Genomic DNA, 55,991 nt, shown 5'->3' on the forward strand with positions numbered 1-55,991 from the left:
TCGCCCAGGGTGTGCACGAAATCGCCCACGCCGAGCCCGGTCGCCTGCGCCACCATGTGGGTCAGGAGCGCGTAGCTTGCGATGTTGAATGGCACGCCCAGGAAGATGTCGCCACTGCGCTGGTAGAGCTGGCAGCTGAGCTTGCCGTCGACCACGTAGAACTGGAACAGCGCGTGGCAGGGCTGCAACTTCATCGCCGGCAGGTCGGCCACGTTCCAGGCGCTGACCACCAGGCGGCGGGAGTCGGGGTTGCGGCGGATTTCGTCGATCACCCAGCGGATCTGGTCGATCTCGCCGCCGCGACCATCGGCCCAGCGCCGCCACTGCTTGCCGTAGACCGGACCAAGCTCGCCATCGGAATCCGCCCATTCGTCCCAGATCGTGACCTTGTTGGCGCGCAGGTAGGCGACGCTGGTCTCGCCCCTCAGGAACCACAGCAGCTCGTGGATGATGGAGCGCAGGTGGAGCTTCTTGGTGGTGACCAGCGGGAAGCCTTCGGCCAGGTCGAAGCGCATCTGCCAGCCGAACACGCTGCGGGTGCCGGTACCGGTGCGGTCGGACTTTTCGGTGCCGTGTTCGAGGACGTGGCCGAGGAGGTCGAGGTACTGGCGCATGGCTGTTGCTCCGTGCTGTGTCGGGTGGCGCTGGTCGCAGCTGCAGCTGCTCCTACAGGGGAGCGCTGGTCGGGGCTGCGGGCGCGGGTGCGGGCTGAAGGGTCGGGCTGCGGCGGGACAGCCACAGCCAGTACAGGCCGATCAGCACCAGCGGCGTGCTCAGCACCTGGCCCATCGTCAGCCAGCCGAATGCAAGGTAGCCGATGTGGGCGTCGGGCTCGCGCACGAACTCGACCAGGAAGCGGAAGCTGCCGTAGAGCAGCGCGAACATGCCCGAAACCGCATAGCGTGGCCGCGGCCGGCGCGAGAACCACCACAGCGCCGCGAACAACACCACGCCCTCGAGGAAGGCCTGGTAGAGCTGCGAGGGGTGGCGCGCATACGGCTCCAGCTGGCCGGCCTGGTGCAGCGCGCGCAGCGCGGCATCGTCCAGGAAGGCGAGGTCCGGCGGCAGCGCGTTGCGGAACACCGTGCCCCAGGCGAGGTCAGTGGGCTTGCCCCAGAGCTCGCCGCCGATCCAGTTGCCGATGCGGCCGAAGCCCAGGCCCAGCGGCACCAGCGGCGCCACGAAATCCATGCTGTCGAAGAAGTGCAGGCGGCGCGCGCGCGACCACAGCCAGCTTGCCAGCAGCACGCCGAGCAGGCCGCCGTGGAAGCTCATGCCGCCTTCCCACACCCGCAGCAGCATCAGCGGGTTGGCGAGGAAGTCGCCGAAGGAATAGAACAGCACGTAGCCGATGCGCCCGCCCAGCACGACGCCCAGCATGCCGTAGAACATCAGGTCGCCGAAGCCAGCCTCGTCGACGCCCGGCAGGCGCCCGGCGCGGATCCGCGAGCGCCCCAGCAGCCACGCGCTGAGGAAGGCCAGCGCGTACATCAGCCCGTACCAGTGGATCCCCGGCTCGAAACTCCTGCCGAACAGCTCGAACGCCGGCGATTGCAGCGCGACCGGGTCGACCAGGTGCAGGAGGCTCATGCCGGGCTACTCGCGCGCAACGCCGACCAGCGCGCGTCGCTTGGCCCACAGGTTGAGCCCCTCGACGAAGGCCGAGAACGCCATCGAACCGTAGATGTAGCCGCGCGGGATGTGCAGGCCGAAGCCCTCGCCCACCAGGTACACGCCAATCAGCACGATGAAGGCCAGCGCCAGCATCTTCACCGTCGGGTTGTTGTCGATGAACTTGCCCATCGGCTGCGCCGCCAGCAGCATCACGCCGACCGCGACCAGGATCGCCGCCACCATCACCGGGACGTAGTCGCCGGCCATGCCGACCGCCGCGATCACCGAGTCGAGCGAGAACACGATGTCGATCACCGCGATCTGCCCGATCACCATGCCGAACGAAGTCGCGGCCTTGCCCGCCGAATCCAGCTCCTCGTGCTCGCCCACGACCAGCGAGCGGATTTCCAACGCGCCCTTGACCACCAGGAACAGGCCACCCAGCACCAGCACCAGGTCGCGCACCGAGATGCCCTTGCCGAATATGGTGAACAGATCGCTGGTCAGTCCCGCGAGCCACGCCAGCGTCAGCAGGAGGCCGAGGCGGGTGATGCAGGCCACCGCGATGCCGAACTTGCGCGCGAACTCGCGGCGCTCGGCGGGCAGCCGGCTGACCGCGATCGAGATGAACACCAGGTTGTCGATGCCGAGCACGATCTCGATCGTGGACAGCGTGAGCAACAGGATCCAGACCTGCGGGTCGGAGAGGAATTCGATTATTGCTTGCATTGCGTGCTGATCCTTTGGGAATCTCTTGTCGTGCTTCGCACGGGCGTCATGGCAGCCGGGGCCAGAGCAACGCGCCCCAGACCAGCAGCACGTTGAGCATCATCAGGAATACCGCGGCCGAGCCCATGTCCTTGGCACGGCCGGCAAGCTCATGGTGTTCGTCGCCGTAGCGGCCGATGACGGCCTCGATCGCGGAATTCAACAACTCCACCGCCAGTACCAGCACCAAGCAACCCACCAGCAGCGCTCGTTCCACGCCGTCGTTGCCCAGCCACCAGCCCAGCGGCGCAAGCACCACGAACAGATAGACCTCGAGCCTGAACGATGACTCGTACAGCCAGCCCGCGCGCAGGCCCTGCAGCGACCATACGGCCGCCTTGAACATGCGCGCCGGGCCGCGCGGCAGGTGTCCGGTCTCGTCAGCCATCGCGTTGCATGTGCTCAGCGGGCGCCACTGCAGCGCGACCGCGCCACCGACCGGGCGCTCGCACCGGCGGCGGCTTGGGAGCGGCCGCCGCGAAGGCGCCGCCGGAATGGGAACTGCATGCGAATTCGCTGCCGGGTCCGACCAGAAGCGGGCAATTTTGCCACAAGCTGCCGTCCGGGGCCCGGATTCACTCCAAACGCTGGTCCCGGCTGGCAGGATGCAGCCATCACGCATCCGAAGCCGGGGTCCACGCATGCACCGAGCCGCTGTTATCCTCGGACCGATCGCCGCATTGGCCATGGGAGCCGTCATGAATCCTTCGTTCGCGCAGGCCGCGCCCGTGGCCATGCAGCCGGGCGAACCCGGTTACGACATCGTCCTGGACGCAGCCAGCGGCCCACTGCGCGAAGCGCTGGATGGGCGCGTGGAGCTTGATGTCGAACGCATGGACCGGATCGGCGGCTGGGCCTTCGTCCTCGGCAACATGCGCGCCCCCGGTGGCGGCCGCCCGGACTTCGCAGGCACGCGTTTCGCCGAGGCGGCGGAACAGGGTTCCATGTCCGATGTCTACGTCGCACTCCTGAAGCACGAGGGAGCGCCTGTTGGCCGCGCCGATGCCGGCGATTCGACGAATGCCGATGATGGCGATCCGACCGTTGCCGGTGACGTCCCCGCATTCCCCCCGGGGGGCCGCTGGATCCTGCTCGACCATGCGATCGGGCCCGGTGACGTGGCTTGGCTTGACTGGCCCCGGCAACATGCCGCGCCGCGGGCGCTGTTCGGCTTCTGAAGCGCAGCGGCCCGGCTCGGGCCCGCCATGCCCACGGACAAAGGCCGGGCAATGCCCGGCCTTTGTCATGAAACGCGCGCGATGGTTCAGCGCGGCGGAGTGATGATCTCGTAGTTGCCCGAAGCACCGCCCCAGCTGATCCGCTGGGAGCCGTCGCTGTTGACGTTGTTGGAGCCGATGAACTTCGGCTGCCCGTTCTCCATCCCGGCAAACAGCACCACGTGCGACTGGCCGTTGCGCTGCATCAGCACCACGTCGCCAGGCTGGGCATTGGCCAGCGAGGTGGTCTGCCAGCCATCCGCCTTCAGGTTGCTGCCCAGGTTGTCGACCGAAGCGCTGGCCTGGCTCGCATCGATCAACCCTGCCTTCTGCAGGCAGGCGGAAACGAAGTTGGCGCAGTTGACGTTGTTCGGTACCCAGGACTCCATCGGAAGTTCATCGCTGAACTTGAGCTCGCCGGCGTTGCGGCCGATGAATTGCTCTGCGATCGCGGCGGCGTTGTTGCCGCTGACCTTCGTGCCGCCCGATACGCCTTCGGGGCCGGAGACGCCACCCGATCCGTCCGCGCCACCGCCGCGCGAGCTGCCGCCGATGTTCAGGCTGTCACCGGCATAGATCAGATCGGCGTCCCTGACCTGCGAATTGGCGTCCATCAACGCGTTGATGCTGGTGCCGAAGCGCTGCGCGATCTGTGAAAGCGTGTCGCCAAAGGCGATGTTGTGGATGGTCATTTCGCAACTCCGTTCCGCAGTGTCGCGGTGCGTGGCAATGGACGCAGTCTCCATCGCGGCCCAACCGGCGCCAACCCGGGGCCTGCCCCTACAGGGTCAACCCGAGGGCGGCCTGCCTACTGGCGCAAGGCCTCGATCGGATCGAGCTGGGACGCCTTGCGCGCCGGGTAATAGCCGAAGAACAGCCCCGTCGCCACCGAGAAGCCGGCCGCCAGCGCCACCACCTGGCCATTCAGGACCACCGGCAGGTCGCCGAAGCGTCCCACCAGCAGCGCGCCGGCGATTCCGATCATGATGCCGAGGGCGCCGCCGACCAGCGACAGCAGCATGGCCTCGGCCAGGAACTGCCGGCGCACGTCCGACGGCCCGGCACCGACCGCCATCCGCAGCCCGATCTCGCGGATGCGCTCGGTGACCGAGACCAGCATGATGTTCATGATCCCGATGCCGCCGACGATCAGCGAGATCGTCGCCACTGCGCCCAGCAGCAGCGACATCAGGCGCGTGGTCGCGGTGCGGGTGGCCACGATCTCGGAGATGTTGCGCACGGTGAAGTCGTCATCCTGGCCGGGGCCGACGCGGTGGCGCTGGCGCAGCAGCGATTCCACCTCGCCCTGGACGTAGCCGAGGTCATCGGCATCGGTGACCGTCAGCGCGACCTGCATCACCGCGCCCGGCGGCAGGCCCATCGACCCGAGCAGCCGGCGCCGCGCGGTCTGCATCGGCACCATCATCACGTCGTCCTGGTCCTGGCCCCAGCCGCCCTGCCCCTTGGGCGCGAGCACGCCCACGACCACGAACGGCACCCGCCCCAGGCGCACCGTCTGCCCGATCGCCGGCTCGTCGCCGAACAGTTCGCGGCGCACGGTTTCGCCCACGATCACTTCCTTGGCCGCGCCGCCGTAGTCCTGGGCGTCGAAGGCCTCGCCCTCGACCAGGGTCCAGGCATTGATGTCGAAGTAGTCCGGCTGCACGCCCTGCCAGCGGCTGGACCAATTGTTCTCGGCATACACCACCTGGATGCTGCCGCTGAGCGAGCCGGACACGTACTGCACCTCGGGGATGTCGTTGCGGATCGCCTCGACGTCGCCCTCGGTGAGCGTGTAATAGCTCGACGCGCTCTGGCGCACGCCGCCGGGTCCGCGCCGCGAGCCGGGCGAGATGTCCAGGCGCTGCGACCCCAGGCCGGAGACCATCTTGTCGATCTCCGACTGCGTGCCCTGACCCACCGAGACCATCACGATCACCGCGGCGATGCCGATGATCACGCCCAGCGAGGTGAGTACGCTGCGCATCCAGTTGCCGCGCAGGGCATGGATCGCGGTGCGGATGACGTCGCTGAACTTCATGCCGCGGTCTCCGGGTGCTCGGGATGCAGTTCGCCGTCGCGCATCACGTAGGTGCGATCGGCGTGCGCGGCGACCTCGGCGTCGTGGGTGATCAGGACCACGGTGTGGCCTTCGTCGCGCAGGCGCTTGAACAGCGCCAGGATCTCTTCGCCGGTCTTCGAGTCCAGCGCGCCGGTCGGTTCGTCGGCCAGCAGCAGCGGCGGCTTGTTGACCAGCGCGCGCGCGATCGCCACGCGCTGTTGCTGGCCACCGGACAGCTCGTTGGGACGATGCCCCGTGCGCCCGCCCAGTCCCACCGCGTCCAGCACCTCCTCGGCCATGCGCAGCCGCTCGGCCGGCGGCACGCGGGCATAGCTCAGCGGCATCGCCACGTTCTCGAGCGCGGTCATCCGCGGCAGCAGGTGGAAGCCCTGGAAGACGAAGCCGATCTTCTCGCGCCGCAGCACCGCCAGCTCCTCGGCGTCGAGCGTGGAGACATCCACGCCGTCGCAGAAATAACTGCCGGACCCCGGGGTATCCAGGCCGCCTATCAGGTTCATCAGCGTCGACTTTCCGGAACCGGACGGCCCCATGATCGCCACGAACGCACCGTGCTCGATGCGCAGGTCGACGCCCTTGAGCGCCACGACTTCGGCCTCGGTGCCGGCGGAATAGACCTTGCCCAGCGCGCGGGTTTCGATGATCGGCACGGCTGTGCTCATCGCGCGGCGCGCTCGCCGGTGATGAGCTGGTCGCCGGGCTGCAGCGCCCCGGAAATTTCGGTCGCGGTGCCATCGGTCGCGCCGATGCGGACCATCACCGGCTCCGGGCCGCCATTGGCCAGCTTGTAGACCGTGGCCCGCGTGGCGCCGACCAGGTTCGCCACGGCTGCGTCCCAACGCTGCGCCTGCGCGGCGTCGAGGCTGTCGCGGAATCCGGCGAAGTCCTCCCGGAAGCGCTGCAGCATGCGCTGGCGGATCTGCGACGCCATCGCGCCCGAAGGCGCGCCGCCGCGCGATTGGCCGAAGCCTCCGCCGCCGCCATTGCGTGCGGCCGGCGCGGCCTGCCGTGCTGTCTGTCGCGCCTGGATCGCCGTGACGGCCTCGTCGAATGCCACCTGCTGCTCCGTTGACAGCTCGAGCGCCACTGCCTCGCGACGAAGGTCGTCGGTGACGCCGCCGCGGGTGCCTGCCTGCGCCATCGCCGGCGCGGCGCCTTCGGCACCCGTGGGCTTGTAGCGCAGCGCGGCATTGGACACCTTCAGTACGCCGTCGCGGCGGCTGACCTCGATCTCGGCGTTCACCGTCAGCCCCGGCAGCAGGGTGCCGTCGCTGTTGTCCACGGTCACCACCACCGGATAGGTCACCACGTTGCTGGTGTTGGTCGCGCTCAGGCGCACCTGTTCGACCACGCCGCGGAACTGGCGGTCGGCAAAGGCGTCGGCGGTGAAGCTCACGCCCTGCCCGGCCTGCACCTGGCCGATGTCGGCTTCGTCCACGGCCAGCTCGATCTTCATCTGCGACAGATCCTCGGCGATGGTGAACAGCTCCGGTGCCTGCAGGCTGGCCGCCACGGTCTGGCCGGCCTCGATGGTCCGGGTCAGCACCACGCCATCCACCGGCGAGCGGATCACCGTGCGCTGGAGGTTGATGCGCGTGGTCTGGGTGGACGCCGTCTGCTGCGTGATCTGCGCCTGCGCCGACGCCACCTGGGCCCGGGCCTGGTCGAGCGCCGCGCGGGACAGGTCGATGTCGCTGCGCGCCACCAGCTGGCGCTCGCCCAGCTCCGCCTTGCGACGGTGGTCGAGTTCGGCGTTGCGCAGGGTCGCCTGCGCCTGGGCGAGGCTGGCACGGGCGCTGGCAATCTGCGCCGAGCCCTGTTCGATCTGCGCCTGGTAGCTGCTGGGGTCGATGCGGGCCAGCACCTGGCCCTGCTCGACCTTGTCGTTGAAATCCACCAGCACCTCGGTGACCTGCCCCGAGATCTGGCTGCCCACGACGACCGTCGAGATCGCGCTCAGGGTACCGGTGGCCGAGATCGCGACGCGGATATCACCCTCTTCGACCTCCACGGTGCGCCACGCCCCGGCGTCGGCGGAAGCGCTGCGCTGGCTGAAATACCAGGCGCCCGCACCAAGCGCGAGGACGGCGATGACGATGAAGGCAAGGGTCTTGCGGGGGCGCCTGGCAGGCTTGGGTCGTTGGCTCATTTCGCTGCGTGATCCGGCTGGGGTCGTGAAGGCTAACGCACCAGTATCGCCGGCGTTGACCTGCTCAGTCGTCCGCTGCCACCGGAAAGCGGAGAATGACGTTGGTGCCCTGGCCGAGCGTGCTTTCGATATGCACCGACCAGCCGTAGCGTGCCGCCAGGCGACGCACGATGGCCAGGCCCAGGCCCCGTCCGCCGACGTACTGGTCGGCGCGGTAGAAGGGCTCGAAGACGCGCTCAAGCACGTCGCGCGCCATGCCGACACCCGTATCGCGGACCTCGATGCGGTCGTGCTCCACGCAGACCTCGATGCTGCCCGTCGGGGTGAAGGTGCAGGCATTGCGCACCAGCTGCTCGAGAATCACCGCCATCGCGCGCCGCGAACCGCTCAGCCGGGGCGCACTGTGCTCGACCAGCGAAACGCCGACGACCGGCTCGTCGATCAGCGCCTGGCCCGCCACGACCGCTTCGGCGGCCACTTCCAGCGCATCGAATTGCTCGGCGTTCAAGGCCACGTCCTCACGGGCCAGGATCAACAGGGCGTCCACCACCGCCTCCATGTCGCGCGCAGCCACCTGCACGCGGTCCAGCGAACGATGCATCCGCGGCGGCAGATCGGGGTCGCGGCGCAGTATGTCCACGGCCACCCGCACCACGGTCAGCGGGGTACGCAGCTCGTGGCTGGCTTCGCGGGTGAAGTCGCGCTCGCGACGGGTGAAGGCCTGGGTGCGTTCGGCCAGGCCGCGCAGCGCGCCCTCCAGCATGCGCACTTCACGCCCCACCTCTCCGGGCAGTCGGGCGGGATCAATGGCTTCGAGTTCGACACGCAGCGGATCCCAGCTCGCCACCTCCGCCGCCATCGCGGTCACCGGCAGCACCATCCTGCGTGCGATCCGGTAGCTGAGCCAGCTCACCGTCGCAATCGCGAGCGTGGTCAGGATCGACGCGATCAGCAGGGACCAGCGGCCGACGTCGTCGACCAGCCGGAATGCGATCTGCAGGTACAGGCGGCCACCGGGTCCGTCCTCGACCAGCAGCCGCTGCGACGTGCCCCGGGCCTTCAGCCGGTGCAGGCCGGGACCCGCCGCGATGTACTCGGCGGGCACGCCGGCGTCCACCGGGTCGGTGCCGGTGTGGACGAAGTAGCCGTTCACCGACGACGTCCACGGCGGCGGGTAGGCGGGATCCTCCGCCACCTCGCCCCAGAACCGGGACGCTTCAGTCTTGACCCACTGCGTCGCCAACACACCGCGCGCGAACACAGTCGACACGTACAGCGAAGCCACTACCGCAATGATCGCCAGCAGCGCCTGCAGCACGAACACGCGGCGCAGCTTGCGCGGCAGCCCCTGTGGCATCGACCTTCTCCGCTGTCGTCAGGCGGGCGGCTGCTCGATGTCGGCGATGCGATAGCCGGCACTCTGCACGGTGTGCAGCAACGGCTTGTCGAAGGGCTTGTCGATGGTCTTGCGCAGGTTGTACAGATGGCTGCGCAGAGTGTCCGAATCCGGCAGGCTGTTGCCCCAGATCTCGCGCTCGATCTCCTGCCGGTTGACCACCCGCGGCGACTCGCGCATCAGGATGGTCAGGAGCTTGAGGCCGATCGGCGAAAGCTGCAGCTCGGTGCCGGAGCGGGTGGCGCGCAGGCTGGCCGGATCAAGCACCAGGTCGGCGACCTTCAGCACTTCGGAGCCCACCTGGCGGCGCTCGCGGCGGATCAGTGCGCGCAAGCGCGCTTCAAGCTCCTCCACGGCGAAGGGCTTGACCAGATAGTCGTCGGCCCCCGCGCCCAGGCCGGCCAGCTTTTCGTCCAGCGTGTCGCGTGCGGTCAGCATCAGCACCGGCGTCGACTTGCGGGCTTCTTCGCGCAGGCGCTTGCAGACCTCGATGCCATCCAGCCGCGGCAGCATCAGGTCGAGCACCACCACGTCGTAATTGTTCTCGCTGGCCAGGCGGTAGCCGTCGAGGCCATCGGCGGCGTAATCCACCTCGAACCCCCGGCTCTCCAGGTATTCACCCACCATCTCCGAAATATTGCGGTTGTCCTCGACGATCAACACCAGGCCACCCGGTTCCTGCGATCCGCGCATGTGCGTGTCCTCCAAACGGACGTCTTCAGCTTTGTGAAAGGCTGCCGGGAAACCAGTCGAGACGGTGTGAAGACCCGGCCGCGGGTCGCGCTAGAACGGGATCCGGCCGGTCAGGATGTCCCTGAACATCACCCAGTCGCCGACGAAGGAATAGAGCGGGTGGCGGAACGTGGCCGGGCGGTTGTGCTCGAAGAAGAAGTGGCCGACCCAGGCGAAGGCGTAGCCGCAGGCCAGGGCTGCCAGCAGCCACCGGGGATCGGCGCCGATGATTGCCGCAGCAACGAAGCCCAGCGCGCCGCAGCTGCCGAGGAAGTGCAGGCGTCGCGACGTGCGGTTGCGGTGCTCGTCGAGGTAGAACGGATAGAACTCGCGGAAACTCGCGAAGCGGGCCATGCCGTGGCTCCTGTCCTGCCGGTTGCCGGCCATCATGCCTCAGCTGCCGGAGAACCGCTCGACTGCCTTGGCGCGGTTCCAGTACGCGTCCTGCGCGTCCAGCGGCAGGTCCGCCATGCGCGTGCCGTCGGCGGCGGCGAAGGCTTCCATGGCGCGGAAGCGGCGCTCGAACTTGTGGTTGGCGCGGCGCAGCGCGGTGCCGACATCCACCTTCGCGTGGCGCGCGAGGTTGGCGGCCACGAACAGGAGATCGCCAAGTTCGGCTTCCAGGCGCTCGCGCGCAACGGCATCGTGCGGCGCGGCGGCGACCGCGTCGAATTCCGCGCGAACTTCTTCCAGCTCTTCCTCCAGCTTCGCCATCACCGGCGCCGGGCCGGGCCAGTCGAATCCGGTGCGCGCGGCGCGGTCCTGCAGCTTCACCGCACGTTGCCATTCCGGCAGGCCGCGGGTGATGCCCGCGAGCGCCGAGGCGTCGGCCTCGCCCGCCGCGGCGCGCTCGGCGCGCTTGATCCCTTCCCAGCTTGCAAGGGCGGCATCGGCATCGGCATCCGCCGCATCGGCATCGCCGAACACATGCGGGTGGCGGCGCTCCATCTTGTCGGAGATCGCCCGCGCGACGTCGTCGAAGGCGAAGTGACCGGCCTCGTTGGCCATCTGCGCATGGAACGCCACCTGCAGCAGCAGGTCGCCCAGCTCCTCGCGCAGGCCGTCCATGTCGCCACGGTCGATCGCATCGGCGACCTCGTAGGCCTCCTCGACCGTATACGGCGCAATCGTCGAAAAATCCTGCGCCAGGTCCCAGGGGCAGCCGCCGTCGGGATCACGCAGCTTCGCCATGATTGCCAACAATCGCTGCAGCTGGTCTGACACTTCGATACTCCTGAGAAGCGTTTTTGCCACGGATTTACGCGGATACGGGCGGATTCACACGGATAGAGCAAAAAAGCATTGTAGGAGCAGCTATAGCTGCGATAGGACACAGCAGAAGAAAAGCTTTTCAGCCACGGATTTGCGCGGATGACGCGGATCTGGCTGAGGCCAGTGCCGACGGCACGCTTTGCACCTGCTTTTTCCTGGAAAGTGCTTCTGCCGGCATCCTTGCCTCGGCCAAATCCGCGTCATCCGCGTAAATCCGTGGCAAAAATGCGCTTGGCCTTTCGCTTGTGCGCGGTCGCAGCTATAGCTGCTCCTACAGCCAGTTTTTCGCTCTATCCGTGTAAATCCGCCCTTATCCGCGTAAATCCGTGGCAGAAGGCTCTTGAACCCACTCCCGCCACGGCAGCGCGGGATCGCCCAGCGCCACGAAGTCGCCGTTGAGCACGGTGTCGCGCTGGTTGTAGCGGAAGGGACGGCCGCGCAGGTCCAGCACGCAGCCGCCCGCGGCCTCGAGGATGGCCTGGCCGGCGGCGGTGTCCCACTCGCTGGTCGGGCCCAGGCGCGGGTAGGCGTCCATGCCGCCCTCGGCGAGCAGGCAGAACTTGAGTGACGAGCCCAGGCCGATCGATTCGTGCTCGCCGATGCGCCCGAGCATCGCCGCGGTGCGCGCGTCAAGGTGCGAACGGCTGGCGGCCACGCGCAGCGGCGCGGTCGCCGGGCGGCGGGTGGCGATGGCGCGCTCCGCGTCGCCGTCGCGACGGCAGGCGCCCTGCCCCGGCGCGCCGTGCCAGACGGCGCCCGTCACCGGCGCCTGTATCACCCCGAAGACCGGCACGCCGTCATCGACCAGGGCGATGTTGACCGTGAACTCGCCATTGCCCTTGAGGAACTCGCGGGTGCCATCGAGTGGATCGACCAGCCAGAAGCGCGACCAGCTGCGACGCGACTCCAGCGGCACCATATGCGCCGACTCCTCGGACAGCACCGGGATGTCCGGCGTCAGTCGCGCCAGTCCATCCACGATGCAGCGGTGCGCGGCGAGGTCGGCGGCCGTCACCGGGCTGTCGTCGGCCTTGGCGCGCACCGCGACCTCGCCGCCGTACACGGCCATGATCGCCGCCGCCGCCTCGCGGGCGATCGCGATCACGCCTTCGCGCACGGCCGCGGCCACGCCCTCAGCCGCCGCCATGGTGCTGCAGCCAGTCACGGGCGATGAACAGGGCCGCGATCGAGCGGCCTTCGGAAAAGTCCTCGCGCAGGATCAGTTCGTGCAGGCGGTCCAGTTTCCACGGCACCACCTCCAATTCCTCCGGCTCGTCGCCGGGCAGGCGCTCGGGGTAAAGATCGCGCGCAACCACCAGGTGCGTGGCATGGCTCATATACGTCGGCGCCAGGGTCAGGCTGCGCAGGACGTCGATGCGCCGAGCGCCATAGCCGGCCTCTTCCTTGAGCTCGCGGTCGGCGGCCTCGGCCGGGGTTTCACCAGCGTCGATGCGGCCCTTCACCAGGCCCAGTTCGTAGCGGTGCACGCCGGCGGCGTACTCGCGCACCAGCAGCACGGTGTCGTCGTCGAGCAGCGGCACCACCACCACTGCGCCGTGGCCGCGGCCATGCAAACGCTCGTAGCGCCGGCGCTCGCCGTTGGAGAACTCCAGGTCCATCCGCTCCAGCCGGTAGGGACCGGCATCGGACTCGGTGATGTCGTGGATGATCGGCAGCCGGCGGGTCATCGGCACCCCCGTGCGGGCCGAGGGGCGATAATGCAGCGATGTCCGACAAGTCTTTGCACGATTCCGCCATTCTAGCCGAGGGCGGCGACTGGCGATCCCGCGACCTCGCCGTCGTCTGGCATCCCTGCACGCAGATGCGGGAACACCCCGATACGATGCCCCTGCTGAGCGTTGCCCGCGGCGACGGCGCCTGGCTGGTCGGCCACGACGGCCGCCGCACGCTGGACGCGGTCAGCAGCTGGTGGACCAACATCCACGGCCACGCCGAACCCCGCATCGCCGAGGCGATCGCGCGCCAGGCGCGCAGGCTCGAGCACGTGATCCTGGCCGGCGCCACCCACGAGGGCGCGGTCGAACTGGCCGAGCGCCTGCTCGCGATCGCCCCCCGCCAGCCCGGCCGCGACCCGCTGGCCAAGGTGTTCTACGCCGACAACGGTTCGGCCGGCGTCGAGGTGGCGCTGAAGATGGCCTTCCAGTGGTATCGCAACCGCGGCGACGAACCGCGGCGCACCAGGTTCGTGGCGCTGTCCAACGGCTACCACGGCGAGACCATCGGCGCGCTCTCGGTCGGCGACATCCCGCTGTACCGCCGGGTCTATGCGCCGCTGCTGGTCGAAGCGATGTTCACGCCCTCGCCCGACGCCTGGAACGCACGCCCCGGACAGTCGGACGAGGACTGCGCCGAAGAGGCCGCCGACGCCCTGGCCCGGCTGCTGGACGAGCATCCCGGCGAAGTCTGCGCGCTGATCCTGGAGCCGCGGCTGCAGTGCGCCGGCGGCATGCGCATGCACCACCCGGTGTACCTCAAGCGTGCGCGCGAGCTCTGCGACGTGCACGGCGTGTTCCTCATCGCCGACGAGATCGCCACCGGCTTCGGCCGCACCGGCACCATGTTCGCCTTCGAGCAGGCCGGCGTGATGCCCGACCTGATGTGCGTGTCCAAGGGGCTCACCGGCGGCTTCCTGCCGCTGGCCGCGGTGCTGGCCACGCAGTCGATCTACGACGGCTTCCTCGACGACTCCCGCGAGCGCGCCTTCCTGCATTCGCACAGCTACACCGGCAACCCGCTGGCCTGCGCCGCGGCCCTGGCGACGCTGGACATCTTCGAGTCCGACGACGTCATCGCCCGCAACCGCGTGACCGCGGCGAAGATGGCCGACGCCGCCGCATCGCTGGCCGGCCTGCCGCACGTGGCCCAGGTCCGCCAGGCGGGGATGGTGGTCGCCTTCGAGCTGACCCGCGACGGCGACCGCACGACGCCGTTCGATCCCGCCGAGCGGATCGGCCTGCGCGCCTACCGCGCCGCGCTCGAGCGTGGCGTCATGCTGCGCCCGCTGGGCGACATCCTCTACTGGATGCCGCCGTACTGCATCGACGACGACCAGCTCGCGCTGCTGGCCGGGACGACCGAAGCTGTGATCATTGAGGCGACGCAGAAGGCTTAGCCACGGATGTACTCGGATCAGTGCGGATAAAGCAGACGCCTTTGCTTTTGTAGGAGCAGCTATAGCTGCGATAGGACAAAGCCAGGAGCCAAGCGTTCCAGCCACGGGTTCACGCTGCCCCGGCAAGATCCGCGTCATCCGTGGCAAAAATGCTCCTGGCCTTTTGCTTGTCCGCAGTCGCAGCGATAGCTTCTCCTACAGATGCAAGTGCTTTTGCTTTATCCGTGCAGATCCGCACTGATCCGCGTAAATCCGTGGCAAAAAAGGACCTCCATGCGCCAGAACCGCGAGTACGTGGACGAAACACTGACGGTCGGCACGAGGGTGGCGCTGCCCGAGGCCGCGGCCGCACATCTGTTGCGGGTGCTGAGGCTCGGCGTCGGCGACGACTGCGTGCTGTTCAACGGCGACGGCTTCGACTACGACTGCCGCATCACCGCCACCGGCAAGCGCGGCGGCGAAGTGGAAGTGCTGTCGGCGCAGGCGGTGGACAACGAGTCGCCACTGCGGATCACGCTGCTGCAGGGCGTGGCCCGCGGCGAGAAGATGGACTGGATCCTGCAGAAGGCGACCGAGCTCGGCGTCGCCGCATTCGTGCCGGTCAACAGCGATCGCACCGAGGTGCGGCTGGACGATGCGCGCGCGGCGAAGCGCCTGGCCCACTGGCAGGGCGTGGTCGCCGCGGCCTGCGGCCAGAGCGGCCGCGCGTCCGTTCCGCCGGTGGGACCGCCGCTGGCACTGGCGCGGGCGGTCGACACGCTGCCGGGCGAGGCGCTCAGGCTCACGCTTGATCCTACGGCGGCCGACACTGTGCGCGACCTAGCCGATCCCGGCGAAGGCTCCGTGGTAGTTGCCATCGGGCCTGAAGGCGGCTGGTCGCCGCGCGACCGCGCCGTACTTGCCGAGGCCGGATTCCAGGGGCTGCGCCTGGGACCCAGGGTCCTGCGCACGGAAACCGCGGGCATTGCCGCAATCAGCGCCCTGCAGGCGGCATTCGGGGACCTTGGCTGAGGTCGGGGGCGGCGCTCAGGCCGCCAGCGCCTCGCGGATGGCACCTTCGATGGCATCGACGTCGGGCAGCAGCGTCGGCTCGTCGTTGAGCAGCACGCGCATCAGAACGCCCAGTGGCAATCGCGGCGCGTCACCGTCGACATCGCCCTCGCCAGCGTCCGCCACCAGCGCATCGCGCGACACCGTCACCAGGCGCGGGAAGCCCTTGGTCAGCAGGGCCACGTAAGGCAGGTGGCTGTCGCCGCCCAGCGCCTTCAGCACCACGACCTTGCTGCCCAGGCCGCCGACATCATCGGCGATCCCGGCCAGGCGCGAGAACGAGGCCAGCGGCAGCTGCCAGCCGCGCCAGCGGATGCGGCCCAGCAGCCAATCCGGCGCGTCTGCCACCGGCTCCGGTGGGGCGTAGGACAGCACCTCGGCGATCATGGCGTTGGGCATCAGCAGGCGCGCGCCCTCCACCTGCATCAGCACGCCGCGGATGTCCTGGATGGCGGGAGAAGTCATGGACGGATCCTCATCAGGGCCAACGATCAAGCAGGAGCTGCGCCAGCTCGCCGGGTTCGGCGGCCTGCGCGCCCCGGGCGACCAGGGTTTCGACCGCGATCCCGTCGTAGCAGCTGGCTGGTGCCTGTACGAGCACCATGGCGCCCTCGCCGGCGAGGGCCATCGCGGCATCGACGCGGTCCACGTTGGCACCACTGAGGAATACGAGGACGCTGTCGCCAGCCGCGAGGGAACCGTAGTGGTCCAGCGCGCCATTGTCGGCGATCGCGAAAAGCAGCTGTGCGCGATCGCTGACCACGGCCATGTCCGGCGCCAGGAAGTACACGGTGCCGGGCTCTGCCGGGCCGCCGGCTTCGGCAAGCGCGACCGGGAGCGCAGTGGCACGCTGCATCTGCTGCACCAGGCGCTCGTAGCGCCCGCCGTCGAGCTGCAGCCGGATCAGCACCGCGCGCGGGAATCCTTCGCCCAGGCCACCCAACAGCTGGCGAACGGCGTCCGGGCCGCCGAGGCCCGCTTCGACCATGACCGCGCCGCGCAGCACGCCGTGCCCGTAGCTGTCCGGGTCGGCGAGCGACAGACCATCGAGGCGCAAGGCAAGCGCGTCGATGTCGATGGCGTCGCCGCCACTGTCGCGCGTCGCGATCGGCGCATCGTCGTCGGCCAGTGACAGGCCATCACCGAGCGAAAGCGGATCAACCGCCGGCTCGCCCTCTTCGCGCGTCGCGATCGGCGCGTCGTCGTCGGCCAGCGAGAGGCCGTCGCCAAGCGTGAGCGGATCAACCGCAACGGCGTCGCCAGAGTCCACGCCCGGGGACGCGGCGGCTTCATCCCTGCTGGCCTCGGGATCCGCAGCGGTGGCGGCCACCCCGGCCAGCAGTTCGGCCAGGTCGGGATCGTCCGCAAGGGATGCCTCGTAGGCATCGGAGGACGAGGACCAGTCCATGTCTTCGGCGGAGACCAGACCGGCAACGTTCGACTCGCCCGCACCGGCTTCCGGCCGGGGCGATTCGAATCCCTCGGCACGCGGCACGTCGGCGGCGAGGTCCAGGGCGGTATCGGCGAGGGCGTCGATGTCCACGCTGGCTGGATCGAAGCTCCGCTCCGGAAGCCGGCCAGGCGCGGGATGCACGGCGTCGTCGGATCCCGCACCCGGAGGCAAGACGTCCTCGTGCCCGTTGAGCTTGGCGGCGAGATGCCGCACCCAGCGTGCGGAATCCCAGCCATCGCGCTGCGCGGCCACTTCGGCCTCGTCGAACATCACCAATACGGCGGGATCCGACAGCAGCGCGTCGAAGTGCTCGAGCGAATCCTCGATCGCGGGCTCCAGGGCCACGAGTACTGCCGCCGGTGCCAGGGCGAGGGTCGCAGCGGGGTCGCCATCGGCCGGGTCCACGACCGCGACCAGCTCCGCGCCGGCTTCGCGGATCGCTGCCTCCAGGCGTTGCCGGGCTTCGCCGGGGCGCGCAAGCAGCAGTACCCGCACGGGGGGCGTGCCCTGCTCAGCCATCGCGCTGCAGCTCCAGCAGGTCATGGACATTGCGCAGCAATTCGTTCTCCTGGTACGGCTTGCCGAGGTAGCGCTCGACGCCAATCTCGAATGCGCGCTGGCGATGCTTCTCGCCGGTCCGCGAGGTGATCATGATGATCGGCACGTTGCGCAGCCTCGGGTCGGCCTTCATCGCCGTCGCAAGCTCGTAGCCGTCCATCCGCGGCATCTCGATATCGAGCAGCATCAGGTCGGGCACGCGCTCGACCATCCGCTCGAGCGCATCGATGCCGTCCCTCGCCGTGGCGACTTCGTAGTTGTTGCGCTCAAGCACGCGGCCGGTGACTTTGCGCATCGTGATCGAGTCGTCGACCACCATGACCAGGGGCACGCGGCGGTGCCCGGCCGCAGCGACCGGCATCGCGTCGCGCGGCTGCGCCACCTGCTGGCGACGCACCAGCGGCGCGATGTCGAGGATCACCACCACGCTGCCGTCGCCCATGATCGTTGCGCCGAAGATGCCCGGCACCGACGCGACCTGCGGGCCAACCGGCTTCACCACGATCTCGCGGTTGCCGAGGATCTGGTCGGTGGCCACCGCCACGCGCAGTTCACCGGAACGGATCAGCAGCAGCGGCATCTGCAAGTGGCCTTCGGCGCGCGCCGCGGCATGGCCGACCAGGCCGCCGAGGTCGTGCACCGTGTAATCCTCGCCGCCGTAGGCATAACTCGCCCCCGGCTGCTCGAACTCCTCGCGCGAGATGCGGCCGACGCCCCGGACCGAGGCGATCGGCACGGCGAAGCTGGTGTCGCCGATCTTCACGAACACCGCCTGGGTCACCGCCAGCGTCTGCGGCAGGCGCATGGTGAACGTGGTGCCCTTGCCGGGCACGCTGGCGATGTCGAGCGCGCCGCCGAGCTGGCGGACCTCGCTCGCGACCACGTCCATGCCGACGCCGCGACCGGACAGGCGACTGACCTCGTCGACGGTGGAGAAGCCGGGTTCGAAGATCAGCGCATCCAGGTCGCCGTCGACCAGGGCCACGTCGTCGCGGATCAGCCCGCGCTCGACGCCGCGGCGGCGGATCGCGGCGCGGTCGAGGCCCGCGCCGTCGTCGGCGACCACCAGTACGACTTCAGAGCCCTCGCGGCGCACCGAAATGCGCACCGAGCCCTCGTCGGGCTTGCCGTCGTCACGACGCTTGCGCGGCTTCTCGAGGCCGTGTGCAACGGCGTTGCGCAGCATGTGTTCCAGCGGCGCGGTCATGCGCTCGAGGACGTTGCGGTCGAGTTCGCCCTGGGCGCCATCCAGCTTGAGCTGGGCATGCTTCCCGGTTTCGGTCGCGGCCTGGCGGACCACGCGGCGCAGGCGCGGAACCAGCGAATCGAAGGGCACCATGCGCGTGCGCATGAGGCCTTCCTGCAGGTCGGAGCTGACGCGCGACTGCTGCAGCAGCAGGGTTTCGTACTGGCGCGTCAGGTCGTCGAGCGTGCCCTGCAGGCTCGACAGGTCGGCCGCGGACTCGCCCAGCGCACGTGACAGCTGCTGCAGGGTGGAGAAGCGATCGAGCTCCAGCGGGTCGAAGGTCGGATCCGCCGAATCCTGCTCGCGCTGGTAGCGGGCGATGATCTGCGCTTCGGTCTCGATGTCGAGGCGGCGGAGCTGGTCGCGCAGACGCATGTTCGTCTGCTCCATCTCGCCCATCGCGCCGCGGAAGGCGCCCAGCTGCTGCTCAAGGCGGGCGCGATAGATCGCCACCTCGCCCGCGTAGTTGACCAGGCGATCGAGCAGGTCGGCGCGGATGCGCACCTGCTCCTGCGGAGCGCGGACGGTGATGTCTTCGTCGTCGGCATGGAGCGTGTCCACGACCGGCGGGGTGAGCGGCGGCAGCACCACGACCGGCGGGGCGGCACGTCCGCCAAGCGCCGCGCCAGCACCCACCAGGTCCTCGCCTCGGGCACGCGCATCGAAGGCCTCGATCAGGCCCTGCGAAGGGCTGATCGCCAGCCGCTCGCCAACGCGGCTGACCATCGCATGCAATCGGTCGAAACCGCGCTCGAGCAGCGGTACGTCGCCGCGTGCAAGGTCGAAGCGCTGCTCAGACACCGCTTCCAGCAGCGATTCCATCGAGTGGCCAAGTTCGCCGATGGCGAATACACCGGCCATCCGCGCGCCGCCCTTGAGCGTATGCAGGTCGCGCTGCAGGCCGACCAGTGATTCACGATCGTCGGCGGTCTCGCGCAGCCGTGCCAGCAGGCCGTCGGAGTGGTCAAGGAGGTCGCGGCCTTCTTCGACAAAGATGTCGACCAGCTCGGAGTCCAGGCCACTGAAGTCGAACTCGACGTCCGGATCCTCTTCGTCCGGGATCGCGGCAAGCATCGCCGTGCTCGCGGCCGCGCCGACGCGATCGGCTTCGAGGCGCTCGGCTTCAAGGCGCTCTGTTTCAAGGCGCTCTGTTTCGACACGCTCGGCTTCAAGCCGCTCGGCTTCAGCGCGCTCCGCTTCGAGGCGTTCCGCCTCAAGGCGCTCGGCTTCGAGGCGCTCAGCTTCAACTCGTTCGGCTTCGAGGCGCTCAGCTTCAACTCGTTCGGCTTCGAGGCGTTCGGCTTCAGCGCGCTCCGCTTCGAAGCGTTCCGCCTCAAGGCGCTCGGCTTCGTGGCGCTCAGCTTCAACTCGTTCGGCTTCGAGGCGTTCGGCTTCAACGCGCTCGGCCTCGAGACGCTCTGCTTCGCGACGCTCGGCCTCGAGACGCTCTGCCTCGGTACGTTCGGCTTCCCGGCGTTCGGCATCGTCGTGTTCCGCGTCGAGGCGCTCGGCCTCCGCGCGTTCGGCGTCGATGCGCTCCAGTTCCAGGATCTGCGCTTCAAGCTCTGCCAGCTCGATGCGCTCGGCTTCGGCACGCTCGGCTTCGGCGAGTTCGGCTTCGAGACGCGCCACCTCGATGCGTTCCGCTTCGACACGCTCCGACTCGGCGCGCTCGACGTCTGTGCGCTCCGCTTCGACACGCTCCGCTTCGACACGCTCCGCTTCGACACGCTCCGCTTCGACACGCTCCGCTTCGACACGCTCCGCTTCGACACGCTCCGCTTCGACACGCTCCGCTTCGACACGCTCCGCTTCGATGCGCTCCGCTTCGATGCGCTCCGCTTCGAGGCGCTCCGCTTCGAGGCGCTCCGCTTCGACACGCTCCGCTTCGACACGCTCCGCTTCGAGACGCTCCGCCTCGACACGCTCCGCTTCGACACGCTCCGCTGCAGCGTCCCCGGCACTCCGATCCTGCTGCGCATCTTCAGCAGCGGAGTCGGTGAAACCGGCGTATGCGCTGAGGTCGACATCCACCAGCGTCGGCGCCGCGAGGTCGTGCGCGTCGCCATCGGCGTCCGCGCCTGCGTCGAGCACACCGGCATCCATGGGTGCCGGTGCGGGCAAACCATCGCGCAGCGCCGCGAGGCGTGCGGCCAGCGCCACGACCACCGGCACTTCCGGGCGCGCGGACTGCAGGCCGACGATTGCCGCTCGGGCGACGTTGGCGAGCTCGCCGATCGCGGCAACGCCCTCTGCAGGTGCCGGTGCGGCGCTTGCGAGCAGGCGGCGCACATAGGCCTCGCCAGGAGTCAGCGCCTGGGCCACCGTGGGCACTTCGGTCATCGCGAATGCGCCATTCATCGTATGCAGCGCGCGCAACAGTCCCTCCGACGCCGGCGTGCCTTCCGTCGATGCCCGTGCCACCCATGCATCGACAGTGACCAGGTGGCCGGCGACCTCCGCATCGAGGATTTCGAGCAGGAGGGCGTCGACGGAAGCCGGAACCATCTCGAACCCGTCCGCGACCGCCGCTTCGCCGTCGACCGCGTCGACTTCCACATCAGCGGCACTCTCTGCGGTGTCGGCATCCACAACACCGGCTTCACCGGCATTGGCATCGGCATCGGCCACCGGGGCCGGTACGGCGGGCTCGGGAGCCGCGTCCGCCGCGGGCGCGGCAATCCTGTACTGCTCCGCGCCGGTCGCTTCGTCCGGCATGCCCTCGTCGCCCGCGGCGATGCGCTCGGCCGAAGCCTGCATGCGTGCGAGGTCGGACCGGACCGCAGCGTCGCCGCGCAGCGCCGCCTGCAGTTCGGGAAGGGTGTAGAACGCCTGGTCGACCATGGCCACCACGGCGGGGCTGGCCGCGCGCGTGCCGTCGAGCACGCGGTTGAGCATGTTCTCGATCTTCCAGCTGAACTCGCCCAGCGTGCGCGCGCCGACCAGTCGGCCACTGCCCTTGAGCGTGTGGAAGACGCGGCGGATCGGGCGCAGCCGCTCGAGGTCGTCGGGCTGCGCCCGCCACATCGGCAACAGCTGGTCGAGGTTGTCGATCTCCTCGGCGAACTCCTCGAGGAAGACTTCGCGGATCTCGTCGTCGATCTCGTCGCCTGTGGCTTCGAAGCCGCCGCTGCCCGCGGCCGCAGGCGCGGTGGCGGAAGGCTGTGTGGTGCGGTCCGGCGCTGCCGATGCATCAGCCGCAGCCGGTGCCGGGGCGCGATCGATCAGCGCCGCCACCGTGCGTTCGATGTCGGCTTCGCTCACCAACGGCCCCTCGCTCACGGCCTGCTCCGGCAGTGCCTGCTCCGGCGTCCGTTCGGCGGGCAGCGGCCAGTAGCCGAGCGCCTCCAGGCTGTGGCGGCTGACGTCGAGGATTTCCTCGCGGTTGAAACGGTTCTCGCGCAGGGCCTCGAGGTAGTACTCGAGGCTGGCCAGCGCGTCGGCGAAGGTGTCGAGCTGGCGGCCGTTGGGCACGCGCCGGCTGTCGATCAGTTCGTCTTCGATGTAGCGGCGCACGCCGGCCAGGTAGGCCGCCGGCTGCGGCAGTTCCAGCATCTCCAGGGCGCCGGCGACCTCGCGCAGCAGGCGCGGCACTTCGGCCAGCTCGCCGTGGTCCCAGCCGGTCTCGATGAAGGCGACGAACGCCTGGCGGGCGTCGGCGAAGTTGGCGATCGCCTCGCGCGCAAGCACGTCGAGCACCTTGTCCGCCTCGCCCGCAGCGAGGTCGCCCTGCACCGGTGCGTCCTGGTCGCCGGCGCCGAGGCGCGCGACCTGGTCGTCGAGGGTGGCGTCAACGTAGAGCAGCGCGCCGGCGACGTCGAGCAGCGCGCCCTCGTCGGCCGGACGCCGGCCCGCGGCGATCTCGGCCATTGCCTCGCGCTGCTGTTCGACCACGCCGCGGGCGATGCCCAGCCCAAGCATGCCCAGCGTGTCGCCGACGCGACCGAGGGCTTCGACCTGAGGCGCCAGGCGCTCGAGGTCGGTCTCGCCGGTGCGGAGGTGGAGGTCGAGCGCGTCCTTGACCCGGAGCAGATCTTCCTTGACCGCCGCGGCCACGGTGTCGAGCAGGGCCCGGTTGCGGCCGGTCATGCTGCCCTGGGCGTGGCTGATCTCGGAGTCGGTCGGGAGCTGCGCCTGCAGCTCGAAGGTGTCGTGCAGCGCGCGCAGGTCGGCGTGGTCGGCGCTCGCGTGGGCGGCGTGGTACAGCAGCTGGCGGGTCGGCTCGAGCGAGGCTTCCGCGCGCGGGATGCCGAAGCCGTCGTCTTCGAACAGGCGGCGCGACTCGCGCTCGACGCTGGCGAAGGCCTGGCGCAGCGCCGGGGTCGCCTCCAGCGCGCCGTCGGCGGTGGCCCTGGCGACGGAAGCCGCCACCCAGAGCATGCGTCGCGCAGGCTCGGCCTGGACATGGCCAAGCAGGGCGTCAAGCGTCGTTGCCAGCGTCCCGCCTACAGCGCCGCCGCCCTCCGGCCACGCCACCATCGCCGCCCGCAGCTCGGCCAGCAGCGGCTGGGCGCGCGCGTTGCGCACGGGCACCGGATCGTTGGCGACGGCCACCGGCGCCAGGTCGCCCGGCAGCGGGCGCTGCAGGTCCGGGGCGAACAGCACGCTTTCCGACAGGCCGGTCTCGCCGCGCGCCGCGCGCAGGTCGTTGAGCAGCGGCAACAGGACGATCGGGATGTCCTTGTGGCCGCTCTGCAGGCGCTCGAGGTAGTCGGGCAGCAGCACGACGCCACGCATCAGCATCGCGCAGGCGGCGTCGCGGTCGGCCACGGCGCCGTCCTGCAGCGCCTGCGCCAGGCGCTCCATTTCCTCGGCCACCATCGCCGGCGCATACAGCTCGACCATGCGCAGCGTGCCCTGCACCTGGTGCAGGTAGCCGGCGCAGAAGCGCATGCGGCTGGTGTCGGTGGGATCGGCCGCGAAGTCCTCGATTTCGATCCGCGCCTGGCGCAGGGTCTCGTCGAGCTCCGGCTTGACCCAGCCGAGCGTGGTGTAGTCGATCGCGTCGCGCAGTGCGGTCATCGGTCTGTGCTTCAGGCCGGCAGCTTGAAGTCGGCGACCGAGCGGCGCAGGTCGGCCGCGAGCTGGGCCAGGTTGCCGATCGACTCCGCGGTCTGGTTGGCGCCCTGCGAGGTCTGCGCGGTGATCGACTGGATGGTGTTCATCGTCTCGGTGATGTTCGACGCCGCCGCGGACTGCTGCTGCGACGCGCCGGAGATGCCTTCGATGAGCGCCGCCAGGCTGGTCGAGACGCTTTCGATCTCGCCCAGCGCCGTGCCCGCGTCCTCGGCCAGGCGCGCACCGGCGACCACCTCGGAGGTCGTCTGCTCCATCGAGCTGACGGCTTCGTTGGTGTCGGACTGGATGGTCTCGACCAGGGTCTCGATGCGCTTGGTCGCGTTCGAGGCGCGTTCGGCCAGTCGCTGCACTTCGTCGGCCACGACCGCGAAGCCGCGGCCCGCTTCACCGGCGGACGCCGCCTGGATCGCCGCGTTCAGCGCCAGGATGTTGGTCTGCTCGGAAATGTCGTTGATCAGTTCGACGATCGAGCCGATCTCCTGCGAACTTTCGCCCAGCCGCTTGATGCGCTTGGAGGTCTCCTGGATCTGGTCGCGGATCGAGTCCATGCCGGCGATCGTCTCGCGCACCACGCCCGCGCCCTTGGTCGCGATCTGCACCGAGCGCTGCGCCACGTCGGCCGATTCGGCGGAGTTGCGCGACACCTGGTTGATGCTGAGCGCGATCTCGTTGATGCGGTCGGACGCGGAGTTGATCTCCTGCGCCTGGTGTTCGGCGGCCTCGGCCAGGTGCATGGCGGTGGCCTGCGTTTCCTGCGCGCTGGACGCGACCTGCACCGAGGTGTCGGTGATCGTCTGCACCAGGCTGCGCAGCTGCTCGACGGCGAAGTTGATCGAGTCGGCGATGGCGCCGGTCATGTCCTCGGTCACCGTGGCCTTCACCGTCAGGTCGCCTTCCGCGAGCGAACCCATTTCGTCCAGCAGGCGCATGATCGCCTCCTGGTTGCGGTTGTTGAGCTCCATCGTGGTTTCGTAGCGCTCGCGGCGGTCGCGGCTGAGCTCGCGCATCAGGCCGACCAGGGCCAGCGCGGCCAGGCCGAGGAAGGCGATCGAGATCCAGATGTTGCCGAGGATCGAGGTGTCGTTGAGCGAGCCGAAGGTGGTCAGCGACTGGAACAGGGTCTCGCTGTCGTCGAGCAGCTTGTCGGAGCCGGTGGTGAGCGAGGCGGCCGCGTTCTGCGCGCTGAACAGGTTCTGCGAGCTGGACAGGATCGCGTCCAGGTCCTTCTTCATCTCTTCCCACTGCGACGCCGCCTGGTCGAGCGCGGCCAGGGCCGCGGCGTTCGACAGCGCCTGCACGTTCATCGCCTCGTCGCTCGAACGCAGGCCGGCCAGCACCTGCTCGAACACGCCTGCGTCGCGGGCCAGGGCGTCGCCGGCCAGCGATGCACCCGGGCCACCGGCCTGGATCTCGGTCACGCGGCGGGCCATGGTCGAGGCCAGCACCACTTCGCGCAGCGCGATGTAGATCTGCGAGGACGGCGAGCCGCTGGCCGACATCGCGCGCACCACTTCGTCGAGCTGCGCCTGCAGCTGCGGCACGGCCTGGGTGAAGCGTTCGGCATTGCCGGCGAAGGCGACCACGGCGGCCTCGCTCGCGATGACCTGCCCGGCGTTGGCGGCCAGGGGCTCCCAGGTGGCGGCCACGGCGCGGATTTCGCCGGCGACGTCGGGCGTCTCGCCGAAGTTGCCGATCAGCTGCTGGATATCGCCGTCGATCGCGGCCTTGGTGGCCTTGAACGCGGTGTACGAGGCGCTGCTGCCGTCGACCGCTTCCCGGCCCTGGTTGGCCAGGCGCTGCGAGTTCACCTGCAGGCTGGACGCCGCGGTGCTGGCGCCGCCCAGGCGCGAGGCCTTGGTCATGGCATAAATGGTGTTGCCTGCGAATACCAGCAGCGCGGCCACCAGGAGCCAGATCCAGACCCTGGCACCGATGCTGCGACCCTTGCCGGTCTCGTTGTCGATCACGTTGCTCATGGAATTACCCCTGGCCTGTCTGATGCGGCATCACGCCGCTGCTTGTCTGAATTCGGGCGTGCGGGACAGCCTGTCCAGGCTGAACACTCCCCACGCATGGCCGCCCACCTTGTAGGCGCGATCGATGAAGCCGGAATAGCGGCCCTCGGCAAGGACCTCGTGGTTCGACTGCTGTTCTTCCAGGAAGCTGCGCTGGCCGAACAGTTCGTCGATGGTCACCGCGACGTTGCCGCCGGGCTGGCGCACCACCAGCACGCGCTGGCCCTCGTGCAGCACCGTGCGCTCGCCCTCGAGGAACAGGCGCAGGTCGACTACCGGCAGCAGGTTGCCGCGGATGTTGGCCACGCCGAGCATCCAGGGCTGCGCGCCCGGCACCGGCGTGAGCTGCGGCAGCGGCAGGATCTCAAGCACTTCGTCGAAGCCCGAGGCCAGCAGGCGCGGCCCGACGCGGTAGCCGACGCCGCGCCAGAGGCCCGGCGCATCGAGCTGTTCAGGCAGGCCGACCAGGTGCGCCAGGCTGCGCCGCTCGAAGCCCGCAAGGACCTCGAAGGGCTCGGCCTGGTGCGGGCGGGCGTCGCGACGCGCCATGTCAGCCGCCCAGCAGCGCGTTGATGCGCTCGACCAGCTCGCTTTCGACCGGCGGCTTGACGATGTAGCCCTTGGCCCCCTGGCGCATGCCCCAGGCCTTGTCGGTCTCCATGCCCTTGGTGCTGACGATCAGCACCGGGATGGCGGCAGTGGCCTCGTCGCGCGACAGCGCGCGGGTGGCCTGGAAGCCGTTCATGCCCGGCAGGACCACGTCCATCAGCACCAGCGCCGGCAGCTCGCGCCGCGCGACCTCGATGCCGTCTTCGGCATTGCCGCAGGCAAGCACTTCGTGCCCGTTGCGTTCGAGAAGCTGGGTCAGGACCGCGGTGTCTGTCGGCGAGTCCTCTATCAGCAGGATCTTTGCCATGGTGTACCTGTCCCCCCGGTCAGGTGTTGACGTGCGTTCGGATCGCGTCGAGGAGTTCCTCGCGCGTGAAAGGTTTGGTGACGTACTGCTCGGAGCCGACGATGCGGCCGCGCGCCTTGTCGAACAGGCCGTCCTTCGATGACAGCATGATCACGGGCGTGTGCTTGAGCAGCTGGTTGTTCTTGATCAGCGCGCAGGTCTGGTAGCCATCCAGGCGCGGCATCATGATGTCGACGAAGATGATCTGTGGCCGCTGGTCGGCGATCTTGGCCAGCGCTTCGAAGCCGTCGGTCGCGGTCACGACGTCGGCGCCCTCCCGGCGCAGCAGCGTCTCCGCGGTGCGGCGGATGGTCTTCGAGTCATCGATCACCATCACGCGCAGGCCGTCGAGGCTGCCGGCGCGGTTTTGGTCCTGCGTCATCGTGTCTCCCCGGTGCATGGCGGCCGATTGCCAGGCGCCACTGCGAACGACCAATCTTCCAGTACACCGCAGCAGTGTCAAGCGCGAAATCCACGGACTGCCACGGGCATCGAGCTTATGCCCGTGGCAGCGCCCGCGCAGCTGATAACATTTGTCAGTAACTGTCGCGGATGGCCACCATGCCTTTAGATGTCGTTGTCGTGATGGACCCGATCGGATCGATCCAGGTCGCCAAGGATTCAACCTTCGCCATGCTCCTCGAGGCCCAGCGGCGCGGCCATCGGCTGCATTACGTGCTTCCGGGCGGGCTGTCGATGGATGGAGGGCACGCGCGCGCGCTCGCGGCACCGCTCACGGTGCGCGACGATCCTTCGGACTGGTTCGAACTGGGAGCCGCGTCACATCGCGGCTTCGGCGACGGCGACGTGGTGCTGGTGCGCACCGACCCACCGGTCGACGCCAACTACATCCACGACACCCAGATCCTGGACATCGCGCGCCTGGCCGGCGCCAACGTGGTCAACGATCCCCGCGGGCTGCGCGACCTCAACGAGAAGCTCGCCGCACTGCTGTTCCCGCAGTGCTGCCCGCCGACCCTGGTCAGCCGCGAAGCCGCGGCGCTCAAGGCCTTCGTCGGCGAACACGGCCAGGCCGTGCTCAAGCCGCTGGACGGCATGGGCGGGCGCTCGATCTTCCGCGCGGCCGCCGGCGAATCCAATCTCAACGTCATCCTCGAGACCCTCACCGACGGCGGCCGCCAGCTGGCGATGGCCCAGCGCTACCTGCCGGAAATCACCGAGGGCGACAAACGCATCCTGCTGATCGACGGCGTACCGGTGGACTATTGCCTGGCGCGCATCCCGCAGGGCGACGAGTTCCGCGGCAACCTCGCCGCCGGTGGCCGCGGCGAAGGCCGCCCGCTGAGCGAGCGCGACCGCTGGATCGCAGCGCAGGTGGGTCCGGAGATGGTCCGCCGCGGCATGCGCTTCGTCGGCCTGGACGTGATCGGCGACTGGCTGACCGAGGTCAACGTCACCAGCCCCACCTGCATCCGCGAGCTCGACGCCGAGTTCGGCCTCAACATCGCCGGCCTGCTGTTCGACGCCATCGAGCGCGGCCAGCCGCGCGCCGACGCCTGATGCCGGCCGGGGCCGGCGCGCCGCAGTGAGCACGATGGCGGCGCCCGGCGGTGGCGGCGTCGGCGAGCGCGAACGCCTGGGCGCGACGCTGGTGCTGTCACTGCTGGTGCACGGGATGCTCGTGCTCGGGATCGGCTTCGCGCTCGAGGATGCGGCGCCGGTGATGCCGACCCTCGACGTCATCCTGACCCGCACCACCAGCCCGCTGACCCAGGCCCAGGCGGATTTCCTGGCCCAGGCCAGCAACCAGGGCGGCGGCGAGGACGACGCCAGCCGGCGGCCGCGCGATCCACAGGCAGGCCAGTTGCCGAACGAAGAGGCCGGCATCGCCCAGCGTGCCGTGCGCGCGCAGTCGCCCGACCTCGCGCCGCCGCCCGAGGCACGCGTCATTGCCAGCCGCCATGGCGAGGACGCGGCGCCCGCGCCCCTGGCCACGCCCCGCAGCGACGAACTACCGCTGCCGCGCGGCCCGGAGAAGATCGACCACGACCTGGCGATGGCCCGCCTGGCCGCCGAGATCCACCTCCAGTCCGAGCGCTACGCCAAGCGCCCCAAGCGCAAGTTCGTCTCCGCCAGCACGCAGGAGTGGGTGTACGCCACCTACCTGCGCGCCTGGGTCGACCGCGTGGAGCGCGTCGGCAACCTCAACTATCCCGACGAAGCCCGGCGCCGGCAGCTGTCCGGGACGCTGGTGATCAGCGTGGCGATCCGTCGCGACGGATCGGTGGAGCGCGCCGAGGTGATCCAGTCCAGCGGCGTCCGCCTGCTTGACGACGCCGCGCTGCGCATCGCCCGCCTGGCCGAACCCTACCCGCCGCTGCCGCAGACCGACGAGGCGATCGACGTCCTGCACGTCACCCGCACCTGGAACTTCCTGCCCGGCGGGGAGCTGGTGGACGACTGAGGCGTCAGCCGCGACGTTCGCGCGCGGCGACCTGCTCGGCCAGGGTGAGCGCGACGTTGTCGCGGAGATAGGCCGGCTCGACCAGCTCCGGCGCGATCCCACCGCCTTCGGCAAGCGCCAGCGCGGCGAGGCGTGCGAGGTCGGCGGCGCGCGGAAGGGCCGTTGCGTCGATGGACGCGAGGCGATCGCCAAGCCGGCGCGCCAGCGCGCCGTCGGCCGCCGCGAAGCCGGTGCCGACGCCGACGCCGACGCCGAGCCAGGATCCACCCGACGGCAGCTCGACGGCATCGGGCGCGGCCACCACCTCGCGATCCAGCGCGCGCAGGCCGTCGCCGTCGCGCACGAAAGAACCGGCATAGACCTCGCCCATGCGCGCATCGATCGAGGCGAGGATGAAGCCACCCGGCAACGCTTCGACGTCGGGGACATCGGCATCGGTATCTGCATCGACAACTGCCGCGCGATCGAGTGCATCCCGGCAGGCTTCCCGCCGCGTCCGCAGCCCGCCCAGCGCCAGCACCGCCAGCGTCGACACCGGGACCAGCGGGCGATCCAGCGCCAGTGCGATGCCCTGGGCGATAGAGATGCCCAAGCGCACGCCGGTGAACGCACCCGGACCGCGGCTGACGGCAATGGCATCCAGGTCCGCGCGCCGCAGCCCGGCTTCCGCCAGCAAGGCTTCGGCCCAGGGCAGCACCAGCTCCGCATGCCGCCGCGGCGCGATCTCGAAGCGCTCGCTGACCGCGCCGTCGACCATCACGGCGACGGAGCAGGCTTCGGTGGAGGTCTCGATGGCGAGCAGGTGCATGTGCGGGCGGTAGTCGACGGGGGCAACAGGTTACCGCGTCGGCAAATCGCCGCCGGCGTGGGACTCGCTAAAGCGGCGATCGCGGCCATGGCCGCTCCCACAAGAGCTACCGCAATTGCCGGGCCCAGGGCTGTTGTGGGAGCCGCTATAGCGGCGATCGCGGCCGTGGCCGCTCCCACAATGACATCGTGCCCACGTGGCCGCGGTGGTCTCAGTCTTCGTCGAAGAAGGCCACCGCGTCGGCAACGTCGCGGGTGCGCGGGAACGGCGGCAGCGAATCCAGGAAGCGGCGCCCGTAGCCTTTGCCCAGCAGCCGCGGGTCACAGAGCACCAGCACCCCGCGGTCGGTCTCGGTGCGGATCAGGCGGCCCACGCCCTGCTTGAGCGCGATCACCGCCTGTGGCACCTGCTCGTCGCGGAAGGGGTTGCCACCGGCGCGGCGGATCGCTTCCAGCCGCGCCTCGAACACCGGGTCGTCGGGCGACGCGAAGGGCAGTTTGTCGATCACCACCACGCTGAGCGCGCCACCGGCGACATCGACCCCCTCGCGGAAGCTGGCCGAGCCGAGCAGCACGCCGTTGCCCGACTCGCGGAAGCGCTGCAACAGCACGTGCCGCGGCGCTTCACCCTGCACGAACAGCGGCCACGGCGCGCCGCGCAGCGCCTCGGCCGCTTCGCGCAGCGCGCGGTGGGAAGCGAACAGCAGGAAGGCGCGCCCGCCGGACGCCTCCAGCACCGGGCGGACCGCGGCGACGATCGCCGCGGTGTAGTCGCGCGCCGAAGGCTCGGGCAGGCCCGGCGGCAGGTAGGCCAGCGCCTGGCTGGCCCAGTCGAAGGGGCTGGGCACCAGCAGGGTGCGCGGCTCGTAAAGACCCAGCCGCCGTGACACGTGCTCGAAGCGTTCTTCCACGGTCAGCGTCGCCGAGGTGAACACCCAGGCGGCGCGTGATTGTTCGCGATGCGCGCGCAGCGGCCCGGAGACATCCAGCGGCGTGCGCTGCAGGCGGAAGCCGCGCGGCGAGAGCTCGTACCAGCGCACGTCGTCGTCGCGGACCACCGGCTGCCGCGGCACGGCCGCTTTGGTGGAATCCGGATCAGGCCCCGCGACGGCATCCGCGATGGCCGCGGCCAGCGGCGTCTCGAGCCCGAGCCTGCGTCCCGACACCGGATCGACGACCTCGCCCGTGCCGGGATCCAGGTCGGCATCCTCCGCCGGCCCGTCGATATCGCGCCAGCGCCCCAGCCGACCACGGTGGTCGCGCGCACGCAGCTGGCAGGCCTCCAGGCCGGGCGCGGCGGCGCACAGCGGCGCCAGCGCATCCGACAGCGCCAGCAGCGCGGCATCGAGCGCGTCCAGCGCATCCGCCACCTCGGGCACCGCCAGCAGCTGCGGCCGCGTGCCGCGCGCAGGCAGCACGTCCATCGCGGCGCGCAGCAGGCGCGTGGCCTGCTCCAGCGCCCGCGCTGGCTCCTGCAGCGTCGCCAGCGCACCGGCGACGTCGCGGGACTCGGCGATCGCATCGCGCGCCAGTTCAACCAGGGGACGCGCGGACAGGCCCTCGCCGAAGAACTGCGCGGCGAGCTCCGGGAGCTGGTGGGCTTCGTCGACCACGAAGGCTTCGGCGCCCGGCAGGATTTCGCCGAATCCCTCCTGCTTGAGCGCGAGGTCGGCCAGCAACAGGTGGTGGTTGACCACCACCACGTCGGCCTCCTGCGCGCGCTGCCGCGCCTGGACCACGAAGCAGTCGCCCCAGAACGGGCATTCGGTGCCCAGGCAGTTGTCGGCGGTGGAGGTCACAAGCGGCAGCAGCGGCGAGTCGTCGGGCAGCGACTCGAGTTCGGCCATGTCACCCATGCGCGTGCGCCCGCTCCAGGCCAGGATGCGCTGGAAGTGGTCGGCCTGCGCCGGCGTCTGGAAGCGGTTCTCGCCGCGCGCGCGCTCCAGCCGGTGGCGGCAGAGGTAGTTGGCACGACCCTTCAGCAGCGAGGTCCGCAGCCCGGTCCCGAGCGCGTCGCGCACCCGCGGCAGGTCGCGGTGATAGAGCTGGTCCTGCAGGGCGCGGGTGCCGGTGGAGATGATGGTCTTGCGCCGCGACAGTAGCGCCGGCACGAGGTAGGCGAAGGTCTTGCCGGTACCGGTGCCGGCCTCGGCCAGCAGCACGGCGCGGTCGTCGAAGGCCGCGGCCACCGCCGCCGAGAAGTCCTGCTGCGCCTGGCGCGGGCGGAAGCCCGGGATCACCGCGGCCAGCGGCCCGCCGGGGGACAGCGCGTCGCGGCTGTCGCGGGCGAGCACGGGTTCGCTCCGCGCGCCAGCGGGCGATCCAGCCGCCACGGCTGCGGCAGGGTCGACCGCAGCGCCGGCGACGGCGGCAAGCGTGGCTTCGTTGGAGTCGTCGGGCAGGCTCATCAGGACGTCATGATCGCCGCAAACACCGGCCAGCGGGTTCGTCCGATGGCCGACGCGGGCGTCGGGGATGCTGCCGGTTGGCGCTGAAGCTCACCAGCGCTGGGGCGGCGCCACCCGGCAGGCGTCGATCGCGGCCTTGGCCGCGGCCGCGCCTTCGGCATCGCCCTGCACCAGCCGCACCTGTTCCAGGGTGGCCCAGTGACGGCGGCACAGCGGCCCGACCCCTGACCCCAGGGCCTGCGCCTCCGCGGCCAGCTCGCCGGCACGCGTGAAATCGGACATCAGCAGCGCCGCCTCCGCGCGCTCCTGGAGCAGCGCCGGGTCGTCGGCCACCAACGCGATCGCCTGGTCCAGCGCGGCCGCCGCATCGCCGTGGTAGCCCTGCTGCTGCAGGCGTTCCGCGTCCAGCCGCAGGTCCTCGACCCCCGGGTCGCGCAGCGGCTGCACGTTGAGCTCGCCCTCGCCGTCCCCCGCGACCGCACGGATGCCGGCGACCATCTGCTCCGGCGTGGCCCCGGTGAGCGACTGCACGGGCAGCGGCGGCGGCGTGGAGGCGCAGGCGGCAAGCGCAAGCAGCGCGATCGGCGGAAGCGTGCGCAGCGCGCGGCGAAGTGTGCGGAGACTGCGGTCGGGGATCATCGGATGCGTTTCTGTCGAGTCTTCATGGCGGGCTGGTCCGGCAGGTCGTCTGCCGGACGCGATCATCGGGGCTGTTCGGCGGGCTGCGGTTCGGTCGCGGGGTCGTCGCCGCGGCCGATGCCGAACCATTCGCGCCAGCCGCCGCTGGACGGCGCTTCCGGGGGCGGCTCGCGCACGCAGGGCTGCCAGGGAGGCGCGAAGCCTTCGGCGAACGCGTAGCGGCGCGCGCCGGGGCAGTCGGCGTCGGTGCTGTTGCCGGACACGACCCAGCTCCACTCCAGACCCTTCCCGCCGACGCGCAGCGCTGCGGTGGGGAGCTGCTTGAACATGGCCGACCACACCCGCATCGCGCCGGTGGCGCCGTACAGGCCGGTCTGTTCGTTCTGGTCGTTGCCGACCCAGACCACGCCCAGGTGGTCGCCGGTCCAGCCGGCGAACCAGCTGTCGCGGCCGTCATTGCTGGTGCCGGTCTTGCCGGCGATGTCCAGATGCCCCAGGCCGTCGTTGACCAGCCGGCGACCGGTGCCGGATGACACCGCGTGCTGCAGCGCCAGGGTGACCAGGCGCGCGGCGGTGCGGTCGCCGTCATCGGGCTGCGGCGGCGCCTTGTCGTAGCGCTTGAGCACGCGGCCGTCCGGGTCGAGCACGCCGCGCACGGTGTACAGCGGCTGGATCTCGCCGTCGGAGGCGAGGAACTGGTACAGCTGAGCCATCGCGTACGGGCTCTGGTCCACCGAACCCAGGATCAGCGCCGGGTTCGCGACCGCGTCGATACCGGCCAGCTGCTTGATGATGTGCGCCAGGCGCTCGGGGCGCACGGCCATGCCAACGCGCACCGTGGCCTGGTTGTACGAGCGCCCCAGGGCGTCGATCAGGCGCACGCTGCCGTGGCTCTTGCCGTCCGAATTGCCGGGCGTCCAGCGCTTGCCGTTCTGCAGGGTGACGGTGACCGGGGAGTCGTCGACCCAGGTCGCCAGCGACCAGCGGTCGGGCAGCGCCAGCGCCAGCAGGTAGACGAAGGGTTTGAGCAGCGAGCCCACCGGCCGCTGCGCCTCGACGGCGCGGTTGAAGCCGGGTGTGTCGACGTCGCGGCTGCCGACCACCGCCACCACTTCGCCGCTGTGTACGTCGGTCACCACCACGCCGGCCTCCAGCGCCGGCCGCCCCTTGTCGGCGAGCGCCTTCAACGTGCCGACCACCGCGCCTTCGGCATAGGCCTGGGCCGAGGGCGACATGCTGGTCATCACCGTCAGCCCCGCGCCCTGCAGCTCGTCGGCCGAATAGTCGCTGGCCAGGTGGCGCCGCACCAGGTCGACATAGGGCGGGAAGCGGTTGGCGGCGATGCTGCCCGGTGCGGTGGTCACGCCCAGCGGCGCGGCCACGGCGCGGTCGTGCTCGGCCTGGTCGATGAGCCCGGTCTCGAGCATCTCGCCGAGCACGAAGTCGCGACGCACCCTGGCGCGCTCGGGCTGCCGCCGCGGGTCGTAGTGCGAGGGGCCGCGGATGATCCCGACCATCAGCGCCACGTGCTCGGTCGACAGATCGTCGAGCCGGCGCCCGAACCAGTACTCGGCGCCAGCGGCCACGCCGCGGATGGCCTGGTTGCCGCGCTGCCCGAGGTAGACCTGGTTGAGGTAGGCCTCGAGGATCAGGCCCTTGTCGTAGCGCGCCTCGATGATCAGCGCGTACAGGACCTCGTTGAACTTGCGGCTCCAGGTCTGCTCGCGGCCGATGCCCAGCAGACCGCTGCGCGCCAGCTGCTGGGTCAGCGTGCTCGCGCCCTGGCGCGCCTCGCCGGCCTTCAGGTTGACCCAGGCCGCGCGTGCGATGCCGCGGATGTCGATGCCGTGGTGGTGGGCGAAGTCGCGATCCTCCACCGCCTGCAGCGCGTCGGTGAGTTCCTGCGGCACGTCCTCGACCCGGATCAGCCGGCGCTCGGCCTGCTGCTTTCCGTAGAGAGTGGCGATGCGGGCCGGATCCAGGCGCACGGCCTCGGCCTCGCGCTCGCCGACCAGGTCGCGGATCGCGGCCACCTCGCCCTTGGCCAGGCGCACTTCAACGCGGCTGGGTGCCACCGCGCGGTCGACGTCGGTGAAGCCGCGGCTGGCGATGGTCCAGCGACCCTCGTCATCAACGTAAGTACCCGGGCGCGCGCCGTCGCCCGCGCGATATCCGGCGGCATCAAGTTCGAGCTTCAGGGTGTCCGCGTTCATCGCCGTCCCCTTGGCCAGCGCAAGCGGGCGCCCGTAGACCCGCGTCGGCTCCTGCCACTGCAGCTGGCCGAAACGCTCGCCGACCTGGTTGTTCAGGTACAGCATGTAGGGCACCAGGAAGCCCAGGCCCAGGCCGACGGCGGCCAGTGCCCAGGTCAGCAGCGTGCGGCGCCAGTCGCGGCGCGGGCTGCCATCGTCGTCGTGGTCGTCTTCGTCGTAATCGATGCGTGCCATGTGGACTCGGCGGCCGTGGGTGCGGGACGCCGGGCTGCGGCGCGGTGCGGAGTGCGAGAATGCACGGATTCGTGCCGAGTCTAGCCCAGCGCCTGCTGCGGCCTGCGGCCGCCCACGTTCTTTCTTCAGCCGGAGTTGTCGCTGGATGCCCTACACGATCGCCGACGCGCGCTTCCTGCTCGCCCGTGCCGCCGGCCTCGCCCATCGCGGGCTGCTGAGCCTGCGCACCCGCGGCCTGCGGTCCAGCTGGGAACGGCTGCGCGCGCAGCTGCTGCCGCCACCGCAAGCGCTGCGCGACCGCCTGTACCTGCCGGCCGCGACCCCGTTCGCGCCCTTCGCCCTGGCCACCAGCGACCCGCCGGTGGCGAGCATCGTGATCCCGGTCTACGGCCAGTTCGCGCACACCCTGGCCTGCCTGCGCGCGCTCGCGGCGCACCCGCCCGCGGCCGCGTTCGAAGTGATCGTGGTCGATGACGGCTCCGGCGACGAGACCCCGGACCTGCTGCCGCGGATCGACGGCCTGCGCTATCACCGCCGCGCCGGCAACGGCGGCTTCATCGCGGCCTGCAACGACGGCGCCGCGCTCGCCCACGGCGACGTCCTGGTGCTGCTCAACAACGACACCGTGCCGCAGCCGGGCTGGCTGGACGCGCTGCTGGCGACCTTCGACACGCACCCGGGCACCGGCCTCGTGGGCGCCCAGCTGCTGTACCCGGACGGCCGCCTGCAGGAAGCCGGCGGCGTGGTCTTCGCCGACGGCAGCGCCTGGAATTACGGCCGCTTCGGCGATCCGGCCGATCCACGCTACGCCTACGTCCGCGATGCGGACTACGCCAGCGGCGCCGCGATCGCCATCCCGCGGCAGCTGTTCCTCGACCTTGGCGGCTTCGATACCCGCTACGCGCCGGCGTACTACGAAGACACCGACCTCGCCTTCACGGTGCGGGCCGCCGGCCGCCGGGTGCTGTACCAGCCGGCCGCGCGCGTGGTGCATGACGAAGGCGCGACCTCGGGTACCGACACCGCGGCCGGCGCCAAGGCCGGCCAGGTGCGGAACCAGGCGCTGTTCCTGGCCCACCGGCGCGAGGCGCTGGCCGGCTTCGGCGCGCGCCGGGAGCCGACCCCGGAAACCCTTCACCGCGGCCAGCGCCAGGTGCTGGTGATCGACGCGCTGACGCCGCAGCCGGATCGCGACTCCGGCTCCCTGCGCCTGGTCAACCTGATGCGGCTGCTGCGCGCGGAAGGCGCGCACGTGGTGTTCCTGCCCGCCAACCGCCGCTACGACGGCGCCTATACCGACGCCCTGCGCGAGTTGGGCGTCGAGGCCTGGTGTGCGCCACATGCCGCCCGCGCGCCGGCGTGGCTGGCCGAGCACGGTCCGCGCTTCGACGTGGTGGTGGTCTGCCGCCACTACGTCGCCAGCGAGTTCCTGCCGCTGCTGCGCCGCCATGCCCCCGGCGCGCGCGTGGTGTTCGACAGCATCGACCTGCATTACCTGCGCGAGGCGCGCAGCGCCGAGGTCACCGGTGACGCACGCCTGGCCCAGGCTGCCGCGCGCACCCGCCGCCAGGAGCTGGCGGTGATCGCCGCGACGGACACCACGCTGGTGGTCAGCGCCGCCGAGCGCGAGGTGCTCGCGGTCGATGCACCCGATGCGCGCGTGGAAGTGCTGTCCAACCTGCACAGCGTGGCCGGCCCCGGCCTGCCCTTCGAGCAGCGCCACGACCTGGTGTTCGTGGGCGGCTTCCGGCATCCGCCCAACGTCGATGCCGTGCGCTGGTTCGTGACCGAGGCCCTGCCGCGGGTGCGCGAGCGGCTGCCCGACGTCCGCTTCCACTGCATCGGTGGCGATGTGCCGCCCGAGATCGCCGCGCTGGCCGACGCGCCGGGGGTCACCGTGCATGGCCACGTGCCCGACATCACGCCGTACATGGACGGCTGCCGGCTGGCGCTGGCGCCGCTGCGCTACGGCGCGGGGGTCAAGGGCAAGGTCAACCTGAGCATGGCCCACGGCCAGCCGGTGGTGGCGACCACCTGCGCGGTCGAGGGCATGCACCTGGCCGACGGCCGCGACGTGCTGGTGGCCGACGACGCCGGCGCCTTCGCGGATGCGGTGGTCCGTGCGTATTGCGACCGGGACCTGTGGGAGCGCCTCGCCGCCAACGGCGTGGACAACGTTGCGCGGCATTTTTCCGCGGACGCAGCGCGCGAGGTCGTGCGCCGGGTGTTTTTCGGCTGACGCGCCTGCTCAGTCGAACCTGAGCGCGGCTGCGGCGGCGCGCACGCGCAGCTCGAAGTCGGCCAGCCCCGGCACCGCCGGATCGGCCTTGCGCGCGCCGGCCAGCGCGCTGCGCGCAAGTGCGATCTCGCCGGCACCGAGGCGCTCGTCGCCGACCGCCAGCCAGCGCTCGGCGAGCTGCCGCTGCGCCGCGGCCAGGTCGCCGGGATCGTCGCCAAGCGCTGCGCGCGCGTCCAGGCATTCACCGGCGCGGCGGAGCGCATTGCCGCGCAGGGCGTGCGCATGGCATTCACGCAGTTCGGGCAGCAGCTGCGCGGCGGCGTCCGACACGCCGGGTGCGGTGGAATCCAACGTGCGCGCCTCCGCGACCAGGGCGACGGCGCCTTCGCCGGGCGGGCCGGGCAACACCTGGCCGTCCGCGCGCCCCGTCTCCTCCATCAGGCGCGCCTGGGTGTCGGCCAGGTCGACGTGGACGGGATCGTATTCGCGCACGGTCGCCAGCAGGCGCACCGCCTCGTCGACGTCGCCCGCACGCAGCGATTCACGCGCCTGCGCGAGCAGCTCGGCCAGGGCGTCCTCGCGCCCGCGCAGCGCACCGGCGTGCCCCGGCTGCAGCGCCAGCACGCGCGCATACAGGGGCAGCGCACTGCCGCCGCCGGCGTCCAGGCGTCCTTGTGCATGCACCTGCGTGGCGTGCGCGAACAGGCCGTCGACGCCGGCATGCTCGGCCTCGCGCAGGCGCAGGGCCTCGGCCAGTGCGTCCGCCTCGGCGCGCGGCACCGACAGCGCACGCGCCAGGGCAAGCTCGCGGTGGGCGTCATCGAAACGGTCCTCGGCCAGCGCCGCCCGGGCCTGCGCGAGCGCCGCGATCGCCACCCGTGCCAGCCCCTGGCGCGCCGCGCCGCGATCGGGATCCATCGCCAGCGCGGCTTCGAAGAGCTCGCGCGCGCCGCGGCCGTCATCGGCGGTCAACAGGCCCTTGGCCAGCGCCTGCTCGGCCTCATCGTGCAGGGCCTGCGCGCGCGTCTGCGGCCACAGCAGGGCGCCGATCGGTGCGTGCAGCACCGCCAGCGCCACCACCGCGAGCATCGAACCGATCAGCCACCAGCGCCAGTGGCGCCACACGCCCAGGCGTTCCGGAAGCGCGGCCAGCCAACGCGCGATGGTGCCGGCATCGGGCGGTTCTGGAAACGGGTCGGCCTGCCGGTGCGGATTCACGCGCGAAGCATAGTCGGCCGGACATGAACGCGTTGCGCTCAGGCGCGATGCGCGCGCTCCACGCCCGGCAGCGCCTCCAGCCGGCCCAGCAGGCGCGAGAGCTGCCCGAAGTCGGCCACCCGCAGCGCCAGCCGCAGCTGGACCCGGCCCTGCCCGCGCGAGGCGCCGCCATCGATGGACAGCACGTGCGCGTCTTCCTGCGCGATCAGGTTGGTGACGTCCTTGAGCAGGTGCTTGCGGTCCACGGCATCCAGGGTGACCGCGGCCTCGTGGCCGCCACCCGTCCCGCCCCACTCCACCGGCAGCACGCGCTGCGGCTCCTTCGCCGCCAGCCGCGCGAACGCCGCACAGTCCGCGCGGTGCACGCTCACGCCGCGTGCCCGCGTGAGGTAGCCGGCCACCGCCTCGCCCGGCAGCGGGTGGCAGCAGCGCGCGACCTGCGCCAGCAGGTTGTCGACGCCGACCACCGTGAAGTCCTGGCTGCCGCCGCGGCGCACGCGCCTGGGTGCGCGCAGCGCGATCACGCCATTGCCCTCGGCCTCGGCGTCTTCGTTCCGGCTGCGCTCATGCTCGGCCACCGCACGCGCGACCTGGTGCGGGCCGACGTCGCCCAGCGCGATATGGACGTGGAGTTCGTCAACGCTGTCGACGTTGAAGCGCTTCAGCACCGGCGCCAGGTCGGCCTGCGCCAGGCCCACGCGCTTGAGCTCGCGCTCCAGCAACTCGCGGCCGTCGGCCAGGTTGCGCGCCCGGTCCAGGCGATGGAACCAGGAGCGCACCTTCTCCCGCGATCGCGCGCTTGCCAGGAAGCCGTTGGTGGCCATCAGCCAGTCGCGGCGCGGCTCGGACACCTTGCCGGTGAGGATCTCGACGCGGTCGCCGGAGTGCAGCACGTAATCGAGCGGCACGATGCGGCCGTCGACCTTGGCGCCGCGGCAGCGGTGACCGATCTCGGTGTGCACGCGGTAGGCGAAGTCCAGCGGCGTCGCCCCTCGCGGCAGGTCGATGACCTCGCCCTTGGGGGTCAGCGCGTAGATCCTGTCCTCGACCAGCTCGGTGTCGAAGGCCCCGGCGAGCGCTCCGTCGCCGGTTTCCGCGGTGGCATCGAGCAGGTTGCGCATCCACTCGATCTTGCGGTTGACCGCGGCCTCGCCCGCGGCCGAGCGCTGCGAGCCTCCGGACTCCTTGTAGCGCCAGTGCGCGGCCACGCCGCGTTCGGCCTGCTCGTGCATCTCGCGGGTGCGGATCTGCACTTCCAGGGTCTTGCCGCCGGGGCCGACCACGGCGGTGTGCAGCGAGCGGTAGTCGTTGTTCTTGGGGCGCGCGATGTAATCGTCGAACTCGCCCGGCACCGGCGACCACAGTGAGTGCACCGCGCCCAGCGCGGCGTAGCAGGCCTGGACGTCGTCGACCAGCACGCGCACGGCGCGCAGGTCGTAGAGCTCGCCGATCGGAACGTCCTTCTTCTGCATCTTTTTCCAGATGCTGTAGATGTGCTTCGGGCGGCCGGCGATGTCGCCGTGGATGCCGGCCGCGGCCAGGGCGTCGCCAAGGATGCGCGTGACGTCGGCGATGTAGCGTTCGCGCCCGGCGCGGGTGTCGTCGAGCAGCTTGGCGATGCGGCGGTAGGTGTCGGGCTCCAGGTGGCGGAAGGCGAGGTCCTCCAGCTCCCACTTCAGCTGCCAGATGCCCAGGCGGTTGGCCAGCGGGGCGTGGATGTCACGCGTCAGCCGCGCCAGCGCCGTCCGCGCTTCGTCGGGCAGCGCGGCGGCGGCGCGCATCCGCGCCAGCTGCCGCGCCAGCAGGATCGGCACCACGCGCAGGTCGCGGACGATCGCCAGCAGCAACCGGCGCAGGCCCTCGTGGCTGCGGCCGGCGCCCTGCTCGGCGTGCAGGGTCCAGACCTGGCCGGCCGCGGCCTGGCCGTCCAGCAGCGCGGGAATCGCCGAGCGCACTCCGGCGCTCGATGCCTCATGGCGCGCAGCCCAGTCGGGCACTACGTGCAGGATGGCCGCGGCCATCACCTCGTCGTCGGCGTCGAGCAGGGCCAGCGCCTGCAAGGTGTCCTCGAGCACGCCCGGTGGGTCGATGCACGGCGCGGGGCCACCGGCCGCCGCCGCGCGCAGCCGCGCCGAGACCGAATCGGGCAGCATCCCCAGTGCCGGCAGTGCCAGCAGGGCATCGATGTCCACGATATCGGCCACGGCAAACTGGAGTCCACGGAAAGGCGAGGGACTACACTAGCCCGACCTCGCCCTTGGGAACAGACGCCATGCCGCTCCGCAGCCTCGTCCTTGCCGCCCTGCTCTTCGTCGCCGCTCCGGCGGTGGCGCAGCAGGGTCTCGAAACGCAGATGACGCCCGCGGAGTTCGCGGCCGCCGGCCTCGACAAGCTCAGCGCGGAGGAGCTCTCGCGGCTCAACGCATGGCTCGACCGCACCATCGAGGGTGAAACGGAGAAGGCTGCGGCCACGGCCAAGAAGCGGGTCGAGGACGAGAGCCGCGGTTTCCGGAGCTTCGGCTCCACCGAACCCGTGATCGGCCAGATCAACGGCGAGTTCCGCGGCTTCGGCCGCGGCCGCGAGTACACCCTCGACAATGGCCAGGTCTGGCGCCAGGTCGACACCGCCACGCTGCCCGGCGCCCGTCGCGACAGCCCGAAGGTGCGGATCACGCCAAGCGTGGTCGGCAACGCCTGGTACATGGCAGTCGACGGCTACAACACGCGTACCAAGGTCGTGCGGGTCAAGTAAGCGCGGCCAGGCGCGCGGCCAGCTTTTTCGGCGAAACCCCGCCCTTGGCGCCCAGCTCCTGCGCGAACAGCTGGACGCGCAGTTCTTCCAGGTCCCAGCGCAGCGCCTGCCAGCCGGGCGCGTCGGCCACCCCCGCCGCGCGGGCGCGTTCCAGCGCATCGGCGAACGGCTTGAGCTCGAGCATGCGCTGCTGGTCGCGCACCGGATCGTTCAGCGCGCGGCCGGCGCGCGTTGCCAGCGCCTTGAGATAGCGCGGGTATTCGGCGAGCGCTGCCGCAGGCACGTCGCGCAGGAAGCCCGGCGGCACCAGCGCCGCCAGCTGCGCCTGCATGTCGTCAAGGTTGGCGCGCGCCCAGCCCATGAGCTTTCCGTCCAGCGCGGCCCGCACTTCGGCCACCAGGGCGAGGATCTTCTCGGCCTGCTGCAGGCGGCGCATGGCCTCCGGGAACAGGGCCTTGCCGAGTTCGGTGCTGCGGGCTTCGAACTCCGCGGGATCGCGGATGTCGCCCAGGCCATCCGCGGCCAGTGCGGCAAACGCACCGTCGACCAGGTCCGCACGCAGCGTGTCCGCCGGGCGGCCGTCGCCCGACGCACGCGGCGCGACGGATTCGATCGCGGCGTACAACAGGCCGGTCTTCGGCTGGGCCGGCAGCTGCTTGCGCGCCTGCTTGACGGGGTCGGCCATGGCGATCGCAAGCAGCCGGCGCACGCCCCGCGGGTGCTGGCGCTCGGCCTCGGCACGATCGGCATGGACTTCAAGCGACGCGCTGTCGCCGGCATCGTGCAGCGCCGGATAGGCCGGCACGCCACCGGCGCCGGGGACTGAAAGCGGGATGGCGGTAGCGGGGAACGTGGTCAGCGCCTCGCGCGCAAGCCCTTCCGAGGCATGCGCGGCAAACGCGTCCGCCGCATGCGCGCCGAAACGCGCACGCAGCTCGTCCAGGTCGCGGGATTCCGCGAGCACGCGACGTCCGTCGGCATCGAGCAGCCGCAGGTTGGCGCGCAGGTAAGGCTCCAGCGCCCCGGCATCGAAATCGGTGGCGGCGATCTCGACGCCCGTCAGCCGTTTGAGGAACCGCGCCAGGGCGCCGGTGATGCTGTCGGTGGCGGCATCGGCCGCTCCGTGCGCCTCGGCGAAGGCACGGGCGAAATCCGGCGCCGGCACGAAGTTGCGGCGCAGCGCCTTGGGCAGGCCGCGCAGCAGGGCCGTGGCCTTTTCCTGCACGAAGCCGGGCGCGAGCCAGCCCAGCCGCGGCGCATCCAGGGCGTTGAGCAGGTGCAGCGGCACGACCACGGTCATGCCGTCGTCAACGGCTCCGGGTTCGAAGCGGTAGTGCACGGCCAGGCGCGCGTCGCCGATCGCGAAGTACGCCGGGAAGCGCTCGGCATCGCTGCCGTCGGCGACCAGCAGGTCGTCGCGGGTCCACTGCAGGGCGCGCCGCTGTTCTTTCGACAGCTTCGCGAACCAGGCGTCGAGCGCCTGCGCGCTGATGACGTCACCTGGCATCCGGTCGCGGTACCAGCGCAGCATCCAGTCATCGTCGACCACCAGGCCGGTGCGGCGCTGCTTGGCCTCTTCCTCCTCGGCCTGTGCAAGCGTGCGCCGGTTGCGGGCGACGAAGTCGGCACGCAGGTTGATCTCGCCGGCGACCAGGCCATCGCGCAGGAACAGCTCGCGCGACTCCTCCGGGTAATGACCGCCGTAGTGGAACGCCCGTGCCGCCGCCAGCACCAGCCCGAACAGGCCAACCTGTTCGCTGCCGATCACGCGCCCCTGCTTGCGCGACCAGCGCGGATCGAAGTGGCGGCGCGAGAGCAGGTGCGACAATTCGGCCTCGACCCATTCGGGCTCGATCGCGGCATTGGTCAGCGCCCACACCTTCTCGGTGTCGAGCAGGGTCGCGGTGAGCATCCACGGCGGCGGGCGCGAGGCCAGGGTCGAGCCGGGAAACAGCTGGAAACGACGCCCGCGCGGGCCTTCGTAGGCGACCTGCCGGCGCTTGTCGGTTGTCGGCGGCGCATGCCCGACCTGGGTCGGCAGCCCGGCCAGCAGCGCACGGTGCAGGCGGACATACAGATCCCGCGCGGCGGCCTCTTCGGACAGCGCGGGATCGGCGTCCCGTGCCCGCCGGGTCGGCGCGTCCGCGGGCGGCGGCGGTGAACCTGCCCCCGCCCCCGGGTGCTTGCCGCGGCGCCGGCGACGGCCGGCCGGGGCCGCGGCGGCGTCGCTCCCGCGCGCGATTCCTCCTTCGGCAGCGGTGGCGAACAGCGCATCGCCGGCGCGCTCCTCTTCCCGCCAGCCGAGGTCCGCGCACTGCAGCTTCAGCTGGCGATGCAGCTCGCGCCACTCGCGCATGCGCAGGAAGCCGAGGAAGTTGCGCTCGCACCACTTGCGCAGCTGCGACTGGGTCAGGTCCTCGTGGGCCACCCGATAGGCCTCCCACAGGCGCAGGATGGCGACGAACTCCGACTTCGGATCCTGGAAGGCGGCGTGGGCGGCGTCGGCCGCGGCGCGCTGGTCGGACGGGCGTTCGCGCGGGTCCTGGATGCCGAGGAAGGCGGCGATCACCAGCATCTCGCGCAGGCAGCGGTGCCCGTTGGCGGCCACCAGCATGCGCGCCAGCTTCACGTCCACCGGCAGCCTGGCCATCACCTTGCCCTGCGCGGTCAGGCTGCGCGCAGCGTCCACCGCGCCGAGCTCGGCGAGCTGCTGCCAGCCGTCGGCGATCGCACGCGCATCGGGCGGCTCCAGGAACGGGAAATCCTCGATCGCACCCAGGCCCAGCGACAGCATCCGCAGGATCACGCCGGCCAGCGCCGCGCGATGGATCTCGGGGTCGGTGAACCGCGGCCGCGCGGCGAAGTCCGCCTCGTCATACAGGCGGTAACAGGTGCCCGGCGCGATGCGCCCGCAGCGGCCGGCGCGCTGGTTTGCGCTGGCCTGGCTGATGGGTTCGATGTGCAGGCGGTCGAGCTTCTGCCGCGGGCTGTAGCGCTTCACGCGCGCCAGGCCCGGATCGACCACGTAGTGGATCCGCGGCACGGTCAGCGAGGTCTCGGCGACGTTGGTCGCCAGCACGATGCGCCGCTGCGAACCGGGGTTGAACACCCGGTCCTGGTCGCGCACCGACAGCCGTGCGTACAGCGGCAGCACTTCGGTGTGGCGGTACTTGCGGCCTTCCAGGGCGCGGTGCGCGTCGCGGATCTCGCGCTCGCCGGGCAGGAACACCAGGACGTCGCCGCCCATGCCCTGGCCGCCGCGGAGGATCTCGTCGCAGGCGGCGACGATGCCGTCGGTGACCGACATGTCACGCGAACCGGCGTCGGCGTCGCGTTCACCACCGCGCGGCTTCGCGGTCGCCGCCGCGGCCGGCGAAGACAGGCCGGCGTCCAGCGGCAGGTAGCGCAAGTCCACCGGATAGCCGCGGCCCTCGACGTCGACCACCGGTGCATCGCCGAAATGCGCGGCGAAGCGCGCCGTGTCGATGGTCGCCGAGGTCACCACGAGCTTGAGATCCGGGCGGCGCACCAGCAACTGCTTCAGGTAGCCCAGCAGGAAGTCGATGTTGAGGCTGCGTTCGTGCGCCTCGTCGATGATCAGGGTGTCGTAACGCGACAGCCAGCGGTCGGACTGGATCTCGGCCAGCAGGATGCCGTCGGTCATGAACTTGATCGCGGTCTGCTCGCCGACGTTCTCGGTGAAGCGGACCTGGTAGCCCACTGCGCCGCCCAGCGGGACCTGCAGCTCCTCGGCCACCCGGCGCGCCACCGCCCGCGCAGCGATGCGCCGCGGCTGCGTGCAGCCGATCATTCCGGCCGCGCCACGACCGGCCGCCAGGCACAGCTTCGGCAGCTGCGTGGTCTTGCCGGAGCCGGTCTCGCCGGCCACCACCACGACCTGGTGGGTGCGCAGGAGCTCGACGATGCGATCGGCCTCGCCGGCAATCGGCAGGGACGGGTCGACTTCGGCGCGCGGCAGGTTCGCGGCACGCGCCTCGCGCTGCGCCAGTGAACGTGCAAGCGCATCCTGGAACGCCTTTCGACGGGCTTCGTCACCGCGCGCCTGCTCCCATCGCCGCCACAAACCAAGCAGGCGGCCGCGGTCGCGCGTCAGTGCGCCATCCACGGCCTTTCGCCCCGCGCGCGTTGACGCCGGGCTTGCATCCTGGGGGCTAGACTCCATTTCATTCATGCACGATTCGCAGTTCCAGGCCGCTTCATTTCCTCTCCCTATCGCGCACATTGTCGCGCGCTACCAACCAAGGACACAGTGATGGCCAAGACCAAGGAAAAAACCAAAACCGCCAAGCGCAGTGCCACGCGCAAGACATCGCCTGCTGCGTCGCCGGCCGCGGGCTCGGTGGCACCAGGCGTTGATATCGGGATCGCCGACAAGGATCGCAAGACGATCTCGCAGGATCTCGCGCAGTTCCTGTCCGACAGCTTCACGCTGTACCTGAAGACCCACAACTTCCACTGGAACGTGACCGGCCCGATGTTCAATTCGCTGCACGCGATGTTCATGGACCAGTACACCGAGCAGTGGAATGCCCTGGACGAAACCGCCGAGCGCATCCGCGCCCTGGGCTACAACGCCCCGGGGTCATACGCCGAATTCATCAAGCTCTCGACCATTGCCGAAGAGCCGGGCCTGACCAAGGCCCCCGATTGGCGTGAAATGGTGCGCCAGCTGGTCGACGGCAACGAATCCGTCTGCCGCACCGCGCGCAGGGCGCTGTCCCATGCCGACGACGCCGGCGACGACCCCACCGTCGACCTGCTCACCCAGCGCCTGCAGGTGCACGAAAAGAACGCCTGGATGCTGCGCTCGCTACTCCAGTGAAGTCGCATACGCTGCGCGTCTGACGACCACGGGTTTCGCGGTGCGAAACCCGTGCACTGCACAACACGCTCCCGATCCCCGCGCCGTTGGCGCGCCCCACGTGGCGAAGCCTTCCTACCCATGACCAAGGCCGATACCCGATAGGCCGGCTATGGGTATCGCCGGTATCCTTGGCGCATGAGAGACGCTGCACACCGGATCCTGCGCGAAACCTTCGGCCACGAGGCCTTCCGTGGCGAGCAGGCCGCCATCATCGAACACGTCGCCGGCGGCGGCGATGCCCTGGTGCTGATGCCCACCGGCGGCGGCAAGTCGCTGTGCTACCAGGTGCCGGCGCTGCTGCGCGAGGGCACCGCGATCGTGATCTCGCCGCTGATCGCGCTGATGCAGGACCAGGTGGAGGCCCTGCGCCAACTCGGCGTCAACGCCGCCTTCCTCAACTCCACGCTCGATGCCGCCGAGGCGGCCGCCATCGAGCGGCAGCTGCGCGAAGGCACGCTGGACCTGCTCTACGTCGCGCCGGAGCGCCTGCTCACTCCGCGTTTCATGTCACTGCTCGACGCCAGCCGGATCGGCCTGTTCGCGATCGACGAGGCGCACTGCGTCTCCCAATGGGGCCACGACTTCCGCCGCGAGTATCGCGAGCTGACCGTGCTCCACGAGCGCTGGCCGCAGGTACCGCGGGTCGCGCTCACTGCCACCGCCGACCCGCCCACCCAGCGCGAGATCGCCGAGCGGCTGCAGCTGGAGGGCGCCCGGCGCTTCACCAGCTCGTTCGACCGCCCCAACATCCGCTACACCGTGGTCCACAAGGACAACGGCAACCGCCAGCTGCAGGACTTCATCGGCGGCCACCGCGGCGAGGCCGGCATCGTCTACTGCCTGTCGCGCAACAAGGTCGAGAAGACCGCGGCCATGCTGGTCGAGGCCGGCGTCGACGCCCTGCCCTACCACGCCGGGCTGGACGCCTCGGTGCGCGCCGCCAACCAGCGCCGCTTCCTGCTCGAGGACGGCGTGGTGGTGGTGGCGACGATCGCGTTCGGCATGGGCATCGACAAGCCCGACGTGCGCTTCGTGGCGCACATGGACCTGCCGAAATCGATCGAGGGCTACTACCAGGAGACCGGCCGTGCCGGTCGCGACGGCGATCCGGCGGAGGCCTGGATGTGCCACGGCCTGGGCGACGTGGTGCTGCTGCGGCAGATGATCGACCAGTCCGAGTCCGGCGACGAGCGAAAGCGCCTGGAGCACCGCAAGCTCGACGCGCTGGTCGGCTACTGCGAATCCACCCGCTGCCGCCGCCAGGTGCTGCTGGCCTGCTTCGGCGAGGACTACGCGGCGAAGGGACCCGGCGAGCCCTGCGGCAACTGCGACAACTGCCTGTCACCGCCCGAGACCTGGGACGCCACCGTCGCCGCGCAGAAGGCCCTGTCCTGCGTCTACCGCACTGGGCAGCGCTTCGGCGCGGCGCACCTGATCGATGTGCTCAGGGGCTCGGAGTCCGAGCGCGTGCGGCAGTTCGGCCACGATGCGCTGAGCACCTACGGCATCGGCACCGACCTCGACGCGCGCGCCTGGCGCGGGGTCTTCCGCCAGTTGGTGGCCGCAGGCCTGCTCGAGGTCGACACCGAGGGCTACGGCGGTCTACGCCTGACCGCGGACAGCCGCGAGGTCCTGCAGGGCCGCCGCGAAGTGCTGCTGCGCAAGGAAGCCCCGCGCCCGGCGCGCGGCCGCGGCCGCGACGGCGAGGCCCGCGCGGCCCGGCCGGTGGTGGAGGTGGCGCGCGCCGACCAGCCGCTGTTCGAGTCCCTGCGCGCGATGCGCACGCGCCTGGCACGCGAGCAGGCCGTGCCGCCCTACGTGATCTTCCACGACGCCACGCTGCGCGAGATCGCGCGCCTGCGCCCGCGCACGCCGGGCGACCTTGCGCTGATCGGCGGCATCGGCGCCGGCAAGATCGAGCGCTACGGCGACGAAGTGCTGGACGTGGTATCCGAGGCCGAAGCGGCGGCATGACACAGCGGCCATCTCCCGACTGAAGGCAGAGGGCCGCACCGCCATCCTGGCCCCAGTCCCGTGTGAGCGGCTACAGCCGCGATCGGCGACAGCGCCAGGCCAGTTGTTTGCGGCGGGAGCTGCTCCGTCGTGTTCCGCGCTGCCCTTCCCTCCCGCCTGCATCCACATGCAGGCGGGCCCGGGATCACGGCTGCAATCGCGTGGGCTCAGTAGCTGCCGACGAAGTTGATGTACCAGCCCTTGTGGTCGTAGTCGAAGTCGGTCAGGTCGTCGCTGAAGTCGGTGAAGTTGTAGCCGGCACCGATGCGGAAGTTCTGGCCGATGTCGCGGTCCACGCCCAGCATCCAGCCCTGGCGGGTGCCGCCGTCGTCCACGTCGAGCCAGCGGTACTCGGCCAGGCCGTGCCACTTGTGGGTCAGCTCGTAGCGCAGCTGGCCGGCCGCGAAGGTGGTCGCCGAATCGAACCAGTCACCCGTGCCGCGCCCGTAGCGCACCTCGCCTTCGCGACGCGCCAGCTTGGCCGCCGCTTCCCAGCGGTGCCCGAGGCGGTACACGCCCTCCAGCGACAGGACCTGCGTCCTCTGGTCGTAGTCCGCGCCGCCCAACTGGCCCAGCGTGGCCAGGTCGTACAGGTAGGAATAGCGACCGAACAGGCCCCAGCGGCTCTCGTTCCACGGCCGGTAGGCGAAGCCGAAGTTGCCTTCGATGAACTTCGCGCCGGCGGCCGGATTGATCGCGTCGTCGGTGTCGGCATAGTTGAAGCGCGCCGCGATCCGCCAGCTCTCGTTGATCCGGTGCGCCAGGCGGTTGGTGCTCACCCACTGCGTGCGCTGCTCCACGCCGGTGTCCTCGCGCCATTCCAGCTTGCTCTGCCAGTCGGTGCGCTGCGAGGTGTGGCCGCCGAAAACGCTGACCGCGCGCCGGTCGATGTTGCCGCCCTCGCTGTTGGTCAGCTCGCCGTCGGTCAGGGTGAAGCCGAGGTTCCAGCCCTTGACCGGATAGAAATCCATGCCGAAGGTGTGGGCCAGGCCGGACTCGCCGCGCGACTTGAGGAACTGGCTCTCGTTGAACATGTTGGTCTGGTTGGAGATCCTCCAGCGCTGCCCCAGCGTCCAGCCGTTGCGCGCGGCGGGATTGAACAGCGGGTCGTAGTCCGTGCGGTCGGTGGAATAGGTGTAGCTGCCGTAGAAGCTCTGCAGCGGCGACACCCGGTACTCCGCCTCGACGCTGGCGCCTTCGCCACGGTCGCCGGTGGTGGCCTCGGCGCCGACCGTGGACAGGTTGGCGAAGTTGTAGCGGCCACCCAGGGTCAGCGCATCGTTGTCCTCGTACTGGCCGCCGTCGTCGTCCAGGGTCACCTGGCCGATGCCGTACAGGTCCAGCGCGGTGCCGAAGCGATGGGTGTACTTCACCGCACCCAGCATGCCCGCCGCCGTCGCCTGCGCCTGCCGGCGCTCCTCGATGCGGCGCACCTCGGCCGTCAGGGCGTTGTACTCGCCCGGGCGCCATTCCAGGCTGGCCTGCGCCTGGCGCAGCACGTCGCCACCGCGTTCGGCATTGCTGTAGCGGGCGAACACGCTCAGGTCCGGCGAGAACTGGCCCAGCACTTCGGCGCCGTGTTCCTCGATGTCCATGCCGGTGTCGAAGCGCGAGATCGAGTAGCCGGCGTCCACCTGCCGCCACCAGGCGCCTGCGCTCCAGTCGAGCTGCGTCCAGCCCAGCTCCATGAAGTTGGCGCGCGCCTCGACCGAGGTCGCATCGCCTTCGCGCGGGCCGGTCGGGTTGGTCTGCACGAAGCTCATGCCGCCGTTGTCGGAGAAGAACACCGGCGCACTGCTGGCCTCGGTCCGGCTGTGCTCGAGCTTCAGGTAGGTGCCGCGGCCGGCCTGCAGGGTGAGGTCGGCGGCCATCAGGCTGTAGTCCTCGCCGGCGCGGTTCTCGTCGACCCAGGTCAGGCCGACGCCGACGTGGTCGCCGAACCAGTGCTTGCCGCGGACGCCGGCGGTGATGTCGTCCGGGTCGAAGCTTTGCGGCACCCATTCGTAGTCCACCAGCAGCCGCTGCTCGTAGCCGTCCAGCGGCGCGTCGCGGGTGATGGTGGGCATGTTCTGGCGGCTGATCTGCGCCAGCGGACGGGTCAGCAGGAGCCGGCCCTGCAGCTCGTCGATCTCGTAGTCGGCGCCGCGCAGCAGTTCGATGCGCTGCTCGACGCGGCCGGTGGTGCGGTCACGCACTTCCAGCACCACCCGGTCCGAGCCGGGCAGCACGTCGGTATGGCGCAGGTAGTACAGGCTGCCACCGGTACCGGTGAACTCGCTGTGTCCCGGAGCGGTCTGCGCCTCGGAGCCGAACGCGCGCAGCTGCGTCTTCGCATCGCCCCAAGCGTTGTTGTCCATGGAGCGCCACTTCAGCCCGGCGCCGTACAGGGCGCGCGAGTACTGCGCGTACTCGGTCCCGGTGATGCCGGTGTGGAAGTTGCCCCACAGGGCCTCGTTCTTGTCCCAGTCCACGCGCACGTAGAACCGGCCCATGGTGTCGACGTCACGATACGTCGTGGAGTCGTCGCCATAGGTCGGGTAGTACAGGTCCGGATCCAGGCGGCGGAAGATGTCCTGCGGGTCGGCGGTGGTGAAGCCGTCGAAGATGTCGCCGAGCGGACGGTTCTGGGTGTCGGCCTGCGCCGTCACCAGGTACCTGCCGGCCGTCTTGCCCTTGAGATAGAACGCCAGGCGGCCATCGCTGAGGATGTCGTCGTCGCGGCCGGCCAGGGCCAGGTCGCGCCCGGGCCCGCTGGCCCGGTTTTCGTACACGGTGATGTCGGCAAGCGCGACGCCGAAGAAGTAGCGGCCGCTGACCTCGACATCGAGCGGATAGCTCGACGCCTCGGCACCGGCGCCGCCCTCGGACACCGCGATGTCGAACCGGTGCTGGCCAATCGGCATCAGGTACTCGGCGACGAACTTGCGCTCCATGTCCACCGGATAGCTTTCGCCGTTGATCGACAGCGTCTGGCCTTCGGGCACGTTGCGGCCCTGGATGCGCACGCGCGAACCATAGACCGGGATGTTCTGCTGGCGCAGGCCGTTGCCGGCGAACACATCCGCGACCAGCATCTGGTCCTGCGCCTGCTCCGCGCCCAGGCTGGTGCCGAGGCTGCGCTCGGCGCTGCTGCGCACCTGCTGCAGGCCGCGCTCGGCCTCGGCCGGGGTCACCAGCTGCAGCCGGCGCGGATGGGTCTCGTCGAAGCGGCCCTGCGCATCATAGGCGCGAAGCACGTAGACCAGTTCGTCGCCCGCGCGGAACTGGATGGCCGACGGCAGCTCGCCGTCCCACTCGTCCTGCGCGACCGCCATCACCGGCAGCGCGAAGCGCGCGACCGGCGCGACCAGGTCGGCGTCGTTGCCGCGGAACACCATGACCTCGTAGCGCTCGATGAAGTCGGTGTAGTTGCCTCGGGCGAAAAAGCGCACCGGCTTCTGGATGCGACCGTCGGCGAAGGCCACCATCGTCGGAGCAGAGACCGACAGCTCCGGCTGGCCGAGGCTCGGGTCTTCCGTGGCCCAGATCACGCCGCCGCCGGGCAGGCGGATCGAGAAGTTGCCTGCGATGTCGGCGCGCCCCGGTTCTTCCATCGCCAGGGACACGCGGCGGTCGGGCTGCAGCGCGGCCGAGCCCGATTTTCCATCGGTCCCGTCGGTCACCGGCTCGTCGTAGCTGCGCGTGCGCAGGCGGAACAGCAGGCCCTCGTCGCCGGCGCAGCCGGCGGCATCGCAGTCGAACACCGTCGGCGCCGCGTCCACGACTTCCGTCGGCGCGGCGACCGGCGCTGCGTCCTGCGCCATGGCCACCGGCGACAGGCCGGCCAGGATGCCCAGCAGGGCACGGTCAAGCAGTTTCATCTTCATTTTCCGGCTCGTGTTCATCGTGCATCCGTCCCGGTCGGGGCAGCCGGATCACCGCTGGACTCCACTCTCACCCGCTCGCGGACCTCGGGCCGCAGGCGCAGGTGCAAGGCCTCGTAGACCGAGGTCGCCCGGCGCAGGCCAAGCGCCGCGTTGTAGGCATGCGGGCCGCGAACGTCGGTGTGGCCGACGACCACCACCACGCCGCCACCCATCGCATCCAGCCGCGCGGCCACCGCGTCGAGCAGGCCGTCGAACTCCGGCCGGATCGCCGACTTGTCGGTGTCGAACAACACGGTCCCGAGCGTCGCCCCGCCGGCAGTCGCACCCGCGACCAGGGGCGCATGCGGATCGTCTACGCGGGTGCGCATCACGACCTCCAGCCCCTGCTGCGCATCGGCCGACACCAGCGGCTGCAGCGCATCGCGCACCGCACCGGCGCGGGCGAAGGCCAGGGCCTCGCTGTCGCCATCGGCGCTGATCACCACCTCGCCACCGCCATGGGCCTCGATCCGCTCGGCCACCTGCGCGATCATCGGCAGGTAGGCTTCGCGCACCTCGGCGCTGCCGGGGGCGAAGAGCACCGCACCCAGCTCCAGCGAGACCTGCTCGCGACCGCCCGGCAGGACCCGCACCGGCAGCTTCACGCCGAAGTCGAAGCGCACCGGGATGCCCGGGGTGACGCGGCGCACCAGCGGATTGGCCGTGGTGAACCCGGTCCCCGCCGGCAGCGTCGCCGGATCGACCTTCAGGATGAAGTTGCGGCCACGGCCCCAGTCACCGCCATGCACGTCGGCCACGTGGTAACGACCGTACTGATCGGTTTCGATCAGCAGGCCTTCCACCGAGGCGATGCGCACGCCAGGGATACCGCGCTCGTCGATCCCCTGGTTGGAGATGACGTAGGCCACTTCGTAACCGCCTTCGACCGAGGACACGCGGCGCTCGACCGTCGGCGCCGCGGCGTTCAGGCCGCGGGCGGCTTCACCGCTGTGCTCGACGCTGGTCTGTCCGTCCGCCGCCATGCGCACCGTCACACCCTGGTCGCTGGTCAGCACGAAGCCGTCGTTGAACTCCAGCGCGCTCAGGCGCTGGCGGATCACCGTCGTCGGCGCCGGATCTGCTTCCGACGCACGCGCCGCGATGGCGCCCACCTGGATGCCGTGCAGCAGCGGCGAGCTGGCGTCGGCCAGCGGCCTCGGACCGTTGCCGGTGTCGATCGTGGTCGAGTTGGCCACGTAGGCACCCGGCGCGAAACCACCGCTGACCGCCACGCCGCCCAGGTCGGCGCGATCCTGCCAGCCGTCACCGTCGCGGTCGTCGAAGACCGTGCCGAAGATCAGGCTGTCGTCCAGCAGCGGATCGCCGTCAAGCACCACCTCCGCGGTCGCCACGTTGGAGATCGGGTTGCCGCTTTCATTCACGGCCACCGCCTCGTTGACGTGGACGCCAAGGCGCACGCCCGCACCCACCCGCAGCAGGTAGACGATGGTGGCATCCCCACCCGCGGCGATGTCCAGGCCACCGATCCGAAGCGGATGGGGGCCGGGCGCCAGGGTGAAGGCGCCGTCGGCATCACGCACCGACATCGAGCCTTCCACGTAGCTGAAGCCCGCCGGCGGCGTATCGACCAGCACACCGTCGACCAGGTCCACCAGGCCGATGTTCTCCACGGTCACCGTGTAGCGCACCAGGTCACCGACGTTGACCGTGCGGGCCGCGACGCTCTTCACCACGCGCAGCAGCGTCGGATTGCCCACCACATCGATGGTCGCGATCGCGGTGTCGCAGTTGGTCGGATTGGCCGCGTCGCAGATCGTGTACGGGTAGGTATAGGTCCCCGTAGGCGTATCCACGGCGATGGTGATGGAGCCGTCCGGATTCATGGACAGGCCCGGATGCGATGGCTCACCTGGAGTCAGCACGACCTCCGGCACCGTCGCCGGGTCGGGACCCACGGTGTCGTTGCCGAGTACCGGGCGGGTGGTCTCGCCCGCGTCCACGGTGCCCATCGGATCGTCGATCGCCACGATGCGCGGCATCGGCGTCGGCGTTTCCTCGTCGATGTTGTTGTCCGGATTCGGGTCGGTCTCGTTGCCGTCCACGCTGGCCGTGTTGCGGTAGTCGCCCGTGGCGTTCACGGTCACGGTGATCGACAGGGTCGCGATGCCGCCATTGGCCAGGTCGCCGATGGTCCACAGCCCCGTGCCCGCGTCGTAGGCACCGTCACCGGCACTGGACACGAAGCTGTAGCCGCTGGGCAGCGCGTCGGTGGCGACCACGCCGGTGGCATCGGCCGGACCGGCATTGCGCACCGTGAGGGTGAAGACCACGTTGGTCCCGATGATGGGGGTCGCGTTGTCCACGACCTTCTCGATCGACAGGTCGGTTCCGCTCTCGATCTCCACCACGGCCTCGCCAGGCGGCGAGACGATCGGCGTACCGGGCTCGCCCGGACGACCAGGCGGCGTACCCGCTGCGGTCGCCGTGTTGTGCACGGAGCCGGCGTTCACGTCCGCCTGGGTCACGACGTAGGTCGCGGCCGCGGTCACGCTCTCGCCCACCAGCAGCACGCCCTCGGCGCCAGGCCAGGCATACGTCAGGGCGCTCAGGCCAGGCAGCGGGTCGGTGACCGACACGTTGCTCAGCGTCACGTCACCGGTGTTCTCAACCAGGAACTGGTAGCTGATGACATCGCCTTCGGTGTACGGACCCGTCGAAGTCACGGACTTCACCAGCGACAGGCTCGGGTCCTGCGCGATCGGCGTATCGACCGGGCTCGGCGGCGTCGTCACCGGCGGCGGAGTCGGGTTCGACGGCGTCGACGGCGGCGTGCCATCAGCAGTCGCGCTGTTGTGCACGTTGCCGGCGTTGACGTCGGCGGCGGTGACCGTATAGGTCGCCGTCGCGGTCACGCTCTGACCCACCAGCAACACACCATCGGCACCAGGCCAGGCGTAAGCAATCGCGCTCAGGCCAGGCAGCGGGTCGGTGACCGACACGTTGGTCAGCGTCACGTCACCGGTGTTCTCAACCACGAACTGGTAGCTGATGACGTCGCCTTCGGTGTACGGACCCGTCGAGGTCACGGACTTCACCAGCGACAGGCTCGGGTCCTGCGCGATCGGCGTATCGACCGGGCTCGGCGGTGTCGTCACCGGCGGCGGGGTCGGGTTCGACGGCGTCGACGGCGGCGTGCCATCAGCAGTTGCGCTGTTGTGCACGGTGCCGGCATTCACGTCGGCGGCGGTGACCGTATAGGTCGCCGTCGCGGTCACGCTCTCGCCCACCAGCAACACACCATCGGCACCAGGCCAGGCATACGCCAGGGCGCTCAGGCCAGGCAGCGGGTCGGTGACCGACACGTTGGTCAGCGTCACGTCGCCGGTGTTCACCACCAAGAACTGGTAGCTGATCGTGTCGCCTTCGGTGTACGGGCCGGCAGACGTCACCGACTTCACCAGCGACAGGCTCGGGTCCTGCGCGATCGGCGTATCGACCGGGCTCGGCGGTGTCGTCACCGGCGGCGGGGTCGGGTTCGACGGCGTCGACGGCGGCGTGCCATCAGCAGTTGCGCT

Annotated in this window: 40 protein-coding genes and 1 pseudogene (1 of these 41 cut by a window edge); 10 read left to right on the top strand and 31 right to left on the bottom strand. The window is 70.4% G+C overall.

The genetic code is table 11. The features are described 5' to 3' along the window. The 4 genes in view from ACW7G5_RS14125 to ACW7G5_RS14140 are tightly spaced (at most 52 nt apart) and all read right to left on the bottom strand, a layout consistent with a single transcriptional unit that may run on beyond the window. Nucleotides 1-614, bottom strand: the 5' portion of a protein-coding gene (locus ACW7G5_RS14125; RefSeq protein ID WP_457005546.1) for a thymidylate synthase. The gene continues 181 nt to the left of window position 1, outside the view; the window shows 614 of its 795 coding nt (coding positions 1-614); it begins with the start codon at nucleotides 612-614; its stop codon lies off the left edge, out of view. A gap of 52 nt (nucleotides 615-666) precedes the next feature. Further along, nucleotides 667-1,590, bottom strand: coding sequence for a prolipoprotein diacylglyceryl transferase (lgt, locus tag ACW7G5_RS14130; protein WP_457005548.1), 924 nt, complete (start codon nucleotides 1,588-1,590; stop codon nucleotides 667-669). Between the two features lie 6 nt (nucleotides 1,591-1,596). Then, nucleotides 1,597-2,343 carry a TerC family protein gene (locus ACW7G5_RS14135; RefSeq protein ID WP_457005550.1) on the bottom strand — a complete coding sequence of 249 codons (747 nt, stop codon included), beginning with the start codon at nucleotides 2,341-2,343 and terminating at the stop codon, nucleotides 1,597-1,599. Between the two features lie 46 nt (nucleotides 2,344-2,389). Next, on the bottom strand, nucleotides 2,390-2,770 hold the full coding sequence (locus ACW7G5_RS14140; protein WP_457005551.1) for a diacylglycerol kinase: 381 nt from the start codon (nucleotides 2,768-2,770) through the stop codon (nucleotides 2,390-2,392). Between the two features lie 310 nt (nucleotides 2,771-3,080). Here ACW7G5_RS14140 and ACW7G5_RS14145 point away from each other — a divergent pair, with 310 nt between their 5' ends. After that, nucleotides 3,081-3,560: a hypothetical protein gene (locus ACW7G5_RS14145; protein WP_457005553.1), complete on the top strand. Its 480-nt coding sequence runs from the start codon at nucleotides 3,081-3,083 to the stop codon at nucleotides 3,558-3,560. 86 nt (nucleotides 3,561-3,646) lie between these two features. Here the strand turns inward: ACW7G5_RS14145 and ACW7G5_RS14150 are convergent, their stop codons facing one another. The 10 genes from ACW7G5_RS14150 to nudE all read right to left on the bottom strand — a co-directional run bounded on the left by ACW7G5_RS14150 (nucleotide 3,647) and on the right by nudE (nucleotide 12,916). Further along, nucleotides 3,647-4,291, bottom strand: a complete 645-nt coding sequence (locus ACW7G5_RS14150) for a LysM peptidoglycan-binding domain-containing protein (RefSeq protein WP_457005555.1) — start codon at nucleotides 4,289-4,291, stop codon at nucleotides 3,647-3,649. A 116-nt stretch (nucleotides 4,292-4,407) separates the two neighbouring features. Next, on the bottom strand, nucleotides 4,408-5,640 hold the full coding sequence (locus tag ACW7G5_RS14155; RefSeq protein ID WP_457005557.1) for an ABC transporter permease: 1,233 nt from the start codon (nucleotides 5,638-5,640) through the stop codon (nucleotides 4,408-4,410). Then, the gene (locus ACW7G5_RS14160) at nucleotides 5,637-6,341 is read right to left on the bottom strand and encodes an ABC transporter ATP-binding protein (protein WP_457005558.1); all 705 of its coding nucleotides are present in this window, start codon (nucleotides 6,339-6,341) and stop codon (nucleotides 5,637-5,639) included. The genes ACW7G5_RS14155 and ACW7G5_RS14160 overlap by 4 nt, the downstream gene beginning before the upstream one ends. Beyond that, nucleotides 6,338-7,828 (bottom strand): efflux RND transporter periplasmic adaptor subunit, encoded by a 1,491-nt coding sequence (locus ACW7G5_RS14165; protein WP_457005560.1) that lies wholly within the window; start codon nucleotides 7,826-7,828, stop codon nucleotides 6,338-6,340. Before ACW7G5_RS14165 ends, ACW7G5_RS14160 begins: the two co-directional genes overlap by 4 nt. 64 nt (nucleotides 7,829-7,892) lie before the next feature. Beyond that, on the bottom strand, nucleotides 7,893-9,185 hold the full coding sequence (locus ACW7G5_RS14170) for a sensor histidine kinase (protein WP_457005562.1): 1,293 nt from the start codon (nucleotides 9,183-9,185) through the stop codon (nucleotides 7,893-7,895). Nucleotides 9,186-9,203: 18 nt separating this feature from the next. Further along, nucleotides 9,204-9,917 (bottom strand): response regulator transcription factor, encoded by a 714-nt coding sequence (locus tag ACW7G5_RS14175; protein ID WP_457005563.1) that lies wholly within the window; start codon nucleotides 9,915-9,917, stop codon nucleotides 9,204-9,206. 90 nt (nucleotides 9,918-10,007) lie between these two features. Beyond that, complete coding sequence (locus ACW7G5_RS14180) at nucleotides 10,008-10,310, bottom strand: Mpo1-like protein (protein WP_457005565.1); 303 nt, start codon at nucleotides 10,308-10,310, stop codon at nucleotides 10,008-10,010. 39 nt (nucleotides 10,311-10,349) lie between these two features. Beyond that, nucleotides 10,350-11,186 carry a nucleoside triphosphate pyrophosphohydrolase gene (gene mazG, locus ACW7G5_RS14185; RefSeq protein WP_457005620.1) on the bottom strand — a complete coding sequence of 279 codons (837 nt, stop codon included), beginning with the start codon at nucleotides 11,184-11,186 and terminating at the stop codon, nucleotides 10,350-10,352. A 352-nt stretch (nucleotides 11,187-11,538) separates the two neighbouring features. Then, entirely contained in the window at nucleotides 11,539-12,375 is an 837-nt protein-coding gene (gene cysQ, locus ACW7G5_RS14190; protein WP_457005567.1) for a 3'(2'),5'-bisphosphate nucleotidase CysQ, read from the bottom strand. Further along, the gene (gene nudE / locus ACW7G5_RS14195) at nucleotides 12,362-12,916 is read right to left on the bottom strand and encodes an ADP compounds hydrolase NudE (protein ID WP_457005569.1); all 555 of its coding nucleotides are present in this window, start codon (nucleotides 12,914-12,916) and stop codon (nucleotides 12,362-12,364) included. Before nudE ends, cysQ begins: the two co-directional genes overlap by 14 nt. A gap of 38 nt (nucleotides 12,917-12,954) precedes the next feature. Here nudE and bioA point away from each other — a divergent pair, with 38 nt between their 5' ends. After that, nucleotides 12,955-14,361, top strand: a complete 1,407-nt coding sequence (gene bioA / locus ACW7G5_RS14200; RefSeq protein WP_457005571.1) for an adenosylmethionine--8-amino-7-oxononanoate transaminase — start codon at nucleotides 12,955-12,957, stop codon at nucleotides 14,359-14,361. Between the two features lie 273 nt (nucleotides 14,362-14,634). Then, entirely contained in the window at nucleotides 14,635-15,372 is a 738-nt protein-coding gene (locus tag ACW7G5_RS14205) for a 16S rRNA (uracil(1498)-N(3))-methyltransferase (protein WP_457005573.1), read from the top strand. Between the two features lie 15 nt (nucleotides 15,373-15,387). On the opposite strand, the gene ACW7G5_RS14210 is transcribed toward ACW7G5_RS14205, so the two are convergent. Genes ACW7G5_RS14210 through ACW7G5_RS14220 form a run of 3 tightly spaced genes read right to left on the bottom strand, consistent with a single transcriptional unit; the run spans nucleotide 15,388 to nucleotide 19,742 of the window. Beyond that, nucleotides 15,388-15,876: a chemotaxis protein CheW gene (locus tag ACW7G5_RS14210; RefSeq protein WP_457005575.1), complete on the bottom strand. Its 489-nt coding sequence runs from the start codon at nucleotides 15,874-15,876 to the stop codon at nucleotides 15,388-15,390. A gap of 13 nt (nucleotides 15,877-15,889) precedes the next feature. Beyond that, complete coding sequence (locus ACW7G5_RS14215; protein WP_457005577.1) at nucleotides 15,890-17,383, bottom strand: chemotaxis protein CheB; 1,494 nt, start codon at nucleotides 17,381-17,383, stop codon at nucleotides 15,890-15,892. After that, on the bottom strand, nucleotides 17,376-19,742 hold the full coding sequence (locus tag ACW7G5_RS14220) for a response regulator (protein ID WP_457005622.1): 2,367 nt from the start codon (nucleotides 19,740-19,742) through the stop codon (nucleotides 17,376-17,378). The genes ACW7G5_RS14215 and ACW7G5_RS14220 overlap by 8 nt, the downstream gene beginning before the upstream one ends. A 74-nt stretch (nucleotides 19,743-19,816) precedes the next feature. On the opposite strand from ACW7G5_RS14220, the gene ACW7G5_RS14225 reads away from it, so the two are divergent. Further along, a complete protein-coding gene (locus tag ACW7G5_RS14225; protein WP_457005624.1) occupies nucleotides 19,817-20,671 on the top strand; it encodes a pentapeptide repeat-containing protein in 855 nt (284 codons plus the stop codon). Nucleotides 20,672-21,500: 829 nt separating this feature from the next. Here ACW7G5_RS14225 and ACW7G5_RS14230 read toward each other — a convergent pair. The 5 genes and pseudogenes from ACW7G5_RS14230 to pilG all read right to left on the bottom strand — a co-directional run. After that, nucleotides 21,501-23,690 (bottom strand): annotated as a pseudogene (locus ACW7G5_RS14230) (Hpt domain-containing protein); the annotation flags it as partial. Between the two features lie 11 nt (nucleotides 23,691-23,701). Further along, the gene (locus ACW7G5_RS14235; RefSeq protein WP_457005579.1) at nucleotides 23,702-25,723 is read right to left on the bottom strand and encodes a methyl-accepting chemotaxis protein; all 2,022 of its coding nucleotides are present in this window, start codon (nucleotides 25,721-25,723) and stop codon (nucleotides 23,702-23,704) included. A 30-nt stretch (nucleotides 25,724-25,753) separates the two neighbouring features. Continuing rightward, a complete protein-coding gene (locus tag ACW7G5_RS14240; protein ID WP_457005581.1) occupies nucleotides 25,754-26,311 on the bottom strand; it encodes a chemotaxis protein CheW in 558 nt (185 codons plus the stop codon). Between the two features lies 1 nt (nucleotide 26,312). After that, entirely contained in the window at nucleotides 26,313-26,678 is a 366-nt protein-coding gene (locus ACW7G5_RS14245) for a response regulator transcription factor (protein ID WP_457005583.1), read from the bottom strand. A gap of 19 nt (nucleotides 26,679-26,697) precedes the next feature. After that, on the bottom strand, nucleotides 26,698-27,099 hold the full coding sequence (gene pilG, locus ACW7G5_RS14250; protein ID WP_457005584.1) for a twitching motility response regulator PilG: 402 nt from the start codon (nucleotides 27,097-27,099) through the stop codon (nucleotides 26,698-26,700). A gap of 179 nt (nucleotides 27,100-27,278) precedes the next feature. Between pilG and gshB the strand changes: the two genes are divergently transcribed. Both gshB and ACW7G5_RS14260 read left to right on the top strand, forming a co-directional pair. Then, nucleotides 27,279-28,238 (top strand): glutathione synthase, encoded by a 960-nt coding sequence (gshB, locus tag ACW7G5_RS14255; RefSeq protein WP_457005585.1) that lies wholly within the window; start codon nucleotides 27,279-27,281, stop codon nucleotides 28,236-28,238. 34 nt (nucleotides 28,239-28,272) lie between these two features. After that, on the top strand, nucleotides 28,273-29,142 hold the full coding sequence (locus ACW7G5_RS14260; protein WP_457005626.1) for an energy transducer TonB: 870 nt from the start codon (nucleotides 28,273-28,275) through the stop codon (nucleotides 29,140-29,142). A gap of 4 nt (nucleotides 29,143-29,146) precedes the next feature. On the opposite strand, the gene tsaB is transcribed toward ACW7G5_RS14260, so the two are convergent. The 4 genes from tsaB to mrcB all read right to left on the bottom strand — a co-directional run bounded on the left by tsaB (nucleotide 29,147) and on the right by mrcB (nucleotide 35,443). Then, complete coding sequence (gene tsaB, locus ACW7G5_RS14265; protein ID WP_457005587.1) at nucleotides 29,147-29,950, bottom strand: tRNA (adenosine(37)-N6)-threonylcarbamoyltransferase complex dimerization subunit type 1 TsaB; 804 nt, start codon at nucleotides 29,948-29,950, stop codon at nucleotides 29,147-29,149. Nucleotides 29,951-30,161: 211 nt separating this feature from the next. Then, on the bottom strand, nucleotides 30,162-32,357 hold the full coding sequence (locus ACW7G5_RS14270) for an ATP-dependent DNA helicase (protein ID WP_457005588.1): 2,196 nt from the start codon (nucleotides 32,355-32,357) through the stop codon (nucleotides 30,162-30,164). Nucleotides 32,358-32,447: 90 nt separating this feature from the next. After that, entirely contained in the window at nucleotides 32,448-32,996 is a 549-nt protein-coding gene (locus ACW7G5_RS14275) for a hypothetical protein (RefSeq protein ID WP_457005590.1), read from the bottom strand. Between the two features lie 62 nt (nucleotides 32,997-33,058). Continuing rightward, nucleotides 33,059-35,443, bottom strand: coding sequence for a penicillin-binding protein 1B (mrcB, locus tag ACW7G5_RS14280; RefSeq protein ID WP_457005592.1), 2,385 nt, complete (start codon nucleotides 35,441-35,443; stop codon nucleotides 33,059-33,061). A gap of 145 nt (nucleotides 35,444-35,588) precedes the next feature. Between mrcB and ACW7G5_RS14285 the strand changes: the two genes are divergently transcribed. Then, entirely contained in the window at nucleotides 35,589-37,682 is a 2,094-nt protein-coding gene (locus tag ACW7G5_RS14285; RefSeq protein WP_457005594.1) for a glycosyltransferase, read from the top strand. A 9-nt stretch (nucleotides 37,683-37,691) separates the two neighbouring features. Here the strand turns inward: ACW7G5_RS14285 and ACW7G5_RS14290 are convergent, their stop codons facing one another. Both ACW7G5_RS14290 and ACW7G5_RS14295 read right to left on the bottom strand, forming a co-directional pair. Then, the gene (locus ACW7G5_RS14290) at nucleotides 37,692-38,900 is read right to left on the bottom strand and encodes a hypothetical protein (protein ID WP_457005596.1); all 1,209 of its coding nucleotides are present in this window, start codon (nucleotides 38,898-38,900) and stop codon (nucleotides 37,692-37,694) included. 38 nt (nucleotides 38,901-38,938) lie between these two features. After that, complete coding sequence (locus ACW7G5_RS14295) at nucleotides 38,939-41,053, bottom strand: RelA/SpoT family protein (protein WP_457005628.1); 2,115 nt, start codon at nucleotides 41,051-41,053, stop codon at nucleotides 38,939-38,941. A 119-nt stretch (nucleotides 41,054-41,172) separates the two neighbouring features. Between ACW7G5_RS14295 and ACW7G5_RS14300 the strand changes: the two genes are divergently transcribed. Continuing rightward, nucleotides 41,173-41,652 (top strand): hypothetical protein, encoded by a 480-nt coding sequence (locus ACW7G5_RS14300; protein ID WP_457005598.1) that lies wholly within the window; start codon nucleotides 41,173-41,175, stop codon nucleotides 41,650-41,652. Here the strand turns inward: ACW7G5_RS14300 and hrpA are convergent. Then, the gene (hrpA, locus tag ACW7G5_RS14305; RefSeq protein ID WP_457005600.1) at nucleotides 41,645-45,835 is read right to left on the bottom strand and encodes an ATP-dependent RNA helicase HrpA; all 4,191 of its coding nucleotides are present in this window, start codon (nucleotides 45,833-45,835) and stop codon (nucleotides 41,645-41,647) included. The genes ACW7G5_RS14300 and hrpA overlap by 8 nt on opposite strands. 90 nt (nucleotides 45,836-45,925) lie before the next feature. On the opposite strand from hrpA, the gene ACW7G5_RS14310 reads away from it, so the two are divergent. After that, nucleotides 45,926-46,495 (top strand): Dps family protein, encoded by a 570-nt coding sequence (locus ACW7G5_RS14310; RefSeq protein ID WP_457005602.1) that lies wholly within the window; start codon nucleotides 45,926-45,928, stop codon nucleotides 46,493-46,495. 177 nt (nucleotides 46,496-46,672) lie between these two features. Next, entirely contained in the window at nucleotides 46,673-48,511 is a 1,839-nt protein-coding gene (recQ, locus tag ACW7G5_RS14315; RefSeq protein ID WP_457005604.1) for a DNA helicase RecQ, read from the top strand. A gap of 206 nt (nucleotides 48,512-48,717) precedes the next feature. Here the strand turns inward: recQ and ACW7G5_RS14320 are convergent, their stop codons facing one another. Next, nucleotides 48,718-52,410, bottom strand: a complete 3,693-nt coding sequence (locus tag ACW7G5_RS14320; RefSeq protein WP_457005606.1) for a hypothetical protein — start codon at nucleotides 52,408-52,410, stop codon at nucleotides 48,718-48,720. 20 nt (nucleotides 52,411-52,430) lie between these two features. Beyond that, nucleotides 52,431-55,991: DUF7507 domain-containing protein (locus ACW7G5_RS14325; protein WP_457005608.1), on the bottom strand; the 3,561-nt coding region annotated here is incomplete at its 5' end.

The sequence above is a fragment of the Luteimonas sp. A501 genome (genome assembly GCF_054052085.1).

What these genes read in the sequence shown, in the direction of transcription:
- lgt (WP_457005548.1), bottom strand. Translation starts at nt 1,590, where the DNA reads ATGAGCCTCCTGCACCTGGTCGACCCGGTCGCGCTGCAATCGCCGGCG.
- ACW7G5_RS14135 (WP_457005550.1), bottom strand. Translation starts at nt 2,343, where the DNA reads ATGCAAGCAATAATCGAATTCCTCTCCGACCCGCAGGTCTGGATCCTG.
- ACW7G5_RS14140 (WP_457005551.1), bottom strand. Translation starts at nt 2,770, where the DNA reads ATGGCTGACGAGACCGGACACCTGCCGCGCGGCCCGGCGCGCATGTTC.
- ACW7G5_RS14145 (WP_457005553.1), top strand. Translation starts at nt 3,081, where the DNA reads ATGAATCCTTCGTTCGCGCAGGCCGCGCCCGTGGCCATGCAGCCGGGC.
- ACW7G5_RS14150 (WP_457005555.1), bottom strand. Translation starts at nt 4,291, where the DNA reads ATGACCATCCACAACATCGCCTTTGGCGACACGCTTTCACAGATCGCG.
- ACW7G5_RS14155 (WP_457005557.1), bottom strand. Translation starts at nt 5,640, where the DNA reads ATGAAGTTCAGCGACGTCATCCGCACCGCGATCCATGCCCTGCGCGGC.
- ACW7G5_RS14160 (WP_457005558.1), bottom strand. Translation starts at nt 6,341, where the DNA reads ATGAGCACAGCCGTGCCGATCATCGAAACCCGCGCGCTGGGCAAGGTC.
- ACW7G5_RS14165 (WP_457005560.1), bottom strand. Translation starts at nt 7,828, where the DNA reads ATGAGCCAACGACCCAAGCCTGCCAGGCGCCCCCGCAAGACCCTTGCC.
- ACW7G5_RS14170 (WP_457005562.1), bottom strand. Translation starts at nt 9,185, where the DNA reads ATGCCACAGGGGCTGCCGCGCAAGCTGCGCCGCGTGTTCGTGCTGCAG.
- ACW7G5_RS14175 (WP_457005563.1), bottom strand. Translation starts at nt 9,917, where the DNA reads ATGCGCGGATCGCAGGAACCGGGTGGCCTGGTGTTGATCGTCGAGGAC.
- ACW7G5_RS14180 (WP_457005565.1), bottom strand. Translation starts at nt 10,310, where the DNA reads ATGGCCCGCTTCGCGAGTTTCCGCGAGTTCTATCCGTTCTACCTCGAC.
- cysQ (WP_457005567.1), bottom strand. Translation starts at nt 12,375, where the DNA reads ATGGCGGCGGCTGAGGGCGTGGCCGCGGCCGTGCGCGAAGGCGTGATC.
- nudE (WP_457005569.1), bottom strand. Translation starts at nt 12,916, where the DNA reads ATGACCCGCCGGCTGCCGATCATCCACGACATCACCGAGTCCGATGCC.
- bioA (WP_457005571.1), top strand. Translation starts at nt 12,955, where the DNA reads ATGTCCGACAAGTCTTTGCACGATTCCGCCATTCTAGCCGAGGGCGGC.
- ACW7G5_RS14205 (WP_457005573.1), top strand. Translation starts at nt 14,635, where the DNA reads ATGCGCCAGAACCGCGAGTACGTGGACGAAACACTGACGGTCGGCACG.
- ACW7G5_RS14210 (WP_457005575.1), bottom strand. Translation starts at nt 15,876, where the DNA reads ATGACTTCTCCCGCCATCCAGGACATCCGCGGCGTGCTGATGCAGGTG.
- ACW7G5_RS14215 (WP_457005577.1), bottom strand. Translation starts at nt 17,383, where the DNA reads ATGGCTGAGCAGGGCACGCCCCCCGTGCGGGTACTGCTGCTTGCGCGC.
- ACW7G5_RS14220 (WP_457005622.1), bottom strand. Translation starts at nt 19,742, where the DNA reads ATGCTTGCCGCGATCCCGGACGAAGAGGATCCGGACGTCGAGTTCGAC.
- ACW7G5_RS14235 (WP_457005579.1), bottom strand. Translation starts at nt 25,723, where the DNA reads ATGAGCAACGTGATCGACAACGAGACCGGCAAGGGTCGCAGCATCGGT.
- ACW7G5_RS14240 (WP_457005581.1), bottom strand. Translation starts at nt 26,311, where the DNA reads ATGGCGCGTCGCGACGCCCGCCCGCACCAGGCCGAGCCCTTCGAGGTC.
- ACW7G5_RS14245 (WP_457005583.1), bottom strand. Translation starts at nt 26,678, where the DNA reads ATGGCAAAGATCCTGCTGATAGAGGACTCGCCGACAGACACCGCGGTC.
- pilG (WP_457005584.1), bottom strand. Translation starts at nt 27,099, where the DNA reads ATGACGCAGGACCAAAACCGCGCCGGCAGCCTCGACGGCCTGCGCGTG.
- gshB (WP_457005585.1), top strand. Translation starts at nt 27,279, where the DNA reads ATGCCTTTAGATGTCGTTGTCGTGATGGACCCGATCGGATCGATCCAG.
- ACW7G5_RS14260 (WP_457005626.1), top strand. Translation starts at nt 28,273, where the DNA reads ATGGCGGCGCCCGGCGGTGGCGGCGTCGGCGAGCGCGAACGCCTGGGC.
- tsaB (WP_457005587.1), bottom strand. Translation starts at nt 29,950, where the DNA reads ATGCACCTGCTCGCCATCGAGACCTCCACCGAAGCCTGCTCCGTCGCC.
- ACW7G5_RS14270 (WP_457005588.1), bottom strand. Translation starts at nt 32,357, where the DNA reads ATGAGCCTGCCCGACGACTCCAACGAAGCCACGCTTGCCGCCGTCGCC.
- ACW7G5_RS14275 (WP_457005590.1), bottom strand. Translation starts at nt 32,996, where the DNA reads ATGATCCCCGACCGCAGTCTCCGCACACTTCGCCGCGCGCTGCGCACG.
- mrcB (WP_457005592.1), bottom strand. Translation starts at nt 35,443, where the DNA reads ATGGCACGCATCGATTACGACGAAGACGACCACGACGACGATGGCAGC.
- ACW7G5_RS14285 (WP_457005594.1), top strand. Translation starts at nt 35,589, where the DNA reads ATGCCCTACACGATCGCCGACGCGCGCTTCCTGCTCGCCCGTGCCGCC.
- ACW7G5_RS14295 (WP_457005628.1), bottom strand. Translation starts at nt 41,053, where the DNA reads ATGCTGCCCGATTCGGTCTCGGCGCGGCTGCGCGCGGCGGCGGCCGGT.
- ACW7G5_RS14300 (WP_457005598.1), top strand. Translation starts at nt 41,173, where the DNA reads ATGCCGCTCCGCAGCCTCGTCCTTGCCGCCCTGCTCTTCGTCGCCGCT.
- hrpA (WP_457005600.1), bottom strand. Translation starts at nt 45,835, where the DNA reads ATGGAGTCTAGCCCCCAGGATGCAAGCCCGGCGTCAACGCGCGCGGGG.
- ACW7G5_RS14310 (WP_457005602.1), top strand. Translation starts at nt 45,926, where the DNA reads ATGGCCAAGACCAAGGAAAAAACCAAAACCGCCAAGCGCAGTGCCACG.
- recQ (WP_457005604.1), top strand. Translation starts at nt 46,673, where the DNA reads ATGAGAGACGCTGCACACCGGATCCTGCGCGAAACCTTCGGCCACGAG.
- ACW7G5_RS14320 (WP_457005606.1), bottom strand. Translation starts at nt 52,410, where the DNA reads ATGAAACTGCTTGACCGTGCCCTGCTGGGCATCCTGGCCGGCCTGTCG.